The organism is Edaphosphingomonas haloaromaticamans (genome assembly GCF_001853345.1).
In the GTDB taxonomy this organism is placed as follows: domain Bacteria; phylum Pseudomonadota; class Alphaproteobacteria; order Sphingomonadales; family Sphingomonadaceae; genus Sphingomonas_E; species Sphingomonas_E fennica.
The window spans coordinates 2871648-2925902 of the sequence record NZ_MIPT01000001.1 but is presented as its reverse complement, the minus strand read 5'-3'; the positions used below and the strand labels follow the sequence as shown (position 1 = coordinate 2925902).

Here is a 54255-nt window from a genome sequence, read left to right as displayed (position 1 = left end):
TGCCGATGATCGAGGCGCCGCCTTCCAGCTTGCTTTGCGCCAGCGCGTCGGCGCAGCCATGGGCCATGCGGAAGGCGGATGTCAGGTGCATCTCGATCGCGCGGGCGAAGATATCGGGCTGATATTCGTCCAGCCCCAGCGAAGGCAGCGCCATGCCGGCATTATTGACGAGGATGTCGAGCCCGCTTTCCCGCGCCGCCGCCGCGACTTCCGCCACGCTCGCGGGGTTTTCCACGTCCAGCCGGTGGTAGCGATAGCCGGAAAGATCATCGGCATAATCGTCCACGCTGGCGCGGGTGCCGGTGATCGTCACGTCGGCGCCGGCGGCGCGGTAGCCGGCGGCGATCGCCGCGCCGATGCCGCTGGTGCCGCCCGTCACCAGCACCCTGGCGCCGGAATAATCATATCGTGCCGTGTTGGGCATCCGTCCCTCCTCATCCAATGCCGCTTTCCTAAGCCCCTGCCGGCGGGCTGGCGAGGCGGGCGGGCGGCGGGCGCAAGCCATTGCCGCAATCCGCAAACGAAAACCCCCGCCGGTCGCCCGGCGGGGGTCTGTCGTCGATCGGCCCGGTCCGGGGACCGGGCCAGGCCCGAAGGCTCCGGCGATCAGGCCGAATAATACATGTCGTATTCGACGGGGCTGGGGGTCATCTCCCAGCGATAGACCTCGGCCCACTTCAGCTCGATATAGGCCGCGATCTGATCCTCGCTGAACACGCCGCCCTTCAGCAGGAAGGCGTTGTCGGCTTCCAGGCTCTCCAGCGCCTCGCGCAGCGAAGCGCAGACGGTGGGGACTTCCTTCAGCTCTTCCGGCGGCAGGTCATAGAGATTCTTGTCCATCGCCTCGCCGGGATGGATCTTGTTCTCGATGCCGTCGAGGCCCGCCATCAGCAGCGCCGAATAGCAGAGATAGGGGTTGGCCATCGCATCCGGGAAGCGGAACTCGACGCGCTTCGCCTTGGCGCCCGTGCCGTAGGGGATACGGCAGGAAGCCGAGCGGTTGCGCGACGAATAGGCCAGCAGAACCGGCGCCTCATAGCCCGGCACCAGCCGCTTGTAGCTGTTGGTGGTCGGGTTGGTGAAGGCGTTGAGCGCCTTGGCGTGCTTGATGACGCCGCCGATGAAATAGAGGCACATGTCCGACAGGCCGGCATAGCCGTTGCCGGCGAACAGCGGTTCCTTGCCGTTCCAGATCGACATGTGGGTGTGCATGCCGGAGCCGTTATCTTCCTTGATCGGCTTGGGCATGAAGGTGGCCGTCTTGCCATAGGCCTGGGCGACCTGGTGGACGACATATTTGTAGATCTGCATGCGGTCCGCGGTCGTCACCAGCGTGCCGAAGGTCAGGCCCAGCTCGTGCTGGGCGGCGGCCACCTCATGGTGGTGCTTGTCGCAGGGCAGGCCCATTTCGAGCATGGTCGAAACCATCTCGCCACGGATGTCGACGGCGGAATCGACCGGCGCGACGGGGAAATAGCCGCCCTTGGCGCGCGGGCGGTGGCCCAGATTGCCGCCTTCATATTCGCGGCCGGTGTTGCCCGGCAGCTCGATGTCGTCGATCTTGTAGTAGCTGGTCGAGTAGCTGTTCTCGAACCGCACGTCATCGAACATGAAGAATTCGGCTTCGGGGCCGACATAGACGGTGTCGCCGATGCCGGTGGACTTGAGGAACGCCTCGGCGCGCTTCGCGGTGGAGCGCGGGTCGCGGGCGTAAAGCTCGCCGGTCGAAGGCTCGACGATGTCGCAGACCAGGATCAGCATCGGCGTGGCCGAGAAGGGATCGATCCACACCGCGTCCAGATCCGGTTTCAGGATCATGTCGGATTCGTTGATCGCCTTCCAGCCTTCGATGGAAGAGCCGTCGAACATGAAGCCGTCGGTCAGTTCGTCCTCGCCGACAACGCTCGAAACCATGGTCAGGTGCTGCCACTTGCCCTTGGGATCGGTGAAGCGGAGGTCGACCCATTCGATCTCCTTGTCCTTGATAAGCTGCAGAACGTCAGAAGCCTTATTGGCCATGTCTCGTCGCCTTCTGATTAAATCCCTAGGAAATTCGGCGGGCCCCACGCCCGCATGCCCCTGGCTCGCCGCGTGCCGATCCTGCCGATCAGATCGCGTCTACGCCCTTCTCGCCCGTGCGGATGCGCAGCGCGCTCTCCACCGGGATGACGAAGATCTTGCCGTCGCCGATCCGCCCCGTCTGGGCGGCGCTGGCGATGGCTTCCACCACGCGTTCGGCGAGGTCGTCGTCCACCACAACCTCCAGCTTCACCTTGGGAAGGAAATCGACCACATATTCCGCGCCACGATAGAGCTCGGTATGCCCCTTCTGCCGGCCGAACCCCTTCGCCTCGGTCACGGTGATGCCGGACACGCCCACTTCGTGCAGCGCTTCCTTCACCTCATCGAGCTTGAACGGTTTTATGATCGCTTCGATTTTCTTCATTGGGCGTTCCCTCCCGCTCGAACGCTGCCGCGCGTTCTTCAATAAGCGTGCCAAATGGTGCGGCGCAAGAATGCGTCGCGAATCCGCCCCAGACTTTCGCTGCGTTGCCGCAAGAAGTGGCAGAGTGAGACATTATGCCCGAATCTTGGGCAGGCTTCGCCTGAAAAATCGGCGATGATGATCGCGCCGGACGCGATGGCTTCGATTCGGCCGGGAGGATGATGTGAGTCGGGATTGGTTGTCCGTGGCGACGTTAAAGGAGGCCACGATCGTGCAGCGCATGATCGGGGAACGGATCGAGACGGCGGACCGCCTGCCGCCCGCGCCGCGCGTCGCCGGGGCCGATGTTTCGATGAAGTGGCGGGACTCGATGGGCCCCGTCCACGCCGCCATCGCGCCGGTCGACGGGCCGGCCGCCACCGCGACGGCGATCCCGCCCTTTCCCTATGTGCCGGGATATCTCGGGTTCCGCGAGGTGCCGGTGCTGGCGATGGCCTGGGACCGGATGGCGGCATCGGGCGGGCCGGTGCCGGACCTGCTGATCGTGGACGGCCATGGCCGCGCCCATCCCCGCCGGGCGGGCGTGGCCAGCCATCTGGGCGTCGCGCTGGACGTGCCGACCATCGGCTGCGCCAAGACCCTGCTCTGCGGCATGGTGGAAGGCGAGGTCGGCCCCGATCCGGGCGACCGCGCGCCGGTGGTGCATGGCGGCGAGGTGGTGGCGATGGCGCTGCGCATGCGGGCGCGGGCCGCGCCGGTCTATGTCGGCATCGGCCATCGCGTGTCGCTGGAGACGGCGGTGGACTGGGTGCTGCGCCTGGGAGGGGGGCGCCGGCTGCCGCTGCCGGTGCGCCTGGCGCACGACGCCGCCAATGCCGCGCGACGGCTTGCCGAGGCGGAGCGAAGTTGAGGAAGTTGAGGATTGTGGAGCATATTCCACGGCCTCCTGAAGCGGCGATAAATATATTTATCTGCAACTTCTTGTGCAGATAACTTCATGCACGATGCCAGGTTGCTGCCGTTGGATAGTGCCAACGGCCGGACGGGATTGGCGGAGGCGGAAGGCATGCCCGCAGGATAATCTCCGGCGGCGGTGTAGGACAGCGCCTGCTATCCCGTGGGAATGGTGACGAGGGGCGCGCTGGCGCCGCCGCTGGTATCGTTCAGCGACAATAATATCTGGGCGAGCAGGAACATGCGCTTCGATGCCGCATCCTTGCCGTCGATCCAGAACCAGCGGCCGCGATAGCGGACGGCGACATGGGCATCGGCGGGCTTGCGGCTGCCGCTGTGGATCGCGACCAGGGCGGAAGGAGCGCCGGCATCCGCGACCGGCGTGCCCGCCCGCCCGTCATCATCCCCGGCCGGCACCTCCACGCCCTGCGCCATTTCGGCGAATATCTCGAACATGGAGCGGGTGCCGATGGTCAACTGATCGGGGGCGATCTGGGCCGCGCCGAAGGCGATGCCGAATTCGCCCCTGCGATCGCCCGGCAGCTTCAGGGTGCGGACCAGATAGTCGATATCGGCTTTCTCATCATCGCTGAGCGTGGGCGATATCCGCGCGGAGGCGCTGAATTTCCTGCCATCCTCATGTTCGACATGAAGCTGGAGCGCGCGGTTGCGCTGGAGCCGGCCCATGACGGCGATGACCCGATCGAAATCGCTGTCGGCGGTATGCGCGAACAGCGGATCGCGGCCGCCATTGCTGATGCCGTTGATCGATCGGGTCGCGAGCTTGAACAGGATATCGGCCGACCAGCCGGATTCGATCATGCCCAGCAGCGCGGCCGGCGGGATCGGCGAAAGCAGGCTGCGGGCGAAGCGATCGCCCGCCAGCGGCGTATAGGTGATCGTGGGCGTTTCGCGCAGCAGCACCGATCCGCCGATCCCGCCATCCGCCTCGTCCACCGGCGGCCCCAGCGCGATATCGGCGTGCAGCGATCCTTCGCGGGTATATTGGCTAATGACGGAGCTGACCTCCAGGAACAGCGGCGCATCGCCGTAGCGCATGGCGACGATGTTGAGGAGGAGCTGTTCCTTGTTGGTCTCGCGCAGGTGGGTCGCATAATCCGACCGGTCTATGCCCATGCGCTGCGGGCCGATGCTGGCGCAGCCGCCCAGCGCGGCCGCGACCAGCAAGGCCGCGCCCGCCATCCGCCGTGCCGCCCATGAAGCCGGCTGCGTCACCATCCCGCCTTTCGCCAAGCGGCGCCAAGCGCCATCGCCGGCTGCGATCGTCCCGCAGGCGGGGGTGGGCGGCTATCGGGATAAACCCGGAGTCAGGCTCCGGGCATTCCATGGGCGGCGGTGGCCGGGGGCGTCAGGCCGCGTAGGGCGGCGCGTTCAGGCCCCTGGGGCTGAGCGTGAAGATCTCGCACCCATCCTCGGTGATGCCGATCGAATGTTCGAACTGGGCGGAGAGCGAGCGATCGCGCGTCACCGCCGTCCAGCCATCGTCCAGCACCTTCACGTCGGGCCGGCCGATATTGATCATCGGTTCGATGGTGAAGAACATGCCCGGCCGCAATTCCGGCCCGGTGCCGGGGCGGCCGGCATGCACCACTTCCGGCGCATCGTGGAACACGCGGCCAAGGCCGTGGCCGCAGAAATCGCGGACGACGCCGTAGCGGTGCTTTTCCGCGAAGCTCTGGATGGCATGCGCGATATCGCCCAGCCGGTTGCCGGGCTTCGCCTGCGCGATGCCGAGCATCAGCGCCTCATAGGTCACGTCCACCAGCCGGCGCGCCTTGATCGGCACGTCGCCGACCAGATACATGCGGCTGGTGTCGCCATGCCAGCCGTCGAGCATCGGCGTGACATCGATATTGACGATATCGCCGTCCTTCAGCGTCTTCGGGCCGGGGATGCCGTGGCAGACGACATGGTTGATGCTGATGCAGCAGCTGTGCGTGTAGCCGCGATAGCCGAGCGTCGCGGGCACGCCGCCGCCATCCAGCGTCATCTTGCGGACGATATCGTCCAGTTCCTGCGTGGTGACGCCGGGGCGGACGTGCGGCACAAGCGCATCGAGGATCTCGGCGGCCAGTCGGCCGGCCTTGCGCATGCCCTCGAACCCCTCGGGCCCATAGAGCTTGATCGCGCCGTTGCGGGTGACGGTATCGCCGTCCTTCACGTTCACATAGCTGTCCATGCCGGCCATATAGCAAGCGAGGGCCGCTTTTGCGAGGCTGGGCACGGAAAGCATTTCCCCAGCGCCTGTTACTTGCATTATGCCACGGCCGATGAACGAGGATCGTATCTGGACCGCCGCGCTGATCGTGATCGGCGACGAGATTCTGTCGGGCCGCACCCAGGACAAGAATATCTCCCAGGTCGCCTTGTGGCTGAACCTGCAGGGCATCCGCCTGGCGGAGGTGCGGGTGGTGCCGGACGTGGAGGCCGCGATCGTGGCCGCCGTGAACGAACTGCGGGCCCGCAACGATTATCTGTTCACCACCGGCGGCATCGGCCCCACCCATGACGACATCACCGTGGATGCGATCGCCGCGGCGCTCGGCCGGCCGGTGATCGTCCATCCCAAGGCGAAGGCCGTGCTGGAGGGATATTATGCCACGCGCGGCGGCCTTACCGAGGCGCGGCTGCGCATGGCGCGGGTGCCCGAGGGGGCCGAGCTGATCGAAAACCGCATGTCCGGCGCGCCGGGGATCAGGATCGGCAACGTCATCATCATGGCGGGCGTGCCGCATATCGCCGGGCTGATGCTGGAGGCGCTTTCCGGCAAGCTGGAAGGCGGGCGGCCGCTGATTTCCCGCACGCTGGGCTGCTGGGTGGCGGAAAGCGAGGTGGCGGACATGCTGGGCGCCACCGAGGCCGCGCATCCCGGCTGCCAGATCGGCAGCTACCCCTTCTTCCGCGACGGCACGGTGGGCGCGAATTTCGTGATCCGATCGACCGACGAGGCGCGGCTCGACGCCTGCGCGGACGATCTGGCCGCGCGGCTGCGCGAGGCCGGGCATGACGTGTTCGCCGGCGGCATCTGAGGGGCGATGGCCCGCATCCTGATCGGGTGGGAGCTGGGCTCCGGCCGGGGCCATGCCGAAAATCTGATCGATCTCGCCACGGAAATGCGCGCGCGCGGGCATGATCCGGTGCTGGCGGTGCAGCAGACGGCGGCGATGCCGGCGGGGTTCGAAATCTGGCAGGCGCCTTTATGGCCGGCTCTCATCACATCGCGGGCGCGGCCTTCGCGATCGGCGCCCGCCACCTTCGGGGACATATTGAGCGCGGTGGGGCTGGGCGAGGCTGGCGTGCTTTCCGGCCTGATCCGGGCGTGGGACAGGATATTGGCCGCGGTCAGGCCGGATGCGGTGGCGGCGGAGTTCGCGCCCGCGCTGCTGCCGGCGGCGCGCGGGCGGGTGCCCCTGCTTTCGTTCGGCACCGGATTCGCCCAGCCGCCGGCCGGGCTGGCCGCATTTCCCAGCCTGACCGGCGATCCGGCGGCGCGGGACGAGGCGGCGCTGCTCGCGGCCGCCAATCGCGAGATCGGGCTGGCCGGCGCCGCGCCGCTGCCCGCCTTGCCGGCGCTGTTCGCAGCAGATCGGGTGCTGGTGCAGGCCTTTCCCCTGCTCGATCCCTATCGCCGCTGGCGGCGGGAGGGCGAATATGCGCCGCCGCCCGTTTCGGCCGCGACGGGCAGCCTGCCGCCGCTGGCGGACGGGCGCGGGGAGGAGATATTCGTCTATCTCAACGGGGCGCAGACGGTGCGTGCGCCGCTGCTGGCCGGGATGGTGGATGCCGGCCTGCCGATCCGCCTCCACATGCCCAACATCGCCGATGCCGACGCGGCGGTGCTGGAACAGGCGGGCATCACGGTCGAACGGCAGCCGGTGCCGATCGCCCGGATCGTCGAGCGATCGCGCCTGATCGTGAGCCACGGGGGCATCGGCCTTGCCGCCGCCGCGCTCTGCGCCGGGCTGCCGCACATCGTCCTCTCCTTCGATCTGGAAAAACGGCTGACGGGGCTGGCGCTCGCCGAAGCGGGGCTGGGGCGGCAGGCGGAATTCCGCACGCTGGATCGGCCGGGCATGGCGCGGCTGCTGGCCGAAGGCTTTGCCGACGGGGCGATGGCGGCGCGCTGCCGCGATGCCGCGCCCGCTTTCCGCGCGGCGGCGGTGCCGGGCGGCGCCAGGGCCGTGGCCGATGCCGTGGAAGCGCTGATCGCCGCATAAAAAAGGACCCGGCCGTCGCAACGGCCGGGTCCAGTCCTAGGGATTCGATCGGAGAGGAGGATCGGTCCCCTTGCCCGGGGTGGGAAGGGGGTTCCCACCGGGCAGAAAGCATCTCTGTCAGCGTGGCGCGGCGTCGATCCGCGCCCAGAATTCCTCGGCGGTCAGGGCGGCCGGCGCGGGCGCGGCGTGCCTGGGGGCCGCATCTTCGCGGCGGCGGGTTTCGCGCTGGCCGGCGGCATCCGGGCGGCGCGGAATGATGGCGGTATCGATCATGGCGGCCTCCTTTCCTGCAAACACTACTAAAACGATAGAGAAAAAGGCGCAACCCAAAATACATTATCAAGGGGTGATAGATGGCCTTTGGCCGATCGATCCGATGCGCCCTTCCGGCGCGGCCGCCCGATGGGCTAGTCTGCCGGCCATGAACCCGATCTATGCCGAGATGCCGACGACGATCTTCGAAGCGATGTCGGCACTCGCGCGCGAGCTGGGCGCGATCAACCTCGGCCAGGGCTTTCCCGATGCGCGGGGGCCGGAAAGCGTGATCGAGGCGGCCGTCACGGCGCTGCGCGAGGGGTCGAACCAATATCCGCCGATGCCGGGCCTGCCGGAGCTGCGCCGCGCCGTCGCCGATCATTATCGCCGCCACCAGGATATCGACCTGGACTGGACGAGCGAGGTGACGATCACCTCGGGCGCGACCGAGGCGCTGGCCGCCGCGATTCTCGCCCTCGTCCGGCCGGGGGACGAGGTGCTGCTGATCCAGCCGATGTATGACGCCTATCTGCCGCTGGTGCTGCGGGCCGGCGGGGTGCCGCGCTTCGCCCGGCTCGCGCCGCCGGACTGGCGGATCGACGCGGCGATGCTGGACGCGGCCTTCACGCCGGCGACGCGGCTGGTGATCCTGAACAACCCGGTGAACCCGTCCGCCAGCCTGTTCGACGCGGCATCGCTGGCGCTGCTGGCGGAGCGCGCCGTCGCCCACGACGCCGTCGTCATCAGCGACGAGGTGTGGGAGCATCTGGTGTTCGACGGCCGCCGCCATCTGCCGATCATGGCGCTGCCCGGCATGCGCGACCGGACGGTGAAGATCGGGTCGGCGGGCAAGATATTCTCGCTCACCGGCTGGAAGGTCGGCTGGATGTGCGCGTCGCCCGCGCTGAGCCGGGTGCTGGCCAAGGCGCACCAGTTCCTCACCTTCACCACGCCGCCCAACCTGCAGGCCGCCGCCGCCCATGGCCTCGCCCTGCCGGACGATTATTTCCACGAGATGCGGGCCGGCTATGCGCGGTCGCGGGATCGGCTGGCGGCGGGGCTGGCCGATGCCGGCTATCGCGTGCTGCCGTCCGCCGGCACCTATTTCCTGTCGGTCGACCTGCCGGGATCGGGCATCGCCGCCGACGACGTGACCTTCGCCGAGATCGCCGTGCGCGAGGCGGGCGTCGCCACCATCCCGGTTTCGGCCTTCTATGCCGAGGATGCGGTGCGCGGCGTGGTGCGGCTGTGCTTCGCCAAGCAGGACGAGACGATCGACGCCGGTATCGCCCGCATGGCAATCGCGCGCGGGCTGTTCGAAAGCTGAGGCGCGCGATCTACCGCGCCGCCAGCATCCGCACCGCGCTCACCTGATCGGCGCTGAAGCCAAGCTCCATCAGCCGCGCGGCCAGCGTTTCCGCGCCGCTGCGGCCGGCGCGCGCGGCGCAGACGAAGCCGCGCAGCGCCTCCAGCCGGGGATCGGCCAGCGGGCGAGGGGCCTCGATCCCGGTCAGCAGGCTGAACATGCGCCGCCAGCGCGAGGCGATGCCGCTGCCGGCGGCCCGGCGCGCCTCGTTGATGGCGAGGCCGATCACCTGCCATTCGCGCGCCGAAAGCGCGAGTAGGGGGGCATCGGTTTCGCGGGCCCCGGCAAAGCTGTCGAGGGATGATATCCAGCTCATCTTACGCTCCTGTCACACGCTGCGGGCGAATCGCGCGTCGGCCGGCTGTTTCGGCCTTGATGCGCCTTCCCCGGGCCGGAGGCTGTGACGCTTGCCACAGGGATCGCCCGCAACGCCGCATGCATGTCCGTTTGGAGGGCGCGCGTCGCGCCGCCGTCGACTAAATCGACCGAAATATCGACGGGAAAGGATCAATATGGCGTTCGAGGGCAAGGTTGCGGTCATCACCGGGGCGGCGAGCGGGATCGGCCGGGGGCTGGCGGAACGCGGGCACGCGCTTGGGCTGAAGCTGGTGCTGGCCGATCGCGACGCGGCCGCCGCCGAGGCGCTGGCGGCATCGCTGGAGGGCGCGATCGCGGTGCCCACCGACGTGGCCGATCCGGCGGCGCTGGCGGCGCTGGCCGACGCCGCCTGGGCGGCCTTCGGCGGGGTCGACTATCTGTTCAACAATGCCGGGATCATGGCGACGGGCTATAGCTGGGAGATCGATCCCGCCCGCTGGGACGCATCGATCGACGTGAACCTGAAGGGCATCCTCCACGGCATCCGCGCCTTCGTGCCGCGCATGATCGATCAGGGGCGCGGCCATATCGTCAACACCGCATCGGTCGGCGGCTTCGGCGCGAGCCCGCTGATGGCGCCTTATAGCGTCACCAAGTTCGCCGCCGTGGCGCTGACCGAATCGCTCCATGCGGAGCTGGCGATGCTGGGCGCGCCGGTGCGGGTGAGCCTGCTGGCACCCGGCCCGGTGAAGACCGCGATCTTCGAAAACCCGTTCGGCGGCGCGGTGAACCCGGCCACCCAGCGCTTCGTGGACGAACTGCGCCACATGCTGGACAGCTATGGGCTGGAGCCGGGGCCGTTCGCCGACAAGGTGTATGAGGCGATCGCGGCCGGCGAATTCTGGATCGTGCCCCAGCCCGAGGCGCTCGATCCGATGCTGAAGGCGCGGACGGAAACCATCCTGGCCCGCCGCACCCCCGAATTTTCCTGGAACGGCGGCGAACCCGCCGACGCCTGAGGCGGGAACCCCAATGCGGGTGGCGGCATTGATTCCGCATGGCCGCCACCCGCTTGTTCCATGCATCGGACCTCCATTTCGGCCGCGAGGACGTCGCGGCCGTCGCCTGGTTCGCCGATCGCGTGCGGGTGGAGCGGCCGCATGCCGTGGTCATCACCGGCGATCTGACGATGCGGGCGCGATCCAGCGAATATGAAGCGGCGACCCTGTGGCTGCAGCGGCTGGACGTGCCGGTATCGATCGAGCCGGGCAATCACGACCTGCCTTATTTCAACCCGATCGCCCGGATCGCCGCGCCCTATCGCCGCTATGAGCGGCTGCGGCGCGCGCTGGAGCTGCCGCTGGACCTGCCGGGCATCTGGCTGGTGCCGCTGCGCACCACGACGCGGGCGCAATGGCGGTTCAACTGGTCATGGGGCGTGGTGCGCAGGCGTGCGATCGTCGAGGCGGTGGAGCGGCTCCGCGCCTGCCCGCCCGATCATATGGCGATCATTGCCTGCCATCATCCGCTGATCGGCAACGACATGCCCGACGGCCATGGCGAAACCCTGCGCGGCGAAAAGGCGCTGGAGGCGGTGGCGGCCGCCGGCGCCGAGGCGGTGCTGAGCGGCCATGTCCACCAGCCGTTCGACGCGCGGGTCGATACCGCCGCCGGGCCGGTCAGGCTGATCGGCGCCGGCACGCTTTCCGAACGCCTGCGCGACGCGCCGCCATCCTTCAACGAACTGCGCGTGGAGGACGGCCGGCTCGACGTATCGCTGCGGACGATGATGTAGCGGCTATTTGCCGGCCACGGCCGCCTTGAGCTGCGGTTCCAGCGCCTGCCAGTTGAAGGTCTTTTCCAGCGCCTTGCCGTTCAGCACGAAGCTGGGCGTGCCCTGGATGTCATAGCTTTCGATCGCCTTGCCGCGGATGGCGACGATGCGGTCGCGCAGGCTGAGATCGGCGAGGCAGGCCTTCACGCGCGGCGCGGGCAGGCCGTTCTTCGTCGCCCATTCGTCCAGCTTCATCGCCTGGGCGAGCGCGGTGTGGAGCTGGGCCGGGGGCGTGGCGCTCAATCTCTCGCCCGTCGCCTCGTCCGGCGCGCGATCGAGGATGGCCTGCTGATCGGCGAACATCTTTTCGCCCAGCGCCACGGCGGCGGCGGGCGTGGCGGTGCAGCGCACCAGCATGCCTTCGGTAAGATCGATCGGGTTGAGCGCGAACTGGCGGAATTCCAGGCTCACCTTGCCGGTGGCGATATAATCGCGGCGGACGATGGGCATGCCTTCCGCCATGAAATGCGCGCAATGCGGACAGGTGTAGGATGCATATTCGATCAGCTTCACGGGCGCCGCCGGGTTGCCGATCAGCCAGCCGCCCTCGGGCGTGGCGACGATGCGGCGGTTCCAGTCCGGCGCCTTGGCCGGGGCCGCCACGGCGGTGGCGGGCGGCAGGGCGGCGGACGCGCCGATGGCGGCGAGCGAGGCGAACGCCGTCAGCACGGCGCGAAACTGGATCATCTATTTGTTTCCATCATCGATAACAGGCGGGCCTTTGGTGGCGGTGATCGCGCCGGCCAGCGATTCGAGCACGGCGCGCAGTTCCGGATCGGCGATCGTCCGCAGGCTGTCGCCCAGCTCCACGGGCATCAGATCGGCCGGCAGCGGCTTCAGCGAAGGCGGGGCGCGGCGGGGCTGGGGCCTGGCGGTGATTCCCTGCCGGATCGCGACGCGGGCGACGGCCGGATAGCCGAAGAAACGGTTCACCCGCTCCACGATCTCGGGCGCGACATGCTGCATCATCGCCGCATGCGCGCCTTCCACCGTCAGCGTCAGCACCCCTTCGGCGCGCTTGCCCTGCGGGAAGCGGATCGATTCGGGGGCGGAAACGCCGGCATAGCGCGGGCCGACAATCTCCCCCCAGCGGCTGACGACCGCGGACTGGACGAAGCCGAAACGGCGGAAGGAGGCGCGGCCCACATCGGGCACCATATCCGCCACGGCGCGCGCGCGGTTCTGGCGCGGCGGCGCTTCCTCGGCGGATCGCGCGCGGCGCGTGCTGGGCGTTCTGGTCTTCCGTTCCGTCATCGGCTTTCCCATGCCATAGCGCGGCCATGCCCGTCGACAGCGCCGTCGCGAATCCGATCGCTTATTCCACCGCACCCCCGATCGCCGCCGGCCTGCTGGCCTGGTATGACCGGGCGGCGCGGCGCTTGCCATGGCGCGCGCCGCCGGGCGATCCGCCTGCCGATCCCTATCGCGTCTGGCTTTCCGAAGTGATGCTGCAGCAGACGACGGTGGCGGCGGTCGGCCGATACTTTGCCGAATTCACCCGGCGCTGGCCGACCGTGGAGGCGCTGGCGGCGGCCGACGATGCCGAGGTGATGGGCGCGTGGGCGGGGCTCGGCTATTATGCCCGCGCCCGCAACCTGATCGCCTGCGCGCGCGCGGTCGCGGCGGCGGGCGGGCGCTTTCCCGACGAGGAGGCCGGCCTGCGGGCCTTGCCGGGCATCGGCGATTATACCGCCGCCGCCATCGCCGCGATCGCCTTCGGCCGGCGGGCGGTGGTGGTGGACGCCAATGTCGAGCGCGTCGTCGCCCGGCTGTTCCGCATCGAAACGCCGCTGCCGGTCGCCAAGCCCGCGATTCGCGGAGCGGCGGACGGCATCACCCCCGACATGCGCGCCGGCGATTTCGCGCAGGCGATGATGGATCTGGGCGCCACCATCTGCACGCCCAAGCGGCCGGCCTGCGCGATCTGCCCGCTGATCGATCATTGCGCGGCCTTCCGCGCAGGCGATCCCGAACGGTTCCCGGCCAAGGCCCCCAAGGCGGCGCGGCCGGAGCGCAAGGGCACCGCCTTCTGGCTGGAGGCAGAGGGCGCGGTGCTGCTGGTCCGCCGGCCGGACAAGGGGATGCTGGGCGGCATGCGCGCGCTTCCGACCGGGCCGTGGACCGATGCCGATCCGGGCCTTGCCGGCGCGCCCCGATCGGCTGCGTGGCGATCGGCGGGGAAGGTGGCGCATGTCTTCACCCATTTCGCGCTGGAGCTGGATGTCGTCACCGCCGTCGCGTCCGGCCGCGATGCGGGGGAGGGGGAATGGTGGCCGGTCGCCCGCATCGGCGAGGCCGGCCTTCCCACCCTGTTTGCAAAGGCGGCGAGGCTCGCCCAGAAAGCGCGCGGAAAAGACGGAGAGTGACGGGCATGCACATGGCACCGGGTTTCACGGGATCGCCCCTCGAACGGATCGACAATGAACGCGATCATCCCGGCCTGCTGGCGGCGCGGGCCGGGGACCCGGCGGCGCTGCTGCTCCGCATGGAGGGGCTCGATCCCGTCGCCGCGCCGGACGGGCGGCTCGAATGGGCGCCGCTTGTCGAGGCGCCGGCCGGGGTGGAGCTGGCGCTGCTCGGCCTGATCGACGGGCGGCCACGCTTCGTGGCGCTCGATCCGGCGGCGACGGGCAGCGGCCACAACCTGATCTGGCGGCTGCTGGATGGCCTGCCCGATGGCGAGGCCGGCACCTATGCCGCCGCGCGCAGCCTGGTGGACTGGCACGCCCGCCACCGTTTCTGCGCGCGCTGCGGCAACGAGACGCAGACGATGCGCGCCGGCTGGGCGCGGCGCTGCGGCGCGTGCGGGGCGGAACATTTCCCCCGCACCGATCCGGTGGTCATCATGCTCGCCGAATATCGGGGCCGGGTGCTGATCGGCCGCCAGCCGCGCTTTCCCGCCGGGCGCTATTCGGCGCTGGCCGGCTTCGTCGAAGTGGGCGAATCGATGGAGGAGGCGGTCGCCCGCGAGCTGTTCGAGGAAGCGGGCGTGCGGGCGACGCGGGTGCGCTATGTCGCCAGCCAGCCCTGGCCCTTTCCCTCATCGCTGATGATGGCCTGCATCGCCGATGTCGAATCGGATGCGGTGACGCTGGACGCCAACGAGCTGGAACATGCGATGTGGGTGGGGCGGGACGAGGTGGCCGCGGCGCTGGCGGGGGACCCTTCGGCGCCCTTCATCGCCCCGCCGCCTTATGCCATCGCCCACACGCTGTTCGCGCGCTGGCTGGACGGGGCCGGAGCCTGACGGCCCCGGATCAGGCTTCCCCGCCGCGCGCCCGCGCCCTCGGATAGGTGCCGAGGATGCGGACCCATTTGGAATGGAAGGCCAGTTCCTCGAGCGCGCGGGCCACGGCCGGGTCCTCGGGATGGCCTTCGATATCGGCGTAGAATTCCGTCGCGGCGAAGCTGCCGCCCCGCTGGTAGCTTTCCAGCTTGGTCATGTTCACGCCGTTGGTCGCGAAGCCGCCCATCGCCTTGTAGAGCGCGGCGGGGATGTTCTTCACCTCGAAGATGAAGGTGGTCATCACCGGCCCGGCTTCCCGCACCGGCTGCCCGTCCAGCGCCAGGATCACGAAGCGGGTCATATTGTGTTCGGCATCTTCCAGCCCGTCGGCCAAGATATCGAGGCCGTAGAGCTGGGCGGCCGCGGGCGGCGCGATGGCGGCGGTGCGCTTCGCGCCGATCTCCGCCACCATGGCGGCGGCGCCGGCGGTGTCGGCATAGCTGATGGGGCGGAGGCCCCGCGCGCGCAGCCAGTTGCGGCACTGGCCCAGCGCCTGCGGATGGCTCATCACCTCGGCCACGTCCTCCATCGCGCCGGTGCCCATCAGCGCGTAGCGGATCGGCAGGAAATGCTCGCCGGTGATGACGAGGCCCGATTCCGGCAGCAGGAAGTGGATGTCGGCCACCCGGCCGTGCAGCGAATTTTCGATCGGGATCATCGCGCGATCGGCGCGGCCTTCGCGCACGGCGTCGATCGCGTCCTCGAAGCTGAAGCAGGGGAGCGCCAGCCCCTCGGGAAAGGCCTGTTCCACCGCGATGTGCGAATTGGCGCCCGGCGCGCCCTGGAAGGCGACGGCGCGGGCGGGATCGGCCGCGGCGGCGGCCATCATCTGCGCGACGAGCGCGCGCGCGGGGGCAGGATAGCTTTCCATGTCGGCGGCGCGCTTAGGCCGACCCACGCCCCGCCGCAACCCGATCCTTGGCGCGGGTATGGATAATGTCGCCGCCGCCGGCTTTTTGAGAATGATTCGCACAGATAAGCCGCGCTTGCGGTGCGAGACTCTCGAAACTAAAGGAAACCCGCTTTTGACCGCGCAGGGGAAGCGCGGCCCCCGAGGAGGTTTCGAAAAGGCATGGACAACCGTTTCAACACCATTGCTGGCTGGGCGCTGGCCGGCGGTATCGCGGCGCTCGGGCTCTCGATCCTTACGGGTGAATATTTCAAGGCCGAACGCCCCGAAAAGATGGGCTATGTGGTCGAAGGCGTCGAGGATGAAGGCGGCGAGGCGGCCGAGGCCGAAAAGCCGATCGCCTTCTATCTCGCCAGCGCCGACCCGGCCAAGGGCGCGGACGTGTTCAAGAAGTGCGCCGCCTGCCACAATGCCGACAAGGGCGGCAGCAACGCGCTCGGCCCCAACCTCTGGGGCGTGCTGGGCGAGCCGGTCGGCCAGGGCGCGCATGGCTTCGCCTTCTCCGAAGCGCTGAAGGGCAAGGGCGGCACCTGGGACTGGCAGAATCTGAGCGACTGGCTGCACAATCCGAAGAAGTTCGCGCCGGGCACGAAGATGACCTTCGCGGGCCTCTCCAAGCCCGAGGATCGCGCCAACATCATCGCCTATCTCAACCAGCAGAGCGACCATCCGAAGCCGCTTCCCGCCGTGCCGGCCGAAGCGGCGGCGGCCGCACCCGCCGAAGGGGCGGCGCCCGCGGAAGGCAATGCTTCGGCCGAAGCCCCGGCCGCCGGCAACGAAGCGGCCCCCGCCGCCGCGCCCGCCACGCATTGATGCCGCGCGGAGGGGCCTGCCGCCCCTCCGTCCGCATGCCGCCGCCTCAACATGGTTGGGGCGGCGTTTTCATTTTCTGCCATCCCGCGATCGATCGGGCCGCAAAGTCCGCGTGCCCGCCGGCGCGTCCGCCGTCGCGGCCGATGGCGCCTTTGCGCGATAAGCCGTTGAAGCCGGCCGCGCGCCGCGCCATGATCGCGCAACAGGGCCACCAGGAGTTTCCCCAAGTCATGAAGATCGATTTTCGCTGGGCCGTCGCCGCGCTCGCGCTCACGGCTGCCGGTTGCGGCAAGCAGGACGCCACCGACAATGCGGCCGCGGCCGGCAACGCATCGGCCGCCGCCACCGCGCCGGCCGGTAAGGACTGGACCGAAACGGTGGTGAAGACGCCCGAGGGCGGATTCCGCATGGGGAATCCCGATGCGCCGGTGAAGCTCGTCGAATATGCCTCGCTCACCTGCCCGCACTGCGCCGACTTCTCCGAGCATGGCGTGCCGAAGCTGCGCGAGGATTATGTCCGCACCGGCAAGGTGAGCTGGGAATTCCGCACCTTCGTGCTGAACCCGGTCGATGTCTCGATCTCGCTGCTGGCGCGCTGCCAGGGCGAAGGGCCTTTCTTCAAGCTGGTCGAGCAGACCTATGCCGAGCAGAAGAACTGGGCGCCGAACATCAGCAAGATCAGCAATGCGGAAATCACCCGCATCCAGGGCCTGCCCGAAAGCCAGCAGTTCGGCGCGCTGGCGACGGCGGCGGGCATGGACGAATTCTTCCGGGCGCGCGGCCTTTCCAAGGAAAAGGCGGATCAGTGCCTGGCGGACAAGGCCGGCCTCGATCAGATCCTGGCGATTCGCGAACGCGGGGCCAACCAGGACAAGATCACCGGCACGCCTTCCTTCCTGATCAACGGCAAGCTTGCCGAAGGCGTGTATGACTTCAACTCGCTTTCGGCCGCGCTGAACACCGCGCTGGGCGGCTGAGGCCTCGGGGCCGGAGGGGCATAGACCGCCATGCGGATCAGGCGGCTCAAGCTTTCGGGCTTCAAGAGCTTCGTCGAACCCTCCGAACTCCGCATCGAGCCGGGGCTGACGGGAATCGTCGGCCCCAACGGCTGCGGCAAATCCAACCTGCTGGAGGCGATCCGCTGGGCCATGGGCGAAAGCTCGGCCAAGTCGATGCGCGGCGGCGGCATGGAAGACGTGATCTTCGCCGGCACCACCCAGCGGCCGGCGCGCGATTTCGCCGAGGTTTCCATCCTGGTCGATCGCGCCGCCACGGGTGACGGGCAGGAAGGCGAGGTGGAGATCGTCCGCCGCATCGAACGCGGCGCCGGTTCCGCCTATCGCATCAACGGCCGGGATGTCCGCGCCAAGGATGTGGCGCTGCTGTTCGCCGACGCGGCGACCGGCGCCCATTCGCCCGCGCTGGTCAGCCAGGGGCGCATCGCCGCCGTGATCGCGGCCAAGCCCACCGAGCGGCGGCAGATGCTGGAGGAGGCCGCCGGCATCGCCGGCCTCCACGTCCGCCGCAAGGATGCCGAACAGAAGCTCCGCGCCACCGAGGCCAATCTCGCCCGGCTGGACGAGCTGCTCGCCGACATGGACGTCCGCGCCAATGCGCTGCGGCGGCAGGCGCGCGCGGCCGAGCGCTATCGCCAGCTTTCCGATCAGATCCGGCTGGCCGAGGCGCGGCTGATCTATGCCCGCTGGCGGGAGGCGGCGGCCGCCGCCGATGCCGCGAAGGCCGAGGCGGCGGCCGCCGAAGCCGCCGTCCATGCCGCCGCCGAGGCCCAGCGCGCCGCCGCCGCCCATCAGGCCGAGGCGGTGCGCGCGGTGGGCGATGCGCGGGCCAGGGCGCAGGCGACGCGCGAGGCGGCGGCGGAGGCCGGCCACCAGCTCACCACGTTGCGGGCCGAGCGCGCGACGCTGGAAAGCCGCCTTGCCGAGCTTGCCCGCCAGGGCGAGACCCTGGAGCGGGATCGGGCGCGCGAGGATACGCTGGCGGTGGATGCCTCCGCCGCGCTCGCCCGGCTGGCCGAGGAGGACAAGGCGCTCGCCGCCGCGCGGGCCGGCGCCGATGCCGAGCAGGCGGGCTTCGCCGCGCGGGTAAGCGAGGCCGAGGGCGCCGCGCGCGACGCGGAGGTTGCGCTCGCCCACGCGGTTGCCGAGCAGGCGGCGGAGCAGGCCGAGGTCCGCGTCGCCCAGGCCGCGCTGGCCGCCGCCCGCCAGCGGCTCCAGCGCGCCGAGGCCGAGCGCGCGCGGGCCGAGGCCGATGTCGCGGCGCTGCCGGATGCGGAGCCGCTTCTCGCCCGGCAGCAGGAGGCGCTGGCCCGGCGCGATGCGGCGCAATCCACCGCCGCCGACGCCACGGCCGCCATCGCGACAGCCGAGGCGGAGCGGGATGCCGCCGCCGCCCGGCGCGATGGCGCGGAAAGCGAAGCCGCCGCCGCCCGCGCGGCGCTGGCGGCGCTCGAAAGCGAATTCCAGGCGCTGACGCGGGGGCTGGCTTCCGATGCCGGCGGCGATCAGGCGCTGGGCAAGGTGCGTGCCGCCCCCGGCTATGAGCGGGCGCTGGCGGCGGCGCTTGGCGACGAGCTTTCCGCGACCGTCGGGCCTGCCGGCAAGCGCCGCTGGGCGGGGGCGGATCGCCATCCCTCCGATCCTGCCCTGCCGGCCGGCGTGGAGGCGCTGGCGGCCTGGGTGGAGGCGCCGGCCGAGCTGGCGCGGCGGCTGGCGCAGGTGGGTGTGGTGGATGCGGATGACGGCGCGATCCGCCTTGCCGCCGGCCAGCGCCTCGTCACCCGCGACGGGCGCATGCGGCGCTGGGACGGCTTTGTCGCCGAGGATGTCGGCGCGGCCGCCGCCGAGCGGCTGATCCGGGTCAATCGCCTCGCCGCGATCGAGCAGGCGCTGCCGCCGGCGCGCGCGACGGNGGAGCAGGCTGGCGCGGCGGTGGCGGCGGCGCAGGCGGCATTCGCCGCCGCCCGTGCCGCGATCGATGACGGCCGCCGCCGGCTCGCCGATGCCGAGAATGCGATGCGGGCCGCGGTGCGCGATGCCGATCAGGCGGGCACCGCGATCGAGCGGCTGGCCGGCCAGCGGGCGACGTTGGAGCAGCGCGCCGAGCGGGCGGCGGCCGAGCGCACGGAGGCGGCGGATGCGGCCGCCCAGGCCGAGGCGGGCGTGGCGGCCCTGCCGGATGGGCTGGCGACGGCCCGCAAGGTCGATCAGCTCCGTCAGGCCAATGATGCCGCCCGTTCCAGCCTGGCCGATCTGCGCGCCGCGCTGGCCACGCTCCGCCAGCGGATCGAGGCGGATGCCCGCCGGCTGGAGGCGGTGCGCGCCGAATCGAAGAGCTGGCGATCGCGCGCGGGCGATGCCGCCCGCCGGATCGACGAGATGGCGAAGCGGGCCGATGCGGTGGCGAAGGAGCTGGCGGCGCTGGCCGAGGCGCCCGCCCGGCTGGATGCCCGCATCGCCGCGCTGGAAGAGGAAGCGGCCGCGGCGGAAGCCGCCGCTGCCGAAGCCCGCGAGGCCGAGCGCGTGGCCGAGGATCGGCTCCGCCAGGCCGAACGGGCGGCGGCGGAGAGCGGCGAGGCGCTGGCCGCCGCGCGCGAGGGGCGGGCAGGGGCGGCCGCCCGGCACGAGAATCAGGAATTGCGCCGCGTGGAGATGGGCCGCATCTCCGGCGAGCGCTTCGGCTGCCCGGCGCCGGTGCTGCCCGAGAAGATCGGCTTCGCCAGCGGGGAGGTGGGGGATGCCGCCGCCCAGTCGGCCACGCTGGACCGCCTGACCGCCGATCGCGAACGGCTGGGCCCCGTCAACCTCGTCGCCGAAACCGAGCTGGCGGAGCTGGAGGACGCGCGCGCCACCGGCCAGGCCGAGCGCGATGAGCTGGGCGAGGCGATCCACCGCCTGCGCGGATCGATCGGCAGCCTCAACCGGGAGGGGCGGGCGCGCCTGCTGGCGGCGTTCGAGGCGGTGGACCAGCATTTCCGCCGGCTGTTCACCACGCTGTTCGCGGGCGGGGAGGCGCATCTCGCGCTCACCGAATCGGATGATCCGCTGGAGGCGGGGCTAGAGATCATGGCCCAGCCTCCGGGCAAGAAGCTGGCGGCGCTCACCCTGCTTTCCGGCGGGGAACAGGCGCTGACGGCGGTGGCGCTGATCTTCGCCCTGTTCCTCACCAATCCCGCGCCGATCTGCGTGCTGGACGAGGTGGACGCGCCGCTGGACGACGCGAATATCGAACGTTTCTGCGACCTGCTCGATCGGATGACGCAGGAAACCGAGACGCGCTACCTGATCGTCACCCACAATGCGGTGACGATGGCGCGGATGCATCGGCTGTTCGGCGTCACCATGGTGGAACGTGGGGTCAGCCGGCTGGTATCGGTGGATCTGGGCGGGGCGGAAAGGCTGCTGGCGGCGGAATAGGCCGCCCTTGTCTGGCCGCCGCAAGCGCCCATCTGCCCCTTTGGAAACAGCCTTGGAGCATCGGCATGAGCGACCAGCCCACCATCGCCCTGAACGACGGCCGCGATATTCCGCAATTCGGCCTGGGCGTGTTCCAGATGCCGCCGGCCGATACCGAGCCGCTGGTCGCGGCGGCGATCCGGCTGGGCTACCGATCGGTCGATACCGCCGCTTATTATCGCAACGAGGCGGAGGTGGGCGCCGCCGTCCGCGCTTCGGGCAAGCCGGTTTTCGTCACCACCAAGCTGTGGATGGCGGACATGGGCTTCGATACGGCGCTGGCCGCGCTCGACCGCAGCCTCGCCAATCTCGGCACGGAGAGCGTGGACCTCTATCTCATCCACTGGCCGGTGCCGTCGCGCGACCTCTATGTCGAAAGCTGGAAGGCGCTGATCCGCGCGCGGGACGAGGGCAAGGCGAAGTCGATCGGGGTCTCCAACTTCGCCATCCCCCATCTCGAACGGATCATCGGCGAAACCGGCGTGGTGCCGGCGGTCAACCAGGTGGAGCTGAACCCCGGCTTCCAGCAGCGCGAGCTGCGCGCCTTCCACGCCGCGCACGGCATCGCGACCGAAAGCTGGGCGCCGCTGGGGCGGGGCCGGCTGCTGGACGATGCCGCCATCGCCCGGATCGCCGCGCGGCACGGCCGCACGCCCGCGCAGGTGCTGACCCGCTGGCATATCGAAAAGGGGCTGATCGTTTTCCCCAAGACATCCAGCGAGGCGCGGCTGCGGGAAAATCTCGGCGCGCTCGATTTCCGGCTGGATGCGGAGGACATGGCCGCGATCGATGCCCTGGACAGCCCGGACGGGCGGCACGGCCCCGATCCCATGTCGATGTAGCTCACCCTTCCGCCAGCGTCAGCGCGGCGCCCAGATCGGCCACGAACCTTTCATATTCGGCGCGCGCATCGGCCTTGTCGGCGATCCGCAGCAGGAAGCTCGGATGGATCGTCACCCGGCCGAGGCCGCCGTCCGCCAGTTCGATCGTCCGGCCGCGCGTGCCGCCGATCGTTACTACCTTGCCGATCAGCGCGCGGGCGGCCGTGGCCCCCAGCGCCAGCGTGACGCGGGGGCGGACCAGCGCCCGTTCGCGATCGAGCCACCAGCGGCAGGCCGCGATCNCGCCCCCGTCCGGCTTCTGGTGCAGCCGCCGCTTGCCGCGCGGCACGAACTTGAAATGCTTGACCGCGTTGGAAAGGTAGACGCGGTCCCGGTCGATGCCGGCTTCCGCCAGCGCGCGATCCAGCATCCGCCCCGCCGGGCCGACGAAGGGGCGGCCCTGCCGATCCTCCTGATCGCCCGGCTGCTCGCCCACCAGCATCAGCGCGGCATCGGCCGGGCCTTCGCCGAACACCGTCTGCGTGGCGTTGCGCCAGAGGTCGCAGCGGCGGCAGCCGGCCGCCGCCTCGCGCAGGCTTCGCCATTCCTTTTCGGGCCGATCGGCCATGCCCTTTCCCGTGCTTCCAGGGGCGTTCCATGCATCCAACGCGGGGCGGGGCGCTATTCTCCCCCATCGGCGCGGTTGAACCCGGCGGGTTGAATCTGTAGAGGCGACGTCCATATCCGGCCGCGAAGCCGCAAGCCTTGCCGAAAGATCGATCGCCGATGCTGTTCACCTTCCTTCTCGTTGTCCACGCGATCATCGCGGCGGCGCTCGTCACCGTGATCCTGATGCAGCGTTCGGAAGGCGGCGGCCTGGGCGTCGGCGGCAGCCCCACCGGGCTGATGAGCGCGCGCGGCGCGGCCGATTTCCTCACGCGGGCGACGACGATCCTCGCCACCTTGTTCATCGTCATGTCGATCGGCCTGGCCGCGATGGCGACGATGCAGCGCGCCCCGCGCGAGATCGATCAGTCGCTCGCCCGCCAGCCCGCGCCGCAGGGCGAGGCTCCGGCCGCCGCTCCCACGGCGCCGGCGGTGCCCGCCAATGACGCGGCGGCGCCCGCCAACAGCGCGGTTCCGCTCGCGCAATGATCCCGGCGCCCGGATGACCGGGCGTCCGTCCATCGCATAACCGGCCTTCACGCGTCGGCGGCTTCGCTGGCGCGCTCGGTCGTTTTTTTGGAGTTCCTGCCTTGCTCCCTACCTCCACTCGCGGCTAAGCCATTTCTCCCATGGCGCGGTACATATTCATCACCGGCGGCGTGGTCTCCTCGCTCGGCAAGGGTCTCATGGCGGCAAGTCTTGCTGCCCTCCTGCAGGCGCGTGGCTATCGGGTCCGCATTCGGAAATTCGATCCCTATCTCAACGTCGATCCGGGCACGATGAGCCCGTATCAGCACGGCGAGGTCTACGTGACGGACGACGGGGCCGAGACGGACCTCGATCTCGGCCATTATGAACGCTTTACCGGCGTTCCTTCCCGCCAGTCCGACAATATCACCACGGGTCGGATCTATCAGAACATCATCGCCAAGGAACGGCGCGGCGACTATCTGGGCGCCACCGTCCAGGTGATCCCGCACGTGACGGACGCGATCAAGGAATTCGCCCGCGCGGAGACGGACGACCTGGATTTCGTGCTGTGCGAGATCGGCGGCACGGTGGGCGACATCGAATCGCTGCCCTTCATGGAGGCGATCCGCCAGCTCCGGAACGATCTGGGCCGGGGCAATTCGGTGTTCGTGCACCTGACGCTGGTGCCCTATATCGCGGCGGCGGGCGAGCTGAAGACCAAGCCGACCCAGCATTCGGTGCGCGACCTCACTTCGCTGGGCATCCAGCCCGACGTGCTGGTCTGCCGTTCGGATCGGCCGCTGCCCGCCAGCGAGCGCGCCAAGATCGCCCTGTTCTGCAACGTGCCGGCCGATGCGGTGATCCCCGCGCTCGATGCCAGCACCATCTACGGCGTGCCGCTGCAATATCATGCCGAGGGGCTGGACCGCGCGGTGCTGGCCGCCTTCGGCATCGAGGCGGCGGGATCGCCCGATCTTTCGCGCTGGGACGATATCGTCGACCGCATCGTCAACCCGGAAGGGGAGGTGACGATCGGCGTCGTCGGCAAATATACCGGCCTGCTCGACGCCTATAAGTCGCTGCACGAGGCGCTCGTCCACGGCGGCATCGCCAACCGGGTCAAGGTGAACATCCGCTGGATCGATTCGGAGCTGTTCGAGGCGCCGGAATCGGACATCGCCGCCAGCCTGGAACCGTGCCACGCCATCCTCGTGCCCGGCGGCTTCGGCGAGCGCGGATCGGAAGGCAAGATTTCCGCCGTCCGCTTCGCCCGCGAACGCAACGTGCCCTTCTTCGGCATTTGCCTGGGCATGCAGATGGCCTGCATCGAAGGCGCGCGGAACCTGGTGGGCATCGCCGATGCCTCCACCACGGAATTCGGGCCTACCGAGAATCCGGTCGTCGGCCTCATCACCGAATGGAAATCGGCGCGCGGCATGGAAGTGCGCACGGCCGACGGCGATCTGGGCGGCACGATGCGGCTGGGCGCCTATCCGGCGCGGCTTTCCGGCAACAGCCGGGTCGCCTCGATCTACAATGCCACCGACATTTCGGAACGGCATCGCCATCGCTACGAAGTGAACATCAACTATCGCGAGCCGCTGGAAGCCAAGGGGCTGATCTTCTCCGGCATGTCGCCCGACGGCGCCCTGCCCGAGATCGTCGAGCGGCCCGACCATCCCTGGTTCATCGGCGTGCAGTTCCACCCGGAACTGAAGTCCAAGCCGTTCGATCCGCACCCGCTGTTTGCCAGCTTCGTGGCGGCGGCGCTGGAGCAGAGCCGGCTCGTCTGACGCCGGGCGCGGGGGCCGGCCGGAAAGGACGGTTCCCGCGCTTTCTTAAAAACGCCGGGTAATTCCCAGATAAAGCTCGATATCCGGCGTCGCGTGGTTCAGCCCCGCATTGGCGCCGGCATCGAACTGCATATCCTCGCCCGATTGCAGGGCGAAGGAGAGGCCCGCCAGCAGCTGCGTCGAATGGCCGGCGGGATCGCGATCGCGATAGGCGGCCATCTCGATCGTTGCCGAAACCGCCTCGCTCATCGCCACGCCCAGGCCGGCGGCGGTGCCGTAGGAAAGGTGGCGGCCGTCGCGGTCCTCGTCCACGGCGGCGTCGATTTCCGGCGTCAGCGCGATCTGGAAACGATCGGAAAGATCGTANCTGAGCGGCACCAGGAGGCCCGCGCCCCAATCGCCTGCGCCGATGGCATGGCCGCCGGCCGGCAGCGTCGCATAAGGCTGCACCGCGACCGCGAAGCCGCCGCCGTCCGGCCGGGCGAGGTTGCGGCGGACGGCCAGGGTGACGTCGCCGACCCCCGAAGCCTTGTCCACCGCGCCGGTCGCCCTGTCGCGCGTGCGGACGTGGCCGAAGGCCGTCCAGCCCAGTTGCGCCTCGATATGTTCGCCAAGGCCCACGCGCAGCAGGAAATCGCCCGCGCTTACGGTATCGGTGCGGCTGTCCGCCTGGCGATCCATCGTCCAGTCGCCGATCCCGGCCTCGATCTGCACCCGGCCCGGATCGAGCGTGCAGGCCGGGGTGCCGATTCCCGGCCGGTCGGGGCAGAGATCGCGGCCTTCCCCGGCGACGGCGGGGCCGGCGGCGATCGCCCCGAGCAGCAGGGCGGCCAAAGCGGGGCGGTGGATCATGCGGGGGGCCTGTTTCCGGTTGGGTGTCACCCCATCAAAGAGGAAGCTTGTCGGCGGTGGCGGCCGACGCGGTCTTTCGGGCGGCCTTCGCGGCCTCGCCATAGCTGTGCCAGGTGAAGATCGCCGCCGCGCCGCGATGCGGCCGCCATTTTTCCGCGATCTCGCGCGTCAGCTTTTCCGAAGGGCGATCGGCGAGGCCCATCAGCCTTCCCACCTCGATCTGGACGGCAAGATCGCCCGCCGGCCACATGTCCGTCCGCCCTTCCGCGAACAGCAGATAGATCTCGGCGGACCAGCGGCCGATGCCCTTGATGTCGACCAGCTGGGCGATCGCCTCCTCATCATCGTCGGGCAGGGATTCGAGGTTCAGCCGGCCGGAGGTGACATGATCGGCAAGGCTGCGCGCATAGCCGCTTTTCTGCCGCGAAAGCCCCGCCGCGCGCAGCGTCTCGTCCGATGCCGCGGCCATCGCCGCCGGGTCCGCCGCCGATCCCAGCGCGGCCTCCAGCCGGTTCCACACGGCGTTCGCGGCATGCACGCTCACCTGCTGGCCGATGATCGTGCGCAGCAGCGTCTCATAGCCGCGCGCCCGGATGCGCAGCTCGGGATAGCCGATCTCGCCCAGCCGCACCGCGAAGGCATTTTCGAAGCCTGCCAGTGCATCCAGCCCCGCCTTCAGCTGTTCCGCCGTCAATCCCATGTCGCGTCCGCCCTTGATTTCGCTGGCTTGGACAGACATAGCCGCCCGTAAACAGGCTCGCATGAGCGAGGGGAGAAGCCATAATGCCGAAGCTGTTCGTCGTCACGCGCGAAGGGGAAGAGAAGGTCGTCGATGGCCAGGTTGGCCTGACGGTGATGGAAAATATCCGCGACAACGGCTTTGACGAGCTTCTGGCGCTGTGCGGGGGCTGCTGTTCCTGCGCGACCTGCCATGTCCATGTCGACGCGGCCGATTTCGACAAGCTCAAGCCCATGGGCGACGACGAGAACGACCTGCTCGACAGTTCCGACCATCGCGTCGCGACTTCGCGCCTGTCCTGCCAGATCCCGTTCACCGAAGAGCTGGACGGGCTGCGCGTCACCATCGCACCGGAGGATTGATCCTATGCCTGCCGCCCGCATCTACCAGCGGTCGAAGAACGCCATGCAGTCCGGCCGCGCTCGCGCCGGCCAGTGGGTGCTGGAATATGAACCGCGCGAGGCGAAGCGCCCCGATCCGCTCACCGGCTGGGCCGGATCGGGCGACACGCGCGAGCAGGTGAGGCTGGTCTTCCCGTCGCTGGACAAGGCGCGGGCCTATGCGGAGGCCGAGGGCCTTACCGCGTCGGTCGTGCCGGCCGCGCCCAAGACGCTGCGCATCCGCACCTATGCGGAGAATTTCCTTTAAGTGATCGGGCCGTGGCGGGCGCTTCGCGAGCCTCGCCCGGCCGGATGCACCGGAAACTTCCGTTCGTGTCGAGCCGGGTCGAAAGGCCCGGCCCGAGCGGGCAGGGGCGGCTGCCGGCGTCATGGGATGCCGGCGGGTGCGGCATTTCATCCGATTCCGGCGGAACAATCCCGAGATTGCAACCGCTTTTCCCACATGCCCGGTTCCCGTTCGCTGCAACCGACCTTATGGTCGAGCGTTACGCCACCGGATCGATACGGGCGAATAGGGAGAAGATGATGCGCTACCTCACGATATTGCCGCTCGCCATGGCGGGGATGCTGGGTGCCTGCGCCACCAGCGGCGCGGGCGGCGGCGCGGAGCCGCCGGCGCCGGCCGCCACCACCGCCAGCGTCGCGCTGGCCGGGCCGGACGGGGCGTCGCTGGGAAGCGCCACGCTCACCCAGCTTGACGGCGGCGTCCGCGTCGCGGTGGAGGGCCAGGGGCTGCCGCCGGGCGCCCACGGCCTGCACCTCCACATGGTGGGCCTGTGCGAGGGGCCGGGCTTCGTCAGCGCCGGCACCCATTGGAACCCCACCCACATGGTCCACGGCAAGGATGCGCAGGGTGGCCCGCATTGGGGCGACCTGCCCAACCTGATCGTCGGCACCGACGGGGCCGGCCGCGTCGAGGCGACCATTCCCGGCGCGCGGCTGACGGGCGGCGACAATCCGCTGATCGATGCGGACGGCGCGGCGCTGGTCGTCCACGCATCGCCGGACGATTATCGCACCGATCCCACCGGCAATAGCGGTGGCCGCATCGCCTGCGGGGTGGTCGTTCCCAACTGATCTTCCGTTCACGGGCGGCCCTGGGCTCCGGGCGGCTTCTCCGCGAAGCCGCTTTGGCCTAAGGCCGCCCGGTTCGTTTCCGGGAGATCGCCCTTGTCCATCGATGCTTCGTCCAGGCCCGCCGTGCTGTTCGTCTGCCTCGGCAATATCTGCCGTTCGCCGCTGGCGGAGGCCGCCTTCCGCGAGGAAGCGGCGCGGATCGGCCTGGATGCGCAGATCGATTCGGCCGGCACGGGCGACTGGCATCTCGGCCACGCGCCGGACAAGCGCGCCCAGGCGGTGGCCCGGCGCAACGGCATCGACATTTCCGGCTATCGCGCCCGCCAGGTGACGCCGGACGATTTCAGGCGGTTCAGCCATATCGTCGCGCTCGATGCCAATAACTTCGCCGATCTGCGCGCGCTGAGCCCGGCCGACGCGACGGCGGAGCTTTCGCTGCTCCTCGATCATGTGCCGGGTCGGGAAGGGCAGGCGGTGGCCGATCCCTATTATGGCGACGAGGCGGGTTTCGACATCACCTGGGCGGATGTCGTGGCCGGCGCGCGCGGGCTGGCGGACCGGCTGAAGGGCTGAGACAGGGTTTCAGCGGCTTTCAATCCAACGGGTAGCGGGCCGCGATCTCGTAAGTCGCGCCCTCGCTGCCCAGCCGGCTTTCGTAGAGGCAGAAATTGTCGATCTCCTCGGCCGGCCCGGAAAGCCCGGCGGCCTGCGACAGCATCGCTTCCACCGGCCCCGCATGCCGGCCGAAGCGGGCGATGGTGATGTGGGGCAGGAAGGCCCGCGTGTCGGGCGCGATGCCGACGCGGGTGAGTGCCTGATCCACCTTGTTGTGGAGCGCCGTCACCTCATCATGCGGGGTCACGCCCGCCCACAGGCTGTCGATCCGGTCGCGCCGGTCGAACTGGCCGAGCCCGTCCAGCGCCAGCAGGAAGCGCGGATGGTGGATCGCGCCCAGCGCCGCCGCCACGTCCTCCGCCACATGCCGGTCCACCTCGCCGATGAAACGCAGGGTCAGGTGGAGCTGTGCATCATCCTGCCAGCGCGCGCCGGCGATGCCGCCCATGATGCCGCGCAGCGCCTGCCGCATCGCGCGCGGCGGCCGGATGGCTACGAACAGCCGGTGCATGGGCTTCTCCGCAATATCATGTTACAGGTGTCTCCGTTGAAAAGGCGCGGCAATCCGCCGATATTGGCCCTGAGCGGCGCGAATTGCGACCGCGGATATGGAGTTTGATGGCGATGGCAAACTGGTCCGACCCCCGGACGACCGCAGCGGCGAGGCCGACGGCCGCCGGCACGCGCGACGCCGCGATCGACGCGGGTCTGCGCTCCTACATGCTTTCGGTCTATAATTACATGGCATCGGGCGTGCTGCTCACGGGCATCGTCGCCTATCTGTTCGCGCGTTCGGGCATGGCGGAAGCCGTGTTCTCGGGCGGGCCGCTGCGCTGGGTAATCATCCTCGCGCCGCTGGCCTTCGTGATGGTGCTGAGCTTCGGCATCAACCGGCTGTCGACCTTCGCGGCGCAGGCGCTGTTCTGGGCCTTCGCGACGGTGATGGGCCTTTCGATGTCCACGATCTTCCTGATCTATGGCGAAGTCGACATCGCCCAGGCCTTCTTCGCGACCGCGGCCGCCTTCGCCGGCCTCAGCCTCTACGGCTACACCACGAAGCGCGACCTTTCGGCCTTCGGCACCTTCCTGATCATGGGCGTCGTCGGCCTGATCGTGGCGAGCCTCATCAACCTGTTCGTGCAGTCGAGCGGGATGGCGCTGGTGATCAGCTTCCTCGGCGTGCTGATCTTCGCGGGCCTCACCGCCTATGACACGCAGAAGATCAAGAGCATGTATTTCTACGTGGCCGGCACCGACATGGTCGGCAAGACGGTCATCATGGGCGCGCTGTCGCTGTATCTCGACTTCGTGAACATGTTCACCTTCCTGCTCCAGCTCATGGGCAATCGCGACTGATCCTGGCCGCGAGGCGCATGGAAAAGGCCCGGTGGAGCGATCCGCCGGGCCTTTTTCTTGTGCGGGGGAGGGCCGAGGTTCAGGCCGCGGCGGCCGCCGCATCGTCCAGTTCGGCGGCGCGGGCATAGGCCGGGCGCGCCTGGATGCGATCGACATAGCGGCGGAAGGACGGGCGCTCCTCGATCGATTTGAACATCAGGCCGAAGGCGATCTGCGATCCGGCATAGACGTCCGCCGCCGTGAAGCTTTCCCCGCAGAAATAGGGCCGTTCGGAGAGCAGGACATCCAGCACGTCGACGACATTCTCGTAGCAGCCATAGCCCACGAAGGCGCGCTGCTCGGGCGTGGGCACCGCCTTCAGCGTCTTGTCCGTCACCGCCGCCTCGATCGGGCCGGCCGCGAAGAACAGCCAGCGATAATAATCCGCCCGCTCCGTGGTGGGCGGCGCCAGGCCGGCGGCGGGGAAGGCATCGGCCAGATAGGCGCAGATCGCCGCCGCCTCGGTGACGACGGCGCCGCCATGGCGGATCGCGGGCACCTTGCCCATCGGGTTGATCGCCAGATAATCCGGCCCCTTCATCGCGGGGCCGTAGCCGACGACCTCGGTGCGATAGGGGGCGCCGACCTCCTCCAGCATCCAGCGGACGATGCGTCCGCGCGACTGCGGGTTGGTGTAGAATATCAGCTCGCTCATCCCAGCCTCTCCTTCAGGAACCGGATCGTCCGGTCCCAGGCAAGATCGGCCGCCGCCTTGTTGTAGCGTTCGGCCGAGGTGTCGTTGTTGAAGGCGTGGAAGGTGCCTTCGTAGAAATAGGATTGCACCGGCACGCCGGCCGCCTTCAGCGCCTCGATCCAGGGCTTGGCGGTGGCGTTCACCCGCTCGTCCGTGCCGGCATAATGGAGCAGCATCGCCGCCTTCACCCTGGCGGCTTCGGCCGGATCGGGGGCGGGGCCGTAATAGGGCACGGCCGCGCCCAGCGCCGATCCCGCCGCAACGGCGATCCGGTTGGCCATGGCGCCACCCCAGCAGAAGCCGACCGCGCCGACCTTGCCGTTGCCGGCCTTGTCGGTCTTCAGCCAGCGCACCGTGGCGGCGCCATCCTGCACGGCGGCCGCGAGATCGAGCGCGCCGATCATCTCGCGCGCCTTCGCCTCGTCCGCCGGCGTGCCGCCCGCGGGCGAAAGGAAATCGGGCGCCACCGCCAGGAAGCCTTCCAGCGCCACCCGGCGCGTCACGTCGCGGATATGATCGTTGAGGCCGCGATTCTCGTGGATCACCAGCACGGCGGGCAGGGGGCCTTTGGCATTGGCGGGGCTGGCGCGGTAGCCCGTCATCGTCCGGTCAGTGCCGGTCTTCCAGCTCGCCTCGCCGGTCTTGAGCCTCTTGTCGTCGGCGGGCACGATCGCGGCGGCGGCGGGATCGGCGGCGATGGCGGCGGCCAGCGCGTTGGCGGCGGCGGCGCTCCCGGCCAGCGTGGTCAGTTCCGCCAGGAAGGCGCGGCGGTCATGATGATCGTGGGTGAAACGGTCGTAGAGCGCGATCGCGCGGGCACGGAGATCCTTGTCGGTCATCGCCTCTCCCTCCATCCCATCCGGGGCGGCATGGTGTAACCCGCCCCGGGGGATGAAGGCCAGCGCTTCCGAATGTCGGGGGGGCGGACTCGCCGAATCCCCCCGAACGCGCCCTTATTGCGGCTTGGCCCGATATTTATCGAACCAGGCGAGGATCGCCGATGCCTTGGAGGCCGATTGCGACGGGCGGGCGGCGATGCCGCCATGCGACGCTTCCGGCACCTTCACCAGCGCGGTGGGGATGCCGCGGAGCTGGAGCGCCGAATAATATTGCTCGGCCTCGCTCACCGGCGTCCGATAATCCTCGCTGCCGACGACGACGAGGGTCGGCGTCTTGACGTTGCCGACCAGCGAGAGGGGCGAGCGGTTCCAATAGGCCTGCGGGTCCTCCCACGGGAACTTGCCGAACCAATATTTGGCGAAGAAGGGCGTCATGTCCGCCGTCAGCACGAAGCTGGCCCAGTCGATCACCGGCTTCTGGGTGGCGGCCGCCTTGAACCGGTCGGTCTTGCCGACGATCCAGGCGGTCAGCACGCCGCCGCCCGATCCGCCGGTGACGAACAGATTGTCGGCATCGATCGATCCGGTGGCGATGGCGGCATCCACGGCGGCCATCAGGTCGCCATAGTCGTCGCCGGGATAGGCGTGGTGGATCAGGTTGGCGAATTCGGCGCCATAGGATGTCGATCCGCGCGGGTTGACGTAGAGCACCGCATAGCCCGCCGCCGCATAAAGCTGGTTGTCGCTGGCGAAGGCCGGGCCGTAGGCGGCGAAGGGGCCGCCATGGATTTCCAGGATCATCGGATATTTCTTCGCCGGATCGAAATCGGGCGGCGTCACCAGCCAGGCATCGATCGCGCGGCCGTCCGCCGCCTTCACCGGGATCTGGCGCACCTGGCCCAGCGCCTTGGCGCCCAGCAGCTCCTCGTTGAGCCGGGTCAGGCGCCGGCTCTTGCCGCCGGATGCGATGGAAACGTCCGCCGGACGCTGCGGATCGCCGCTGGTGAAGGCGACCGCGCCGTTGCGGGCAACGCTGAACGATCCGCCGGAATAGGGACGGTCGATCTGGCTGCTGGTCATGCCGGTGGCGACGGTGGTGAGCTTGCCGTCCAGCGTCACGCGGGCGACGCGGGTCGATCCGTGATCGTCATATTGCACGTAGAGCGAGCGGCCGTCCGCCGCCCATTCGGCATCGTCGATGCTGCGGTCCAGCGCGGTGGTGATTGCGCGCGCATTGCCGCCGTCGCGATCCATCACATAGAGGAGCGCGTTCTCGTAACCGCGATATTTGTCGTCATAGCCCAGATAGGCGATGCGCTTGCCGTCCGGCGACACCACCGGCCGCGCATCGGGGCCGAGGCGGTCGGTGAGCGCGGTCAGCTTCGCCGTCGCCACGTCCAGCGCGTAGATTTCGGGATTGTTGGGCTCGCGCTGCCAGTTCTTGCTGCGATCGGCGCTCAGCAGGATGGTCCGGCCGTCCGGCGTCCAGGACAGCGGGCCATCATGGTTGAAGGCGCCGAAGGTGAGCTGGCGCGGCGCGCCGCCATCGGCGGGAACGATGAAGACATGATCGTAGCCCGGCTTCAGATAGCCGGCGCCGTCCGCGCGATAGACGATGGAGGAGATCACCTCCAGCGGTGGCGCCCATTTGGCGCCTTCGGGCTTGGCGGGCGGCGTGCCCAGCTTCATCCCTTCGTCCGGCACGGACATGATGAAGGCGATCCGCGTTCCATCCGGCGACCAGGAAATGGCGCTCGGGCCATCGGGCAGGGTGGCGACGCGCGCGGTGGCGCCGGTATCCATCCAGCGGACGAAAAGCTGGGCAGCGCCGCCTTCGGCCGTGGAGACATAGGCGATGCGCTTGCCGTCCGGCGACCAGCGCGGCTGGCTGTGCGATCCGGTGCCGGCCACCAGCGGGGTCTGCGCGCCCGTCTTGGCATCCACCAGCCAGATCGTCGCGCGGGCGCGATCGGTCATCACGTCGTTGGACCGGCGGACATAGGCGATCATCGCGCCGTCCGGGCGGATCTGCGGATCGGTGGCGACTTCCAGCGAGAAAAGGTCGCTGCCCTGCAGCAGGCGCGACGGCCCTTCGGCGGGCGCGGAGATGGCGGGCACGGAAACGAGGGCGAGCGCCGTCGCGGCGGCCAGGCGTAAGATCATGATATTCTAGCCCCTTAAGCTGATCGCCTTGCCTCGCGCTTTTTGCGGCCGGCCGCAAGGGGGCAGGGTGGCCGCCGCCCGTGATAATGCCGATTCGTCTGATCGGGGCGGACGCGCTATAGGCGCCGCCAAGAATCACCCTTCATCTCCATTCTGCTCGGGAAAATCGCCCCATGAAGTTCTTCGTCGATACCGCCGACACCCAGGAAATCGCCGATCTCGCCGCCACCGGCCTGCTGGACGGCGTCACCACCAATCCCTCGCTGATCGCCAAGTCGGGCCGCAAGTTCCTCGAGGTGGTCGAGGAGATTTGCGGTCTGGTGGACGGCCCGGTCTCGGCCGAGGTCGTGGCGCTCGACCATGACACGATGATGAAGGAAGCGGCGATCCTGCGGAAGATCGCGCCCAACGTCTGCATCAAGGTGCCGCTGACGGTCGACGGCCTCAAGACCTGCAAGAAGCTGTCGGACGACGGCTGCATGGTCAACGTCACGCTCTGCTTCTCGGCCAACCAGGCGCTGCTGGCGGCCAAGGCGGGCGCGACCTTCATCTCGCCCTTCGTCGGCCGGCATGACGATATCGGCTTCGATGGCATGCAGCTCATCTCCGATATCCGGATCATCTACGACAATTATGATTTCGCGACCGAAATCCTCGTCGCCAGCGTCCGCCACCCGATCCACATCCTCGAAGCCGCCAAGATCGGCGCGGACGTGATGACCGCCCCGCCGGCGGTGATCCGCGCGCTGTTCAACCACCCGCTGACCGACAAGGGCATTCAGGGCTTCCTGGCCGATTGGGCCAAGACCGGCCAGACCATCGGCTAAGGTTTCTGTCGCTGCCCACAGCCCCGCAAGGCATGGTTGTGGGCAGTAGCTTTTTAACCAAGTCTCTGTAAGTTTGGCTCTCATGGGCCAGCTTCTCGATTTCGAAGGGCATGCGGTCGCGTCGCTCCGGCGGCGCGTGGCGGAGGTGGAAGAGGCCAATCAGGACCTCATCGCCTTCGCGCGCGGCCATTCGGGCGCCGTCGCCGCCATCCATCAGGCGGTGATCGATGCGCTGGAAGCCGACGGGCTCGATCATCTCATCCACGTCATCACCCAGGCCTGGCCGCACACGCTGGGCCTCGATGCGGTATCGCTCGCCTTGTTCGTCGAGGATGGGGCGATGCGCGCCGATGCGTCCGGGCTCCAGATCGTCGATCGCAGGCTGCTCGAACGCGCCGTCGGCGATGGCGAAGGGGTGGTGCTGCGCGGCGTGGAGCGGGGCCATCCGCTGTTCGGCCCGGCTTCCGATCTCATCCGTGCCGAGGCGCTGATCCGGCTGGATGGCACGCCGCCGCAGCCGTCCGGCCTGCTGGCGCTCGGCCAGCGCCGCCCGCAAGGCTTCGAGACACGGCACGGATCGGAATTGCTGCTCTTCCTTGGCCAGGCGGTTTCGCGCATGATCGGGCGGTGGTTGCCCTAAGCCTTCAGGATCATCCCGCCCGCATGCTCGCGGCCGATTGGGGAAAGCATCTCGCGCTGGATCGCCGCCGGTCGGCGCATACCGTGCGCGCTTATGTGGCGACGGCGCACCGGCTGATCGCCTTTCTGGGCCAGCATCGCGGGCAGGCGGTGGATGCGGCGCTGCTCGCGGCACTGGAACCGGCCGATCTGCGCGCCTTCCTCGCGGCGCGGCGGGGGGATGGCATCGGGAATCTCTCCGCCGCGCGGGAGCTTTCGGCCGTGCGCGGCTTCCTGCGCCATGTCGCCGGCGATGCGCCCCGCCTGCGCGGCCCCCGCGTCAAGCGCGGCGTGCCGCGTCCCGTCGCACCCGCCGATGCGGTGGCGCTGGCGGAGGAGGTGGCCGAGGATGCGNGCCAGCCCTGGATCGCGGCGCGCGATCTCGCCGTGCTGCTGCTGCTCTACGGCTCCGGCCTGCGCGTGGGCGAGGCGGTGGGCCTGACCGGGGCGGTGCTGCCGCTGGGCGATGCGATCCGCGTCACCGGCAAGCGCGGCAAGACGCGCATCGTGCCCCTGCTGCCGCGCGTGCGCGAGGCGATCGAGGATTATCTGGCGCAATCCCCGTGGGGCGCCGCGCGGGACATGCCGCTGTTCCGGGGCGCGCGGGGCGGGCCGCTTTCCGCCGATATCGTCCGCCGCGCGGTGCGGGGCGCGAGGGGGCGGCTGGGGCTTTCCGGCAGCGCGACGCCGCATGCGCTGCGCCACAGCTTCGCCACGCATCTGCTGGGGCGCGGCGTGGACCTGCGTTCGCTACAGGAATTGCTGGGCCATGCCAGCCTGTCCTCGACCCAGGTCTATACGTCCGTCGATGCAGCGCATCTGATGGACGTCTATCGCAACGCCCATCCCCGCGCCTGAAAGCCGGCCGCTATCGGCTGGGCCGCCAGGTCAGCACCCGCCAGAAATACCAGAGCACCAGCAGCACGATGATCGCGGTGGAAAGCGGCCCGATATATTCATCTACCATCGCGTAACGCTGGCCCAGCACATAGCCGGCGGAGGCGAGCAGCGACGTCCAGCCCAGCGTGCCGAGCGTGGACCAGAACAGGAAGCGGCTGAGGCTCATCTTCAGCAGGCCCGCGGGGATCGACACCAGCGACCGGATCGTCGGCAGCAGCCGGCCAAAGAAGACGAAGGCCGCGCCGTGGCTGCGAAACCATTTCTCGCCGCGCTGCACCTCGGCCCAGTCCATCGTCAGCCAGCGGCCGAAGCGATCGATCAGCGGCTTGAAGCGCTGGAGGCCGAGCGCGCGCGCCAGCAGATACCAGAAGGTGTTGCCCAGCATCGCGCCCGCCGTGCCGCAGGCGATCACGCCGGGCAGGGTCAGCGCGCCCTTGGCCGCCTGCAGCCCCGCCAGCGACATGATCACTTCCGAAGGGATGGGCGGGAACACCGTCTCCGCGAACATCAGGAAGGCGACGCCCAGATAGCCCGATTGCTCGATGAGCTCGCGGACCCAATCACCCACGGGTGACGCCCCGGGCCGCGAGCTTCGCCTCGATCGCGTCCCAGATGACGGCCGGGGTATCGGTGCCGTTGAACCGGTCGATGGCGACGATGCCGGTGGGGGAGGTGACGTTGATCTCGGTCAGGTGCCCGGCAATCACGTCGATGCCGACGAACAGCAGCCCGCGCCGCGCCAGTTCCGGCCCGATCGCGGCGCAGATCTCCTGCTCGCGCGCCGTGAGGTCGGTCGCGTCCGCGCGGCCGCCGGCGGCGAGGTTGGAGCGGATCTCCCCATCCTTGGGCAGGCGGTTGATCGCGCCGGTGGGCTTGCCGTCCACCAGCACGATGCGCTTGTCGCCCTTGGCCACGTCCGGCAGGAAGGCCTGCACCATGAACGGCTCGCGCCACACCTGCCCGAACAATTCGGTCAGCGCGGCCAGGTTGGCGTCGTTGCGGCCGACATGGAACACCGCCGATCCCGCATTGCCGTAGAGCGGCTTCACCACCACCTCGCCATGTTCGGCGTGGAAGGCGCGCGCATCCTCCAGCCGGCGGGTGATGAGGGTGGGCGGCATGAACTCGGCATAATCGAGCACGAACAGCTTTTCGGGCGCGTTGCGCACCGATTCCGGGTCGTTCACCACCAACGTCCGGTGGCGGATACGCTCCAGCAGATGGGTGGCGGTGATGTAGGCGAGGTCGAAGGGCGGGTCCTGCCGCATCAGCACCACGTCCACATCCTCGGCAAGGTCCAGCACCACCGGATCGCCGGCGGAAAAATGGTCGCCCGCCACGCGCTGCACCGTCACCGGCCGCGCGGGCGCGGTGACGCGGCCGTCGCGATAGCTGAGGTCACCCGCATTATAATGGAACAGCCGATGGCCGCGCGCCTGCGCGCCCAGCATGATCGCGAAGGTGGAATCGCCGGCGATATTGATGGTTTCGAGCGGGTCCATCTGGACCGCGACTTTAAGCGACATGGGGCTGCCTCGCGCTGGTTCGGCCGGTCAAGTAAGCGAGCGCGCGGCGAAAGTCACCCATGCCATGCATTCTCGATGTGCCGCGGCCATGCGCGGGGGCGGAGCAGGATCACGTCGATGCGGATGGCGTCGTCCGGCCGGGCGTGGCGGGGGGCGAGCATCTCCGCGGCGCGGGCCACGCGGGTCAGGCGGCGGCGGTCGATCGCCAGCGCCAGATCGGCCTCGCTGGCGCGCGTCTTCACCTCGATGAAGGCCAGCGTGCGGCCGCGCCGGGCGATCAGGTCCACCTCGCCCACCGGGGTGCGGGCGCGGGCCGCGATTATCCGCCAGCCGCGCAGCCGCAGCCACCAGGCGGCGATCAGCTCGCCGCGCCTGCCGCGCCGTTCCGCCGCCTGCCGGCTCATCCGCCGTCCTTGAGTTCCATGGCGCGGGCATAAAGCTCGCGCCGGGGAAGGCCGGTGGCCCTGGCCACCTCGCCGGCCGCCTTGGCGACGGGCAGGCGGGCCATCGCATCGATCAGCGCGGCATCGACATCGCCGGCCTCGGGCGCCGGCGCCTCGCCCGGCGGGCCGACGACGATCACGATCTCGCCCTTGGGCGGCGCATCGGCATAGCGGTCCGCCAGCGTGGATAGCGTGCCCGTCACGCATTCCTCGAAAGCCTTGCTGATCTCGCGCGCCACCGCCGCCTCGCGGTCGCCGAGCCCGTCCGCCAGCGCCGCCAGCGCCGCGCCCAGCCGGGGGCCGGATTCGTAGAGGATGAGCGTCGCGCGGACGCCCGCCACCTCGGCGATCGCATCGGCGCGCGCTTTCTCCTTCGACGGCAGGAAACCGAGGAAGAAGAAGCGGTCGGTGGGCAGCCCCGCCAGCGTCAGCGCCGCGATCGCCGCGCAGGGGCCGGGGATGGTCGTCACCATATGCCCCGCCGCCCGCGCGTCGCGCACCAGCTTGAAGCCGGGATCGGAGATCAGCGGCGTGCCGGCGTCGGACACCAGCGCGATCGCCTCGCTGCCCATCCGGTCGATCAGGCCGGGGCGCACCTGATCGGCATTATGATCGTGATAGGGCGTCATCGGCCGCTTCGTGCCGATGCGCTGGAGCAGCTTCGCGGTGACGCGGCTGTCCTCCACCGCGATCAGATCGGCCCGCGCCAGCACCGATGCGGCGCGGGGGGAGAGATCGGATAAGTTGCCGATGGGCGTGGCGACGATGTAGAGGCCGGGTGTCAGGGCCTCGTCAGGGGGCTGTTGCATGGGATGATGTCATGGCAGAGGCCGGGTCGAGGTCGCAACCACGCCGAAATTTTCTTCGTCTGGCGGGAATGGGCCTCGCGCTGTTCCTGGCGGGGTGCCAGGCCATGGTGCCCAAGACGACGCCGCCCGCCACGCCGGCCCCTCCCAAGGAGGAAACCCGCCCCGTCGGCCCCGGCCTGCCCACCGATCAGGAACGGCATCGCGTGGCGCTGCTGGTGCCGATGACGGGGCCGAACGCCGCCGTCGGCCAGTCGATCGCCAATGCCGCGAACCTCGCGCTGCTCGATACCGGCGGGGCGAAGGTGCGCATCACCACCTATGATACCGCCACCGGGGCGGCCGTCGCCGCGCAGAAGGCACTGGCCGATGGCAACCGCCTGTTCCTGGGGCCGTTGCTTGCCGATGACGTGCGGGCGATTTCCGCCCCTGCGCGCGCGGCCGGCGTGCCGGTCATCAGCTTTTCCAACGACGCCACCGTCGCGGGCAACGGCGTCTACCTCATGGGATTTTCGCCGGCCCAGTCGATCGATCGCGCCGTCCGCTTCGCGCGGACCAAGGGGATCAGCAAGTTCGCCGGCCTGATGCCCACCGGGCTTTACGGCCGCAATGCCTCCAACGCGCTGATCCATGCGGCGGAAGGGGCGGGCGGCAGCGTGGTTTCGCTGCAGACCTTCGATCGCAGCCCCAAATCGCTTTCGGCCGCGATCGCCAAGCTCGGCCAGTCGGGCGACTATGAAGCCGTGCTGATCGCCGATGGCGGCCGCATCGCCATCCAGGCGGTGCCGCTGATCCGCAAGGCGGGATCGGGCGGGGCGGAAGCCCAGGTGATCGGCACGGAATTGTGGGCGACCGAAAGCACCCTCACCGCCAATCCGGCGATGAGCGGCGCCTGGTTCGCCAGCGTGCAGGAGAATATGTATCGCCAGCTCGCCACCAAATATCGCACCCGCTTCGGCAAGCCGCCCTACCGGCTGGCGAGCCTGGGCTATGATGCGGTGCTGCTCACCGTCCGCATCGCCGGGCAGTGGAAGGTGGGGGATCGTTTCCCGGTGAAGGCGCTGGCCGACAAGGACGGCTTTGCCGGCGTCGACGGCGCCTTCCGCTTCGGCGCGGACGGCATCGCCCAGCGCGCGCTGGCGGTGCACCAGATCGGCAGCGGCGGCATCACCACCGTTTCCCCGGCGCCGCGCAGCTTCGCGGAATAAGCCTCGAGGATTGGGGCGGCGGCCGGGTTCAGCCCGCCGCCACCACCTCGCCCAGGATCGCATCCAGCAGGGGCATGCCCTGGGGCGTTACCGTCAGGCGCTGCGCATGGCGGCGGATGAAGCCCAGCTTCGCCAGCCGTCCGATCGCGGCCTCGTCCACCAGCGCGTCCGCACCCAGCCCGCTCCGCCGGGCGATGCGGTCGAGGTCCACGCCCTCGGCCAGCCGCAGCCCCATCAGCAGCGCCTCCATCGCGCGGTCGGCGGCGGGAAGCGCCTCCTCGCTCTCGATGCCGTGGCCGTTGCGGGCGACCGCCGCCAGCCAGTTTTCCGGCTTCTTGCGGCGGAAGGTGGCATGGCCATCCCGCCGCCCGTGCGCCCCGGGGCCGACGCCGAGATAGTCGCCATAGCGCCAGTAGGTCAGATTATGCCGGCTTTCCTGCCCCGGCCGGGCATGGTTGGAAATCTCATAGGCCGGGATGCCCGCCGCCGCGGTAACGTCGCGCGTAAGCTCGAACAGGGTGGCGCCGTGATCGGGATCGGCCGGCTCCAGCTCGCCCTTCTCCACCAAGGTGGCGAAGCGCGTGCCCGGTTCGATGGTGAGCTGGTAGAGCGACAGATGGCCGGTGCCGAAGCCGATGGCGCGGGCCAGCTCGGCCTCCCATGCCGCCTCGCTCTGGCCGGGCAGGGCGTAGATCAGATCGAAGCTGACCCGCCCGAAATGGCGCTGCGCCGTCTCCAGCGCCGCCAGCCCCTCATCCACGCCATGCGCGCGGCCCAGGAAATGGAGCATGCGATCGTCCAGCGATTGCAGGCCCAGCGATACGCGATTCACACCCGCCGCCGCCAGCCCCGCGAAGCGCGCCGCCTCGACCGAGGAGGGGTTGGCCTCCAGCGTGATCTCCGCATCATCGGCCAGCCCCCAATGCCCCTCGGCCGCCGCGATCACCGCCGCCACGGTTTCGGGGTGCATCAGCGATGGGGTGCCGCCGCCGAAGAAGATGGAGGTGATCGGCCGGCCTGGCGCGACCGCCGCTTCATGCGCGAGATCGGCGATCAGCGCGTCCCGCCACGCCGCCTCGTCGATTTCGGCGCGGACATGGCTGTTGAAATCGCAATAAGGGCATTTGGAGACGCAGAACGGCCAATGGACGTAGAGGGCCAGCGGTTCTTCTCCCTCTCCCTTTGGGGAGAGGGCAAGGGAGAGGGGGGAGCCTTCGGACCGGCTCGATGCCGGTTCGAAGGCTGCGGGCGTGGGACGCTCGCTGGCGCTCGCGCGCCCTCTCCCAACCCTCTCCCCGGGGGGAGAGGGCTTTTTGGGATTCGTCACCGTCAAAGCACCGCCGCGACCAGCTTGCGGAAAGCATCCGCGCGATGGCTCATCGCATGCTTGGCGGCCGGGTCCATCTCGCCGAAGGTGACGTCATGGTGCCAGGGCTGGAACATGGGATCATAACCGAATCCCTTGTCCCCGCGCGGCGGCCAGACGAGCGTGCCGTCCACCCGCCCCTCGAAGCTTTCGATATGGCCGTCGGGCCAGCAGATCGAAAGCGCGCAGATGAAATGGGCATCGCGGCCGACATCGGGGCCGAGCTTGCCGAGATTGTCCTCGACCAGTTGCATCGCCAGCCCGAAATCCTTGGTCTCCCCCGCCCAGCGCGCGGAGAAGATGCCCGGCTCGCCGCCCAGCGCTTCCACGCACAGCCCCGAATCGTCGGCCAGCGCGGGCAGGCCGGAAAGATCGGCGGCCGCGCGCGCCTTCAATTCGGCATTGGCGATGAAGGTGGTGCCCGTCTCGTCCGGTTCCGGCAGGCCCAGCGATCCGGCCGAGACCGGTTCGATGCCGAAGGGGGCGAGCAGCTCGCGAATCTCGCGCACCTTGCCCTCATTATGGCTGGCGATCACCAGCCGGCCGGGGGCAAGCTTGCGGTGATGCGCGGTCACCGCGCCACCGCCCGGCGCTGGGCCGCGAATATCTCGCCACAGCCGATGCGGGCGAGGCGCAGCAGGCGGAGCAGCGCTTCCTCGTCATAGGTGGCGCCTTCGGCGGTCGCCTGCGCCTCGGCGATGTTGCCATTGTCCAGCAACACGAAATTGGCGTCGGCATGGGCATTCGAATCCTCGATATAATCGAGGTCGAGCACCGGCGTGCCTTCGTAGATGCCGCAGGAGATCGCCGCGACCTGAGCGGTGATCGGGTCCTCCGTCAGCAGGCCCTGCTTCATCAGGCTGTCCGCCGCGAGGCGGAGCGCCACCCAGGCGCCGGAGATGGAAGCGGTGCGCGTGCCGCCGTCTGCCTGGATCACGTCGCAATCGAGCGTGATCTGGCGTTCGCCGAGCTTGGTGAGATCGACCACTGCGCGCAAGGAGCGGCCGATAAGGCGCTGGATTTCCTGGGTGCGGCCCGATTGCTTGCCCTTGGCGGCCTCACGACTGCCGCGCGTGTGGGTGGCGCGGGGCAGCATGCCATATTCGGCCGTCACCCAGCCCTGGCCCTTGCCGCGCAGGAAGGGGGGCACGCGCTCCTCGATCGATGCGGTGACGAGCACCTTGGTGTCGCCGAAGCCGATCAGCACGGAACCTTCGGCATGGCGGGTATAGCCGGTCTCGATCGAGATCGGACGCATCTGGTCGGGCGCGCGGCCGGAGGGGCGCATGGGCATTCCTTCGCTGGTGAACTCAAGCCAGCGCGTCTAGCCCCCCGCGCGCCGGGAGGCCAGAGCGAAGGTGGGTGGGGCAGGGCGCAGCGGATCCGCACCTTCCTTCGCCCGTACCGGCAAAGGCCAGCATCCATCGCCGTTCCGCCAGATATTCGGGCGTGGCGGTAATGGATGCCGAAACGGGTCCAGCCTGACGGGCTGCTCCCTGGGGTGGGGCAGCGTCGGCCTTATTCCCCGAACATGCCCTTCAGCTTGGCGAAGAAGCCGCTGGCTTCCGGCGATTCCTCGCCGGTTTCCAGCGTGCGGAATTCCTCGAGCAGCTCGCGCTGGCGGGGGGTGAGCCTGGTCGGCGTCTCCACATCGACCTGGATCACCATGTCGCCATGGCCCCGGCCGTTCAGCACCGGCATGCCGGCGCCGCGCTGGCGGATCTGCTTGCCGGACTGGATGCCGGCGGGAATGCGCAGCTCGTGCCGCTCGCCGTCCAGCCCCGGCACCTCGATCGTGCCGCCCAGCGCCGCCGTGGTGATGGAGACCGGATAGCGGGCGAAGAGAGTGGTGCCTTCCCGCTCGAACAATTTGTGCCGGCTCACATGGATGAAGATGTAGAGATCGCCCGGAGGCGCGCCGCGCGCGCCGGCCTCGCCCTCGCCGGTCAGGCGGATGCGGGTGCCTTCGTCCACGCCGGGGGGGATGTTCACCTCCAGCGTCTTGGTGCGATCGACCCGGCCTTCGCCCCGGCAATCGGGGCAGGGCTCGGCGATCACCTGGCCCGCACCGTGGCAGGACGGGCAGGTGCGCTCGACCACGAAGAAGCCCTGCTGCGCGCGCACCTTGCCGTGGCCGCCGCAGGTGGGGCAGCCCTTGGCCGACGTGCCGGGCTTGGCGCCGGTGCCGCCGCACGGCTCGCAATTGGCCGCGACGTCGACGCGAATCTCCGCCTTCTTGCCGTGGAAGGCGTCCTCCAGCGTGATTTCCATGTCGTAGCGCAGGTCCGCCCCGCGCCGCACATTCTGGCGGCCGCCACGGCCGCCGCCCATGAATTCGCCGAAGATATTTTCGAATATGTCGGAAAAGCCGCCGAAATCCTGCGCGCCGAAGCCGCCCGGCCCGCCCGCGCCGCCATTCTGGAAAGCGGCATGGCCGAACCGATCATAGGCCGCGCGCTTCTGCGGGTCCTTCAGGCAGTCATAGGCTGCGCTGATCGCCTTGAACTTGGCTTCCGAATCCTTGCAGCCGGGATTGCGATCCGGATGGCACTGCATCGCCAGCTTGCGGTAGGCGGATTTGATCGTCTTGTCGTCCGCAGTCCGTTCGACTTCGAGCAGTTCGTAGAAATCAACCTCGGCCATTCAGCCCCCCGGCCAGAAAAACCGCCCCTTCCATGGCGCGGGCGGAAGCGGCGATCCGCCCTCCGGCCGGCGTTGCCGCCGCCGAAGGGGGATGACCATCCATGCCATGCGAATGGAAGGGGCGCATCGCTTACGCCTTGTTGTTGTCGTCGACTTCCGAGAATTCGGCGTCGACCACATCGTCGGCCTTGGCTTCGCCGGCGTCGGCGGAAGGCGAGGCGGCGGCCGCCTGCTCCTTCTCGTAGATCGCCTGGCCAAGCTTCATCGCCACCTGGGCAAGCGCCTGGGCCTTCTCGGTCATCTGGGCGGGATCGCCGCCCTCGACAGCGGTCTTGGCCTCGGCCACGGCCGCCTCGATCTCGGACTTCAGCGCCGCATCCACCTTGTCGCCATGCTCCTCGAGCTGGCGCTCGGTGGTGTGGATCAGGCTTTCGGCGTTGTTCTTGGCTTCCGCCGCCTCACGCCGCTTCTTGTCCTCCTCGGCGAACTTCTCGGCATCCTTGACCATCTGGTCGATGTCGGCGTCGGAAAGGCCGCCGGACGCCTGGATGCGGATCTGCTGTTCCTTGCCGGTGCCCTTGTCCTTGGCGGTCACATGGACGATGCCGTTGGCGTCGATGTCGAACGTCACCTCGATCTGCGGCACGCCGCGCGGCGCCGGCGGGATGCCGACCAGATCGAACTGGCCGAGCAGCTTGTTGTCCGCCGCCATCTCGCGCTCGCCCTGGAACACGCGGATCGTCACCGCCTGCTGGTTGTCGTCGGCGGTCGAATAGACCTGCGACTTCTTGGCGGGGATGGTGGTGTTGCGATCGATCATGCGGGTGAACACGCCGCCCAGCGTCTCGATGCCCAGCGACAGCGGGGTCACGTCGAGCAGCAGCACGTCCTTCACGTCGCCCTGCAGCACGCCGGCCTGGATGGCGGCGCCCATGGCGACCACCTCGTCCGGGTTCACGCCGGTATGCGGTTCCTTGCCGAAGAAGGACTTAACGACTTCGCGCACCTTGGGCATGCGGGTCATGCCGCCGACCAGCACGACCTCATCGATCGCATCGGCCTTCACGCCGGCATCGGCCAGCGCCTTGCGGCAGGGTTCCAGCGTGCGGTTGATGAGGTCCGCCACCAGACGCTCCAGATCGGAACGGGTGATCGACTTCACCAGATGCTTCGGCCCGGTGGCGTCGGCGGTGATGAAGGGCAGGTTCACTTCCGTCGTCTGCGCGGACGAAAGCTCGATCTTCGCCTTCTCGGCCGCTTCCTTCAGGCGCTGGAGGGCGAGGCGATCCTTGGTCAGGTCGATGCCCTCGGCCTTCTTGAACTCGTCCGCCAGGAACTCGACGATCTTGGCGTCGAAATCCTCGCCGCCCAGGAAGGTGTCGCCGTTGGTGGACTTCACCTCGAACACGCCGTCGCCGATCTCGAGGATCGAGATGTCGAAGGTGCCGCCGCCAAGGTCGTAGACGGCGATGGTCTTGCCGTCATTCTTGTCGAGGCCATAAGCGAGCGCGGCCGCCGTCGGCTCGTTGATGATGCGCAGCACCTCGAGGCCCGCGATCTGGCCGGCGTCCTTGGTCGCCTGGCGCTGGGCGTCGTTGAAATAGGCCGGAACGGTGATCACCGCCTGGGTCACGGTCTCGCCCAGATAGGCTTCGGCCGTTTCCTTCATCTTCTGCAGGATGAAGGCGGAGATCTGCGACGGCGAATAATCGCTGCCGCCGGCCTGCACCCATGCGTCGCCGTTGCTGCCGCGGACGATGTGATAGGGCACCAGCTCGGTGTCCTTCTTCGTCACGGGATCGTCGAAGCGGCGGCCGATCAGGCGCTTCACCGCGAAGATCGTGTTGTCAGGATTGGTCACGGCCTGGCGCTTGGCCGGCTGGCCGATCAGGCGCTCGCCATCCTTGGCGAAGGCCACGATCGAAGGCGTGGTGCGCGCGCCTTCGGCATTTTCGATAACCTTGGGCTTGCCGCCGTCCATCACGGCGACGCAGCTGTTGGTGGTGCCCAGGTCGATCCCGATTACTTTAGCCATACTTATACCCTTCGTCCCCCGAAGTTTGCGGCGTATCCGCCGGTTCCCCTTGCCAGTGAAGCGAAAACCGGTCGGCTGTTGCTGTTCGGGGCTCGATATAGGCGGGCTTTCGGTTGCCGCAAGACACCCGGCTCGCCTAATGCGATCTGGTTGGAACGATCCGGCGCGGCGGCGATCGGATGGACGGAGAATATGCTATGGGTCGAGGGTTGCTGCGGCTGGCGCCGCTTGCGTTGATGGCACTGGCGGCGTGCCAGCCGGCACGGCCGGATGCGCCGGCGGTGAAGGATGCCTGGGTCCGCCTTTCGCCGGTGGTCGGGCGGCCGGCGGCCGCCTATTTCACTGTGGAAGGCGGCGCGCAGGCGGATCGGCTGGTCGCGGTGGAAAGCCCCCGCGTCGGCCGGATCGAGCTGCACGAAGGCGGCATGGCGGACGGCATGATGACGATGCGCCCGATCGACGGTGCCGACGTGCCGGCGGGCGGCACGGTGGCCTTCGCGCCCGGCGGCAACCATGCGATGCTGTTCGACGTCGCGGCCGATGTGAAGCCGGGCGGCACGCTGCCGCTCACCTTCCGCTTCAGGAGCGGCAAGGCGGTGAACGTCGATGCCGCCACCCGCGCGGCCGGCGATGCCGCGCCCGGCGGCCATGCCGGCCACTGATCGCCCCGGCGCCGGCCGGGCCGGGTAGGGGATGGCGGAACCGCCCATCTCCCGCCCTTTGACGGCGGGCGAGCGCGCGCTCGCCGCCGGCATGTTCGGGCCGGCGATCGACTATGACGCGGTCCGGCTCCACCGCCGCAAATGGTGGCCGCTCCACCCGCCCCGCGTGGTGATGGCGCCGGACGGGCACATCTGGTTCCACCCCGAAAGCCCGATCTGGCGGAATGATTTCGCCCAGGCGCCGGTCGCGGCGCAGGGGCTTTTCATCCACGAGATGGTTGTATAGCCTAAAGTAGCGCACATGCTCGAAAACCGCAGATTTATGCGGGTTTGAAGGGTAAAATGCTTTCGAGCGTTGCGATCGGCGGAGCGCCGGGAACAATAGCACCTCGACGCAATAGGAAAGTGTGCCGGACGATTTCCGCCTGCTGCTCTATGCCATAGCGTTCGAGCGTCCAGCCCGGTTTGATGCTGTAACTGTAGCGGCAGAAGGGATGCCGGCGGAGGATTAGGTTGATGCCGCGCTGGTGTTGCCAGACGTGGACCAGCTCGTGGATCAGGAGCCCCTGCTGACCGAGCGTGGCGGCGCCGAAGCAGCCGCAATAACCTCCGCCTGCCGGGTGAAAATGGATGGAACCTTGCGGAGCCATCGTGACGTGTCGCGGTTGGAAAAAGGCCCACTTGCGATTGATGATACGAACCGCGTCATAGTCGAGCGCATCACCGAACACACCTCGCGCTAACGTTCGTTCGGTATCGGACAGCGGGCGTTCGTCGCGCGACGTTTTTCGTCGGTAAAGCATCCTCCGAACATAGGCGGGCAGAAACAACGGAAAAGGAAAACTGCGGGCTCAAAAGTCGATTTGATCGAAAATGATGGTTAACACGCTCTTTTTGCTTGCCTTTAGGTTCAGCGCCACGTAAAGGCCCGCTCACCAACGAGCCGAAGCGGCAACGCCGCGCACCTTGCTCGTCGGCAGATCGACCCCGTGAATACGCACCAACCAGCGCAGGATGATCGCGTCTGGAGCGTATCGCGCAACCCATTGGCTTGGGTCGGCCTGACGACGAATGAGGTCGAAAAATGTTGGTAAAATCTGAAAATGTGAACTCCTCTGCCGCGACCGACGGGCGTGCGCTTGTGGCGCGTGATCCCGTTGGCCCGGAAGTGCCCCGCGCATTCACCCCGTCCGACGAAGCGGAACTCCGCCGTCTTCAGGACCGTCACGGTATTGTGACACGGTTGGAGGGCAACGCGGTTCGCCGTCGCGCGCTTCTGCTACGCGACCAGCATCGTTTCGTGCAGAAATACGGTGTCGCCTCGATCAACGCCTATGCCGAGAGCTTGGGCTTCAAGCATCTGGCGGCGACCCTCGTTCTGCATCTTGGCGCTCAGTTGCTCCTGAACATCAACATGCAGGAAGCGGCCGAAGGCGAGCGGGACGCGCTCCAGCATGAAGTGTCTCAACTCGCCCGCGCGCTGGCGACCCTCGCCGCGCGGAAGGGCGAGCACGATCACCTGAACGATGATGCGTTCGTGGACTGGTACAGGGCGCAGGGCCGTATCTCCGGCCTTGCCAAGAACTACCTTGAGGCCAATCGCGCGGCGAAGGCGGACGGCAAGAAAGCCGATAGCGTCCCGACCAAGACGCCCGACGAGCAGGTTGCCGAGATGTTCGACAACCCCGCTGCGCTCGAAATCGACGCGGTGGCGGGGATCGCCTCCGGGCAGGAAGGCGTGCTGATCTTCCGGCACGAGGGCGACAAGCTGCGGCTGATCCCGCTGACAGCGAACAAGGCTACGATCATCGGCTTGGCTGGTTATGCGCCATGCCCGCTCACGGCAGCGCCCGCTGATCTTCGCTTTTATCGCGCGATGCTACTGGCGGGTGCCGCGTTCGTGCCGGATGAGACGAGCGACATCCCCATCGAGGACGTACCTGAGGGTGACGTGGCGAACGATAGCTACGACATGCTGCCGGCCTATGGCATGTATCTGGTCGAGCGCGGCCGTTTCAGCATCGCCCACGCCCGCCGCGATGACGGCCTGATCCTTGAGATCATACCATCCGTCGACCTCGGCTATTCGATGAAGGGCGAATGCTTCATCGACAATTTCACCCGACGCCGGCTCAACGGGCGTCTGGTGGGTGAGGCGGATGCCGCGCTATTCGGCCTGAACCCGGTGGAAGGCGTCGCAGCGCCGGTGACGATTGCGGGGCAGACCAAGACCGTGACCTTCACGAGCAAGGCTGACGGCAAGCCGGTCAATCTCATCATCAAACCGCGCCAGATGGGCACGGTCTGGACATACCGGGTCAGCCCTGCATTCGCGCCGATAGCATCGGTGATCATGTCGCCCGAAACAGTGGCGGCGTTCGACGGCAGCTTCATGAAGGTGCTGCTCAGGCAGCAGAAGGACCGCGCCGTCACGATCACGGTTGGGAGTAAGGGCATCAGCTTCGCCAACGGCAAGGCGGCCGCCGCGCCCTTTGACGCCGATGCGCAGGGCGACGCCAAGGTTCAGGTCATGCTCGATGACCTGCGCCGAGCGATGGTCGGACTTCTGCCCTTGCCGATGACGGACGGGCTGACATGGCAGCTCGATCCGAACGGCCTGTTGCTCATCGAAGCGGCGACGGAGGTGGCCACCTATCGGGTCTTCGTCCAGACGCTCGAGCCGAACCGCGAGCAGCCAACCCGATCGCGCGCGCTACGCGAGCGGGTCCAGAGCCTGCCCAAGAGCGACGCGCCGGCCGCCGCAGCCGCCTGATGTAATTTTCCCGCCCATGTGATTTTTCACATGGGCGGGATTCTCACACGAGGATTCCCCGCATGACACGCGACTATGCTTCGCGCGGCAAGGACCGCGCGCGCTATCTCTTTGCCGGCCAGGCATCGAGCCACATGACACCTTATCGGAACGCGAGCCAGCTTCGCCCTGACGGAATGCCGGACGGAGTAGCTTCGCCGTCCGATCTCGATTTCATGAACCGCAGCAATCCGTTCTTCTTCACTGACCGGGCGCTCCACTCGGCAGGGCAGTATATCGGGCGGACTATGCCGCTGCCGGTCGGCACCTTCTCCAAGCGTCCCGGCAATACCATCCTGTTCGACAGCGGCGGGCTTCAGTTCGGGCGCGACCCCACACAATGGCAGGGCGACGCGTCGCGCGCATGGGCGTTGCGCTTCCTCGAAGCCAATGCCGACGAGGCGATCACTCTCGACGTGCCCACCCGCGTCATCACGCCGAGGCAATTGCCCTTCGACAGCTTCGCGACTGCGCTGGCGATAACCGTGGATAGCAACCGCTATTTCGCGCGCCACCGTTCTGCGGACGTGCGGTTCCTGTCCGTCCTGCAGGGCCAGACGAGCGCCGATGCCGTGGCGTGGTATGACGCGGTGAAGGTCCAGCCGTTCGAGGGTTGGGCATTCGGCGGCACGATGCGAACTGATTATATCCACATCACGGCCATGATGCTGCGCCTGATCGCGGACGGGCTGTTGACGCCGGACCGCAACCGCTTCCACTTCCTCGGTGTCGGCACGCTTACCCATGCGGTCATGCTGAGCGCGCTTCAGAAGGCGTTGCGCGAGCATATGGGAGACGATGATCTGCTCATCACCTTCGACACCAGCTCGCCATCGCATCTGGCGATGAACGGCAAGATTTATGGCTATCCGAACATCTCATCCACCTCGTTCGTCATGTCGATCTTGAGGCCGCCGGCCGATCCGGTTCATCAGGAATGGCGCACGCCTTTCCCAGTTACGAGCAGCCGGATCGCCGAGCGGTTGCTGGTCAGTGATCTGTGCGTGCCCGCGATCACCCGACAAGCGGGTTGGGACGCGCTGGGGCACGAAATTGTGGTCAACCACAACCACGAAAGTCTGCTGCGCGGCATCGACGACGCCAACGCGATCATGGAGATGCCGAGTGCGTGGTCGAGCGAGCTTGCGCCCGATCACATCATCAGGGCCTATCGGGCGTTACGGACCATGTTCCGCTATCCCGACCCGCTCACGCATGTCCGCCGCCAGAGCGCCGCTTTCGTCAAAATCCGACGCGGGAAGGCCAAGGAGGGAGAGGACGAATAGTCCAAGACCGATGCGGCGGTGTCGCAAACTGCCGCATCGACCACTCTGCTCGATACACGCCGCTCTGCGGCATTTGATGAATGTGATCAGGACTAAAAGATGACGAAATTGACTACACCGGTAACGATCGGACCGATGGTTGCCGCTCTCATCCGTCAGTTGGGCGGAGAGCCGATGCGCGTGCCGGTCGTCCCGCAGGCCGGGTGTGAACATGGCGAATGCTTTGCTGGTGTCAGCCGCCTTGTAGGGAAAACCGGCGGCGAGATGGTGACGGGCTGGTGTATCTGGGAAAGGCCGCGCGCGTGGGCCGAGGCGGAGCATCATGCGGTCTGGCGCCGCGAAGATGGGTCGCTCATTGATCCCACCCCCAAGCCAGACGGCGAAACCGAAATTTTGTTCGTGCCCGACGCGAGTGCTTTGTGGGCGGGGCCGGGGCATAACGGCTTGCCTACCGTCCGCCGGCCAAACCAGTTAAACCGCAACGCGATAACATGGGTCGAAATGGCAGATCAGGCGGACGCCCTGATCAGACCATATCGCATCCCCGGTGTTTTCGGGATTCCCGCAAATGTCATGGAGCAACTCCGCGTGCTTGCGGAAAAACAGAAGAAGGCGGAGGCGCGGCTACAGGCCAAAGGGCTGTAGCATGACCTATTCCGCGCCAGCCTTGCCCATGTGGCGATAGACGCTGGCGCGACCGACGCCCATCTCACGGGCAATGGCGGCGGGGGCCATCCCGGCCGCCATCAGCGTTTCGATCCGGGCGGTGTCGATGCTGGGCTTGCGACCGCGATACACGCCCCTGGCTTTGGCGCGCTCGATCCCGTCGCGCTGCCGATCACGGCGAATGTCGGCCTCGAACTCGGCCACCGCGCCGAGGATCGACAGGGTGAGCTTGCCGGTGCTGGTCGTGGTGTCGATGCCGGATTGCTGGAGGACGCGGAAGCCGCAGCCCTTGGCGTTCAGCCGCTCGATCAGCCGGTGAAGGTCCACCACCGATCGAGCGAGGCGATCCAGCCGCGTCACGGCCAGCACATCGCCCTCGCGCACGAAGTCGAGAGCATCGGCGAGCGCATCGCGTCCCTCGACGGTTCGACCGCTACGCTTCTCGGCAAAGATTTTCTCGCAGCCGGCCGCCTCAAGCTGCTCGTGCTGAACCTCAAGGCTCTGGCTGCTGGAACTGACGCGCGCGTAACCGACGATCATGGCACCTCCTGTCTCGGATGGGTTTAGACCCGCTCGGCCAAGTGTCTCGGAAGTCCTGCGTCAACCGAATTAAGACGCCTCGGGGCGTCTCGGCGCGGTGTCTCGGCCAGGTAAACCCGAATAATGCGGCTTGCCGGAGATAAATAGCGATGAAGCTGCGGGGCTCGAAATCTGCCGCTTCGGCAGTGAGGCTCGTGGCATTTCCTGAGAAAGACCAAGACCCGCTGCGCGTTTCGAGCCCGCGCGGCGGGTTCTTTTTCAGGAGAGTTGAACATGGCCAACAAAAAGAGCGCGGCCTACGCGCCAAGATGGATTTCATACGCCCAGCAAATACTCGCCGGCTTGAACGACGGCACCCGATCCAGCGAATCCGACAAAACAACCTATCGCATCATCGCACGGATCGTTCAGACGCTCGCTAAGGGCAATGCGCTAAGCGACAAGCAGCGAACCGCTTTTGTGGAGAGCATTCGCGTCAGGCTCGGCAAGCCCGATTTCATCTGGGTCGGCGCGATCAAGCTCACTCGCAGCCAGTTGGTCCCCGCCCGTGAATTCGCGGCCGGCCTCGGCCTGAAAGCCAGGAATATGACGCCTTGCACGCTCGCGTGGCCCATCTGGAGGGATTGATTGGGCAAATCCTGTCCGATTCCTGCGAACATCCCGCGCCAATCCTGTCCACTTCCTGTTCGAATCCTGCGGAAATCGCCCGCGAACCATTGGTTTCCTTGGACTTTCCTGACCTAACGATACGGAACGAGACGGAACGAAATCATGATGGCGACATGAATTGCCCTTCTGGCGATCCCATGATCCCAGGGCCTGCGGCGGCCAATGATGATCTTCCATCCACTCAGGGCATAAGGGATAATGATGATGGGAGGAAAATCCGCGCGGCGCAGGATCGCGTGGTGGTCAGCTATTTCCGCAACGATCCCGCCCGCGCGCCGAGCGCCAACCTCGAATATGCCGGTCAGCGGTTCAGCCTCGTTTTCCACTCGGCTGATGTGGCGGAGGAGAAACTGGCTGCGGTCTGCTCGTCAGGGTGGATGAAATTCCTAGATAAGGCGGGCGAAGCCGATCTGCGCGACCAGAGCCGTCTCCACCCGGATACGGACTTCCGCTATGTGCTGTCGCCGATCTACGGCGAGAAGGACCGCTTCGGGTTCAAGGCGCCCGTTGTAGCGGACTGCGCCGCCGCGCTCTTCTGGAGCGAGGATGCCACGCCCTTCGCCGTTGTCATCGTGGATGGCACGGAAATTACGACCATCCCGCTTGTCGAAACCGATCCGGTCAAGCGCAAGCCCTTTGGTCCGACGCACAAGGGCAGCGTGAAACTCGCCGCCTGAGCCGGGTAAATCTGCGAAGGCGACCGAAGAATTATTTTTGGCTGAATTTCTGATGCTTACGGGCAATCTTCGGTCGCTCTCACGAACGACGACATTACGGCTCGCATTTGTCCGAAACAAAAAGGAGATGCGAATGTCGATCCTCAAATCCCTCAAGCTTGCTGCTGCCGCCCCGGCGAACCCCGCCACGTCCGAGCATGGTTTTCGCGCGAAGCTGCTGCGCTACCTCGCCGAGCAGAAGGCGCTGGCGGAGGCGGAAATCGCCGGCACGTCGTTCAACGCGACCCGGCGCGTGACGCGCACCAACGATGCCGGTGAAAAGGTCCGCGTGGACGCGCCGCGCGCTGTGCGGAAAGGCTGGTTCACCGATGCCAGCGGCAAGATGTTTTTCCAGCTCCGCTACGGCAGCAAGCCGCTGGAATTCGCCAAGGGCATGAACGCGGTCGAGGTCCAGAACCTCAACGAAGTGCCGGAAATCATCGGCTCGATTATCGAGGCGATCAACGCCGGCGAGCTGGACCCGCAGCTCACGGCAGCCATCGCGGAGCGCAAGGCCAACTTCAAGCCGAAGGCGAAGAAGGCGGCGGCGTGACGCTGGAGACAACGAGGCGGGCGACCATCGCCCGCCTCAATGACCATTTCCGTGCCACGGGCGAGAACGGGTGGATTTTCCTGTCCCGTGGGATCGCTATCCTGCCGATCGCGACGAAGGACGAGGTAATCCGCGCCGTCCGCCTGTTCGGCGATTTCACCCCCGACAACGATCCGCACGGAGAACATGACTGCGCGATGCTGATGGTCGAGAGCTACCACATTATGTGGAAGATCGACGTAACCGTGTTCTGAAGGCCGCCTTGCGGGAAGCTGCTCCGCAGTGCTGATAGCCGCTTTTTGCGAGGAGCGGTGATGAGCGAGGATATCGAAGCGTCGGGGGCGAGTGCTCTTACGACCGGTCATATGAGTGATCGTATGAGCAGTCGGATCGCGGTGGTCGGCGGGCGTCGCCGTTGGTCGGTGGAACAGAAGCTGTCCATTCTGCGCGAGGCGTTTGGCCCCGACGGCTCGGTCGGGGCGACGTGCCAGCGGCACGCGA

The 54255-nt window shown here is 68.1% G+C and carries 61 protein-coding genes (1 of these 61 cut by a window edge); 33 read left to right on the top strand and 28 right to left on the bottom strand.

What is annotated here, in order from left to right:
• The 3 genes from BHE75_RS13465 to BHE75_RS13455 form a co-directional block, all read right to left on the bottom strand.
• Positions 1-424: the 5' portion of an SDR family NAD(P)-dependent oxidoreductase gene (locus BHE75_RS13465; RefSeq protein WP_041864768.1), read on the bottom strand. It extends 338 nt beyond the left edge of the window; 424 of the gene's 762 nt are visible here — the first part of the coding sequence; the start codon lies at positions 422-424; its stop codon lies off the left edge, out of view.
• Positions 425-606: 182 nt separating this feature from the next.
• Entirely contained in the window at positions 607-2019 is a 1413-nt protein-coding gene (gene glnA / locus BHE75_RS13460; RefSeq protein WP_015457286.1) for a type I glutamate--ammonia ligase, read from the bottom strand.
• An 88-nt stretch (positions 2020-2107) separates the two neighbouring features.
• Entirely contained in the window at positions 2108-2446 is a 339-nt protein-coding gene (locus tag BHE75_RS13455; protein WP_015457285.1) for a P-II family nitrogen regulator, read from the bottom strand.
• Between the two features lie 244 nt (positions 2447-2690).
• On the opposite strand from BHE75_RS13455, the gene BHE75_RS13450 reads away from it, so the two are divergent.
• Positions 2691-3356 (top strand): endonuclease V, encoded by a 666-nt coding sequence (locus tag BHE75_RS13450; protein WP_254684451.1) that lies wholly within the window; start codon positions 2691-2693, stop codon positions 3354-3356.
• Positions 3357-3556: 200 nt separating this feature from the next.
• On the opposite strand, the gene BHE75_RS13445 is transcribed toward BHE75_RS13450, so the two are convergent.
• Together BHE75_RS13445 and map are read right to left on the bottom strand one after the other, a co-directional pair.
• The gene (locus tag BHE75_RS13445; RefSeq protein WP_139181729.1) at positions 3557-4636 is read right to left on the bottom strand and encodes a hypothetical protein; all 1080 of its coding nucleotides are present in this window, start codon (positions 4634-4636) and stop codon (positions 3557-3559) included.
• A 133-nt stretch (positions 4637-4769) separates the two neighbouring features.
• Complete coding sequence (gene map / locus BHE75_RS13440; RefSeq protein WP_191225248.1) at positions 4770-5600, bottom strand: type I methionyl aminopeptidase; 831 nt, start codon at positions 5598-5600, stop codon at positions 4770-4772.
• A gap of 91 nt (positions 5601-5691) precedes the next feature.
• Between map and BHE75_RS13435 the strand changes: the two genes are divergently transcribed.
• Positions 5692-6450 (top strand): competence/damage-inducible protein A, encoded by a 759-nt coding sequence (locus tag BHE75_RS13435; RefSeq protein WP_015457281.1) that lies wholly within the window; start codon positions 5692-5694, stop codon positions 6448-6450.
• 6 nt (positions 6451-6456) lie between these two features.
• On the top strand, positions 6457-7638 hold the full coding sequence (locus BHE75_RS13430) for a glycosyl transferase-like UDP-glucuronosyltransferase (RefSeq protein WP_070934186.1): 1182 nt from the start codon (positions 6457-6459) through the stop codon (positions 7636-7638).
• A gap of 117 nt (positions 7639-7755) precedes the next feature.
• On the opposite strand, the gene BHE75_RS24530 is transcribed toward BHE75_RS13430, so the two are convergent.
• A complete protein-coding gene (locus BHE75_RS24530; protein WP_187294025.1) occupies positions 7756-7911 on the bottom strand; it encodes a hypothetical protein in 156 nt (51 codons plus the stop codon).
• A gap of 148 nt (positions 7912-8059) precedes the next feature.
• Between BHE75_RS24530 and BHE75_RS13425 the strand changes: the two genes are divergently transcribed.
• Positions 8060-9220 carry an aminotransferase gene (locus BHE75_RS13425; protein WP_070934184.1) on the top strand — a complete coding sequence of 387 codons (1161 nt, stop codon included), beginning with the start codon at positions 8060-8062 and terminating at the stop codon, positions 9218-9220.
• 10 nt (positions 9221-9230) lie between these two features.
• Here the strand turns inward: BHE75_RS13425 and BHE75_RS13420 are convergent, their stop codons facing one another.
• On the bottom strand, positions 9231-9575 hold the full coding sequence (locus BHE75_RS13420) for a hypothetical protein (RefSeq protein ID WP_084653211.1): 345 nt from the start codon (positions 9573-9575) through the stop codon (positions 9231-9233).
• A 196-nt stretch (positions 9576-9771) separates the two neighbouring features.
• On the opposite strand from BHE75_RS13420, the gene BHE75_RS13415 reads away from it, so the two are divergent.
• Complete coding sequence (locus BHE75_RS13415) at positions 9772-10596, top strand: SDR family NAD(P)-dependent oxidoreductase (RefSeq protein WP_070934183.1); 825 nt, start codon at positions 9772-9774, stop codon at positions 10594-10596.
• Positions 10597-10634: 38 nt separating this feature from the next.
• Positions 10635-11372, top strand: a complete 738-nt coding sequence (locus tag BHE75_RS13410) for a metallophosphoesterase family protein (protein ID WP_015457276.1) — start codon at positions 10635-10637, stop codon at positions 11370-11372.
• A 3-nt stretch (positions 11373-11375) separates the two neighbouring features.
• Here the strand turns inward: BHE75_RS13410 and BHE75_RS13405 are convergent, their stop codons facing one another.
• On the bottom strand, positions 11376-12098 hold the full coding sequence (locus BHE75_RS13405; protein ID WP_070934181.1) for a DsbA family protein: 723 nt from the start codon (positions 12096-12098) through the stop codon (positions 11376-11378).
• Positions 12099-12677 (bottom strand): DciA family protein, encoded by a 579-nt coding sequence (locus tag BHE75_RS13400; RefSeq protein ID WP_070934179.1) that lies wholly within the window; start codon positions 12675-12677, stop codon positions 12099-12101.
• A gap of 14 nt (positions 12678-12691) precedes the next feature.
• Between BHE75_RS13400 and BHE75_RS13395 the strand changes: the two genes are divergently transcribed.
• Positions 12692-13777, top strand: coding sequence for an A/G-specific adenine glycosylase (locus BHE75_RS13395; protein WP_070934178.1), 1086 nt, complete (start codon positions 12692-12694; stop codon positions 13775-13777).
• Between the two features lie 5 nt (positions 13778-13782).
• On the top strand, positions 13783-14658 hold the full coding sequence (gene nudC / locus BHE75_RS13390; RefSeq protein ID WP_070934176.1) for an NAD(+) diphosphatase: 876 nt from the start codon (positions 13783-13785) through the stop codon (positions 14656-14658).
• A 10-nt stretch (positions 14659-14668) separates the two neighbouring features.
• Here the strand turns inward: nudC and BHE75_RS13385 are convergent, their stop codons facing one another.
• Complete coding sequence (locus tag BHE75_RS13385) at positions 14669-15568, bottom strand: prephenate dehydratase (RefSeq protein WP_041865092.1); 900 nt, start codon at positions 15566-15568, stop codon at positions 14669-14671.
• Positions 15569-15769: 201 nt separating this feature from the next.
• Here BHE75_RS13385 and BHE75_RS13380 point away from each other — a divergent pair, with 201 nt between their 5' ends.
• The 4 genes from BHE75_RS13380 to BHE75_RS13365 all read left to right on the top strand — a co-directional run bounded on the left by BHE75_RS13380 (position 15770) and on the right by BHE75_RS13365 (position 21734).
• Complete coding sequence (locus tag BHE75_RS13380; RefSeq protein WP_070934175.1) at positions 15770-16420, top strand: c-type cytochrome; 651 nt, start codon at positions 15770-15772, stop codon at positions 16418-16420.
• Between the two features lie 230 nt (positions 16421-16650).
• Entirely contained in the window at positions 16651-17397 is a 747-nt protein-coding gene (locus tag BHE75_RS13375; protein ID WP_015457269.1) for a thioredoxin domain-containing protein, read from the top strand.
• 30 nt (positions 17398-17427) lie between these two features.
• Complete coding sequence (gene smc / locus BHE75_RS13370; RefSeq protein WP_070934173.1) at positions 17428-20853, top strand: chromosome segregation protein SMC; 3426 nt, start codon at positions 17428-17430, stop codon at positions 20851-20853.
• A 65-nt stretch (positions 20854-20918) separates the two neighbouring features.
• Complete coding sequence (locus BHE75_RS13365) at positions 20919-21734, top strand: aldo/keto reductase (protein ID WP_015457267.1); 816 nt, start codon at positions 20919-20921, stop codon at positions 21732-21734.
• Position 21735: 1 nt separating this feature from the next.
• Here BHE75_RS13365 and BHE75_RS13360 read toward each other — a convergent pair whose 3' ends face one another.
• Positions 21736-22341 (bottom strand): UdgX family uracil-DNA binding protein, encoded by a 606-nt coding sequence (locus BHE75_RS13360; protein WP_070934172.1) that lies wholly within the window; start codon positions 22339-22341, stop codon positions 21736-21738.
• Between the two features lie 158 nt (positions 22342-22499).
• Here BHE75_RS13360 and secG point away from each other — a divergent pair, with 158 nt between their 5' ends.
• Both secG and BHE75_RS13350 read left to right on the top strand, forming a co-directional pair.
• A complete protein-coding gene (gene secG, locus BHE75_RS13355) occupies positions 22500-22868 on the top strand; it encodes a preprotein translocase subunit SecG (RefSeq protein WP_015457265.1) in 369 nt (122 codons plus the stop codon).
• A 140-nt stretch (positions 22869-23008) separates the two neighbouring features.
• Positions 23009-24643, top strand: coding sequence for a CTP synthase (locus BHE75_RS13350; protein WP_015457264.1), 1635 nt, complete (start codon positions 23009-23011; stop codon positions 24641-24643).
• A 45-nt stretch (positions 24644-24688) separates the two neighbouring features.
• Here BHE75_RS13350 and BHE75_RS13345 read toward each other — a convergent pair whose 3' ends face one another.
• Together BHE75_RS13345 and BHE75_RS13340 are read right to left on the bottom strand one after the other, a co-directional pair.
• Positions 24689-25495: a transporter gene (locus BHE75_RS13345; RefSeq protein ID WP_070934171.1), complete on the bottom strand. Its 807-nt coding sequence runs from the start codon at positions 25493-25495 to the stop codon at positions 24689-24691.
• 34 nt (positions 25496-25529) lie between these two features.
• Positions 25530-26195, bottom strand: coding sequence for a DNA-3-methyladenine glycosylase family protein (locus BHE75_RS13340; protein ID WP_070935874.1), 666 nt, complete (start codon positions 26193-26195; stop codon positions 25530-25532).
• A gap of 83 nt (positions 26196-26278) precedes the next feature.
• On the opposite strand from BHE75_RS13340, the gene BHE75_RS13335 reads away from it, so the two are divergent.
• The 4 genes from BHE75_RS13335 to BHE75_RS13320 all read left to right on the top strand — a co-directional run bounded on the left by BHE75_RS13335 (position 26279) and on the right by BHE75_RS13320 (position 28285).
• Positions 26279-26596 (top strand): 2Fe-2S iron-sulfur cluster-binding protein, encoded by a 318-nt coding sequence (locus tag BHE75_RS13335; protein WP_070934170.1) that lies wholly within the window; start codon positions 26279-26281, stop codon positions 26594-26596.
• A 4-nt stretch (positions 26597-26600) separates the two neighbouring features.
• Complete coding sequence (locus BHE75_RS13330; RefSeq protein WP_015457260.1) at positions 26601-26882, top strand: ETC complex I subunit; 282 nt, start codon at positions 26601-26603, stop codon at positions 26880-26882.
• A 278-nt stretch (positions 26883-27160) separates the two neighbouring features.
• Positions 27161-27712: a superoxide dismutase family protein gene (locus BHE75_RS13325; RefSeq protein ID WP_015457259.1), complete on the top strand. Its 552-nt coding sequence runs from the start codon at positions 27161-27163 to the stop codon at positions 27710-27712.
• A 93-nt stretch (positions 27713-27805) separates the two neighbouring features.
• A complete protein-coding gene (locus BHE75_RS13320; RefSeq protein ID WP_070934169.1) occupies positions 27806-28285 on the top strand; it encodes a low molecular weight protein-tyrosine-phosphatase in 480 nt (159 codons plus the stop codon).
• A 19-nt stretch (positions 28286-28304) separates the two neighbouring features.
• Here BHE75_RS13320 and thpR read toward each other — a convergent pair whose 3' ends face one another.
• A complete protein-coding gene (gene thpR, locus BHE75_RS13315) occupies positions 28305-28838 on the bottom strand; it encodes an RNA 2',3'-cyclic phosphodiesterase (RefSeq protein ID WP_015457257.1) in 534 nt (177 codons plus the stop codon).
• Between the two features lie 113 nt (positions 28839-28951).
• On the opposite strand from thpR, the gene BHE75_RS13310 reads away from it, so the two are divergent.
• Positions 28952-29683 (top strand): Bax inhibitor-1/YccA family protein, encoded by a 732-nt coding sequence (locus BHE75_RS13310; RefSeq protein ID WP_070935872.1) that lies wholly within the window; start codon positions 28952-28954, stop codon positions 29681-29683.
• Positions 29684-29762: 79 nt separating this feature from the next.
• Here BHE75_RS13310 and BHE75_RS13305 read toward each other — a convergent pair whose 3' ends face one another.
• From BHE75_RS13305 to BHE75_RS13295, 3 genes are all read right to left on the bottom strand, one after another.
• Positions 29763-30377, bottom strand: coding sequence for a glutathione S-transferase family protein (locus tag BHE75_RS13305; RefSeq protein ID WP_070934168.1), 615 nt, complete (start codon positions 30375-30377; stop codon positions 29763-29765).
• Positions 30374-31255, bottom strand: coding sequence for a dienelactone hydrolase family protein (locus tag BHE75_RS13300; protein WP_070935870.1), 882 nt, complete (start codon positions 31253-31255; stop codon positions 30374-30376). Before BHE75_RS13300 ends, BHE75_RS13305 begins: the two co-directional genes overlap by 4 nt.
• 114 nt (positions 31256-31369) lie before the next feature.
• The gene (locus BHE75_RS13295; protein WP_070934167.1) at positions 31370-33418 is read right to left on the bottom strand and encodes an alpha/beta hydrolase family protein; all 2049 of its coding nucleotides are present in this window, start codon (positions 33416-33418) and stop codon (positions 31370-31372) included.
• A gap of 173 nt (positions 33419-33591) precedes the next feature.
• Between BHE75_RS13295 and fsa the strand changes: the two genes are divergently transcribed.
• From fsa to BHE75_RS13280, 3 genes are all read left to right on the top strand, one after another.
• On the top strand, positions 33592-34245 hold the full coding sequence (gene fsa, locus BHE75_RS13290; protein ID WP_015457252.1) for a fructose-6-phosphate aldolase: 654 nt from the start codon (positions 33592-33594) through the stop codon (positions 34243-34245).
• 82 nt (positions 34246-34327) lie between these two features.
• The gene (locus tag BHE75_RS13285) at positions 34328-34885 is read left to right on the top strand and encodes a DUF484 family protein (protein ID WP_015457251.1); all 558 of its coding nucleotides are present in this window, start codon (positions 34328-34330) and stop codon (positions 34883-34885) included.
• Positions 34886-34908: 23 nt separating this feature from the next.
• A complete protein-coding gene (locus tag BHE75_RS13280) occupies positions 34909-35781 on the top strand; it encodes a tyrosine recombinase XerC (RefSeq protein WP_070934166.1) in 873 nt (290 codons plus the stop codon).
• 10 nt (positions 35782-35791) lie between these two features.
• On the opposite strand, the gene BHE75_RS13275 is transcribed toward BHE75_RS13280, so the two are convergent.
• Genes BHE75_RS13275 through rsmI form a run of 4 tightly spaced genes read right to left on the bottom strand, consistent with a single transcriptional unit; the run spans position 35792 to position 38601 of the window.
• On the bottom strand, positions 35792-36391 hold the full coding sequence (locus BHE75_RS13275; protein WP_015457249.1) for a DedA family protein: 600 nt from the start codon (positions 36389-36391) through the stop codon (positions 35792-35794).
• Positions 36384-37349: a glutathione synthase gene (gene gshB / locus BHE75_RS13270; protein ID WP_015457248.1), complete on the bottom strand. Its 966-nt coding sequence runs from the start codon at positions 37347-37349 to the stop codon at positions 36384-36386. Before gshB ends, BHE75_RS13275 begins: the two co-directional genes overlap by 8 nt.
• Before the next feature lie 53 nt (positions 37350-37402).
• Complete coding sequence (locus BHE75_RS13265) at positions 37403-37753, bottom strand: YraN family protein (RefSeq protein WP_015457247.1); 351 nt, start codon at positions 37751-37753, stop codon at positions 37403-37405.
• The gene (gene rsmI, locus BHE75_RS13260) at positions 37750-38601 is read right to left on the bottom strand and encodes a 16S rRNA (cytidine(1402)-2'-O)-methyltransferase (RefSeq protein WP_070934165.1); all 852 of its coding nucleotides are present in this window, start codon (positions 38599-38601) and stop codon (positions 37750-37752) included. The genes BHE75_RS13265 and rsmI overlap by 4 nt, the downstream gene beginning before the upstream one ends.
• Positions 38602-38612: 11 nt before the next feature.
• Here rsmI and BHE75_RS13255 point away from each other — a divergent pair, with 11 nt between their 5' ends.
• Positions 38613-39806, top strand: a complete 1194-nt coding sequence (locus BHE75_RS13255; RefSeq protein ID WP_070934164.1) for a penicillin-binding protein activator — start codon at positions 38613-38615, stop codon at positions 39804-39806.
• A gap of 28 nt (positions 39807-39834) precedes the next feature.
• Here the strand turns inward: BHE75_RS13255 and hemW are convergent, their stop codons facing one another.
• From hemW to dnaK, 5 genes are all read right to left on the bottom strand, one after another.
• Positions 39835-40968, bottom strand: a complete 1134-nt coding sequence (gene hemW, locus BHE75_RS13250) for a radical SAM family heme chaperone HemW (RefSeq protein ID WP_084653509.1) — start codon at positions 40966-40968, stop codon at positions 39835-39837.
• Positions 40969-41135: 167 nt separating this feature from the next.
• On the bottom strand, positions 41136-41747 hold the full coding sequence (gene rdgB, locus BHE75_RS13245) for an RdgB/HAM1 family non-canonical purine NTP pyrophosphatase (protein WP_070934163.1): 612 nt from the start codon (positions 41745-41747) through the stop codon (positions 41136-41138).
• Positions 41744-42460, bottom strand: a complete 717-nt coding sequence (rph, locus tag BHE75_RS13240) for a ribonuclease PH (RefSeq protein WP_070934162.1) — start codon at positions 42458-42460, stop codon at positions 41744-41746. The genes rdgB and rph overlap by 4 nt, the downstream gene beginning before the upstream one ends.
• Before the next feature lie 230 nt (positions 42461-42690).
• Positions 42691-43815 carry a molecular chaperone DnaJ gene (gene dnaJ / locus BHE75_RS13235; protein WP_015457241.1) on the bottom strand — a complete coding sequence of 375 codons (1125 nt, stop codon included), beginning with the start codon at positions 43813-43815 and terminating at the stop codon, positions 42691-42693.
• 130 nt (positions 43816-43945) lie between these two features.
• Positions 43946-45850 carry a molecular chaperone DnaK gene (gene dnaK, locus BHE75_RS13230; protein ID WP_015457240.1) on the bottom strand — a complete coding sequence of 635 codons (1905 nt, stop codon included), beginning with the start codon at positions 45848-45850 and terminating at the stop codon, positions 43946-43948.
• A 197-nt stretch (positions 45851-46047) separates the two neighbouring features.
• Here dnaK and BHE75_RS13225 point away from each other — a divergent pair, with 197 nt between their 5' ends.
• Together BHE75_RS13225 and BHE75_RS13220 are read left to right on the top strand one after the other, a co-directional pair.
• Positions 46048-46512 (top strand): copper chaperone PCu(A)C, encoded by a 465-nt coding sequence (locus BHE75_RS13225; RefSeq protein WP_070934161.1) that lies wholly within the window; start codon positions 46048-46050, stop codon positions 46510-46512.
• Positions 46513-46543: 31 nt separating this feature from the next.
• Positions 46544-46798 (top strand): hypothetical protein, encoded by a 255-nt coding sequence (locus BHE75_RS13220; protein WP_191225196.1) that lies wholly within the window; start codon positions 46544-46546, stop codon positions 46796-46798.
• Positions 46799-46832: 34 nt separating this feature from the next.
• Here BHE75_RS13220 and BHE75_RS13215 read toward each other — a convergent pair whose 3' ends face one another.
• A complete protein-coding gene (locus BHE75_RS13215) occupies positions 46833-47315 on the bottom strand; it encodes a vgr related protein (protein ID WP_070935866.1) in 483 nt (160 codons plus the stop codon).
• Between the two features lie 281 nt (positions 47316-47596).
• Between BHE75_RS13215 and BHE75_RS13210 the strand changes: the two genes are divergently transcribed.
• From BHE75_RS13210 to BHE75_RS13200, 3 genes are all read left to right on the top strand, one after another.
• Entirely contained in the window at positions 47597-49285 is a 1689-nt protein-coding gene (locus tag BHE75_RS13210; protein ID WP_139181727.1) for a hypothetical protein, read from the top strand.
• A gap of 215 nt (positions 49286-49500) precedes the next feature.
• Complete coding sequence (locus BHE75_RS13205) at positions 49501-50610, top strand: hypothetical protein (protein WP_139181726.1); 1110 nt, start codon at positions 49501-49503, stop codon at positions 50608-50610.
• A gap of 99 nt (positions 50611-50709) precedes the next feature.
• Positions 50710-51255 (top strand): hypothetical protein, encoded by a 546-nt coding sequence (locus BHE75_RS13200; protein ID WP_139181725.1) that lies wholly within the window; start codon positions 50710-50712, stop codon positions 51253-51255.
• 6 nt (positions 51256-51261) lie between these two features.
• Here the strand turns inward: BHE75_RS13200 and BHE75_RS13195 are convergent, their stop codons facing one another.
• Entirely contained in the window at positions 51262-51816 is a 555-nt protein-coding gene (locus BHE75_RS13195) for a recombinase family protein (RefSeq protein ID WP_070934157.1), read from the bottom strand.
• A gap of 273 nt (positions 51817-52089) precedes the next feature.
• Between BHE75_RS13195 and BHE75_RS13190 the strand changes: the two genes are divergently transcribed.
• From BHE75_RS13190 to BHE75_RS24735, 5 genes are all read left to right on the top strand, one after another.
• Complete coding sequence (locus BHE75_RS13190; protein WP_070934156.1) at positions 52090-52443, top strand: hypothetical protein; 354 nt, start codon at positions 52090-52092, stop codon at positions 52441-52443.
• Positions 52410-53162 (top strand): hypothetical protein, encoded by a 753-nt coding sequence (locus BHE75_RS24115; RefSeq protein WP_191225195.1) that lies wholly within the window; start codon positions 52410-52412, stop codon positions 53160-53162. Before BHE75_RS13190 ends, BHE75_RS24115 begins: the two co-directional genes overlap by 34 nt.
• Positions 53163-53295: 133 nt before the next feature.
• Entirely contained in the window at positions 53296-53754 is a 459-nt protein-coding gene (locus tag BHE75_RS13180; protein ID WP_070934154.1) for a hypothetical protein, read from the top strand.
• Positions 53751-54008, top strand: coding sequence for a DUF3768 domain-containing protein (locus tag BHE75_RS13175; protein WP_254684448.1), 258 nt, complete (start codon positions 53751-53753; stop codon positions 54006-54008). Before BHE75_RS13180 ends, BHE75_RS13175 begins: the two co-directional genes overlap by 4 nt.
• A gap of 60 nt (positions 54009-54068) precedes the next feature.
• Positions 54069-54255 (top strand): transposase (locus tag BHE75_RS24735; protein WP_217494727.1); only part of this gene is annotated, 187 nt, incomplete at its 3' end.

What these genes read in the sequence shown, in the direction of transcription:
- fsa (WP_015457252.1), top strand. Translation starts at nt 33,592, where the DNA reads ATGAAGTTCTTCGTCGATACCGCCGACACCCAGGAAATCGCCGATCTC.
- BHE75_RS13395 (WP_070934178.1), top strand. Translation starts at nt 12,692, where the DNA reads ATGCCCGTCGACAGCGCCGTCGCGAATCCGATCGCTTATTCCACCGCA.
- BHE75_RS13295 (WP_070934167.1), bottom strand. Translation starts at nt 33,418, where the DNA reads ATGATCTTACGCCTGGCCGCCGCGACGGCGCTCGCCCTCGTTTCCGTG.
- BHE75_RS13385 (WP_041865092.1), bottom strand. Translation starts at nt 15,568, where the DNA reads ATGGAAAGCTATCCTGCCCCCGCGCGCGCGCTCGTCGCGCAGATGATG.
- BHE75_RS13310 (WP_070935872.1), top strand. Translation starts at nt 28,952, where the DNA reads ATGGCAAACTGGTCCGACCCCCGGACGACCGCAGCGGCGAGGCCGACG.
- BHE75_RS13435 (WP_015457281.1), top strand. Translation starts at nt 5,692, where the DNA reads ATGAACGAGGATCGTATCTGGACCGCCGCGCTGATCGTGATCGGCGAC.
- gshB (WP_015457248.1), bottom strand. Translation starts at nt 37,349, where the DNA reads ATGTCGCTTAAAGTCGCGGTCCAGATGGACCCGCTCGAAACCATCAAT.
- BHE75_RS13425 (WP_070934184.1), top strand. Translation starts at nt 8,060, where the DNA reads ATGAACCCGATCTATGCCGAGATGCCGACGACGATCTTCGAAGCGATG.
- BHE75_RS13255 (WP_070934164.1), top strand. Translation starts at nt 38,613, where the DNA reads ATGGCAGAGGCCGGGTCGAGGTCGCAACCACGCCGAAATTTTCTTCGT.
- BHE75_RS13215 (WP_070935866.1), bottom strand. Translation starts at nt 47,315, where the DNA reads ATGCTTTACCGACGAAAAACGTCGCGCGACGAACGCCCGCTGTCCGAT.
- BHE75_RS13380 (WP_070934175.1), top strand. Translation starts at nt 15,770, where the DNA reads ATGGACAACCGTTTCAACACCATTGCTGGCTGGGCGCTGGCCGGCGGT.
- BHE75_RS13410 (WP_015457276.1), top strand. Translation starts at nt 10,635, where the DNA reads ATGGCCGCCACCCGCTTGTTCCATGCATCGGACCTCCATTTCGGCCGC.
- BHE75_RS13420 (WP_084653211.1), bottom strand. Translation starts at nt 9,575, where the DNA reads ATGAGCTGGATATCATCCCTCGACAGCTTTGCCGGGGCCCGCGAAACC.
- BHE75_RS13325 (WP_015457259.1), top strand. Translation starts at nt 27,161, where the DNA reads ATGCGCTACCTCACGATATTGCCGCTCGCCATGGCGGGGATGCTGGGT.
- BHE75_RS13340 (WP_070935874.1), bottom strand. Translation starts at nt 26,195, where the DNA reads ATGGGATTGACGGCGGAACAGCTGAAGGCGGGGCTGGATGCACTGGCA.
- nudC (WP_070934176.1), top strand. Translation starts at nt 13,783, where the DNA reads ATGCACATGGCACCGGGTTTCACGGGATCGCCCCTCGAACGGATCGAC.
- BHE75_RS13400 (WP_070934179.1), bottom strand. Translation starts at nt 12,677, where the DNA reads ATGGGAAAGCCGATGACGGAACGGAAGACCAGAACGCCCAGCACGCGC.
- BHE75_RS13195 (WP_070934157.1), bottom strand. Translation starts at nt 51,816, where the DNA reads ATGATCGTCGGTTACGCGCGCGTCAGTTCCAGCAGCCAGAGCCTTGAG.
- BHE75_RS13430 (WP_070934186.1), top strand. Translation starts at nt 6,457, where the DNA reads ATGGCCCGCATCCTGATCGGGTGGGAGCTGGGCTCCGGCCGGGGCCAT.
- BHE75_RS13205 (WP_139181726.1), top strand. Translation starts at nt 49,501, where the DNA reads ATGAACCGCAGCAATCCGTTCTTCTTCACTGACCGGGCGCTCCACTCG.
- thpR (WP_015457257.1), bottom strand. Translation starts at nt 28,838, where the DNA reads ATGCACCGGCTGTTCGTAGCCATCCGGCCGCCGCGCGCGATGCGGCAG.
- rph (WP_070934162.1), bottom strand. Translation starts at nt 42,460, where the DNA reads ATGCGCCCCTCCGGCCGCGCGCCCGACCAGATGCGTCCGATCTCGATC.
- BHE75_RS13220 (WP_191225196.1), top strand. Translation starts at nt 46,544, where the DNA reads ATGGCGGAACCGCCCATCTCCCGCCCTTTGACGGCGGGCGAGCGCGCG.
- BHE75_RS13305 (WP_070934168.1), bottom strand. Translation starts at nt 30,377, where the DNA reads ATGAGCGAGCTGATATTCTACACCAACCCGCAGTCGCGCGGACGCATC.
- BHE75_RS13405 (WP_070934181.1), bottom strand. Translation starts at nt 12,098, where the DNA reads ATGATCCAGTTTCGCGCCGTGCTGACGGCGTTCGCCTCGCTCGCCGCC.
- BHE75_RS24530 (WP_187294025.1), bottom strand. Translation starts at nt 7,911, where the DNA reads ATGATCGATACCGCCATCATTCCGCGCCGCCCGGATGCCGCCGGCCAG.
- dnaJ (WP_015457241.1), bottom strand. Translation starts at nt 43,815, where the DNA reads ATGGCCGAGGTTGATTTCTACGAACTGCTCGAAGTCGAACGGACTGCG.
- BHE75_RS13190 (WP_070934156.1), top strand. Translation starts at nt 52,090, where the DNA reads ATGGCCAACAAAAAGAGCGCGGCCTACGCGCCAAGATGGATTTCATAC.
- dnaK (WP_015457240.1), bottom strand. Translation starts at nt 45,850, where the DNA reads ATGGCTAAAGTAATCGGGATCGACCTGGGCACCACCAACAGCTGCGTC.
- BHE75_RS13285 (WP_015457251.1), top strand. Translation starts at nt 34,328, where the DNA reads ATGGGCCAGCTTCTCGATTTCGAAGGGCATGCGGTCGCGTCGCTCCGG.
- BHE75_RS13455 (WP_015457285.1), bottom strand. Translation starts at nt 2,446, where the DNA reads ATGAAGAAAATCGAAGCGATCATAAAACCGTTCAAGCTCGATGAGGTG.
- glnA (WP_015457286.1), bottom strand. Translation starts at nt 2,019, where the DNA reads ATGGCCAATAAGGCTTCTGACGTTCTGCAGCTTATCAAGGACAAGGAG.
- BHE75_RS13365 (WP_015457267.1), top strand. Translation starts at nt 20,919, where the DNA reads ATGAGCGACCAGCCCACCATCGCCCTGAACGACGGCCGCGATATTCCG.
- rsmI (WP_070934165.1), bottom strand. Translation starts at nt 38,601, where the DNA reads ATGCAACAGCCCCCTGACGAGGCCCTGACACCCGGCCTCTACATCGTC.
- BHE75_RS13210 (WP_139181727.1), top strand. Translation starts at nt 47,597, where the DNA reads ATGTTGGTAAAATCTGAAAATGTGAACTCCTCTGCCGCGACCGACGGG.
- map (WP_191225248.1), bottom strand. Translation starts at nt 5,600, where the DNA reads ATGGACAGCTATGTGAACGTGAAGGACGGCGATACCGTCACCCGCAAC.
- BHE75_RS13350 (WP_015457264.1), top strand. Translation starts at nt 23,009, where the DNA reads ATGGCGCGGTACATATTCATCACCGGCGGCGTGGTCTCCTCGCTCGGC.
- BHE75_RS13225 (WP_070934161.1), top strand. Translation starts at nt 46,048, where the DNA reads ATGGGTCGAGGGTTGCTGCGGCTGGCGCCGCTTGCGTTGATGGCACTG.
- BHE75_RS13265 (WP_015457247.1), bottom strand. Translation starts at nt 37,753, where the DNA reads ATGAGCCGGCAGGCGGCGGAACGGCGCGGCAGGCGCGGCGAGCTGATC.
- secG (WP_015457265.1), top strand. Translation starts at nt 22,500, where the DNA reads ATGCTGTTCACCTTCCTTCTCGTTGTCCACGCGATCATCGCGGCGGCG.
- BHE75_RS13200 (WP_139181725.1), top strand. Translation starts at nt 50,710, where the DNA reads ATGACGAAATTGACTACACCGGTAACGATCGGACCGATGGTTGCCGCT.
- BHE75_RS13300 (WP_070935870.1), bottom strand. Translation starts at nt 31,255, where the DNA reads ATGACCGACAAGGATCTCCGTGCCCGCGCGATCGCGCTCTACGACCGT.
- BHE75_RS13415 (WP_070934183.1), top strand. Translation starts at nt 9,772, where the DNA reads ATGGCGTTCGAGGGCAAGGTTGCGGTCATCACCGGGGCGGCGAGCGGG.
- BHE75_RS13180 (WP_070934154.1), top strand. Translation starts at nt 53,296, where the DNA reads ATGTCGATCCTCAAATCCCTCAAGCTTGCTGCTGCCGCCCCGGCGAAC.
- BHE75_RS13330 (WP_015457260.1), top strand. Translation starts at nt 26,601, where the DNA reads ATGCCTGCCGCCCGCATCTACCAGCGGTCGAAGAACGCCATGCAGTCC.
- BHE75_RS13335 (WP_070934170.1), top strand. Translation starts at nt 26,279, where the DNA reads ATGCCGAAGCTGTTCGTCGTCACGCGCGAAGGGGAAGAGAAGGTCGTC.
- BHE75_RS13375 (WP_015457269.1), top strand. Translation starts at nt 16,651, where the DNA reads ATGAAGATCGATTTTCGCTGGGCCGTCGCCGCGCTCGCGCTCACGGCT.